Origin of the sequence: Streptomyces sp. CA-111067, assembly GCF_050956065.1 — a bacterium.
Taxonomy (GTDB): Bacteria; Actinomycetota; Actinomycetes; order Streptomycetales; family Streptomycetaceae; genus Actinacidiphila.
In genome coordinates, this window is the sequence record NZ_CP192103.1 from 5,885,944 (window position 1) to 5,942,185 (window position 56,242).

Annotated in this window: 54 protein-coding genes and 1 pseudogene (2 of these 55 running past the window's edge); 32 read left to right on the forward strand and 23 right to left on the reverse strand. The window is 72.2% G+C overall.

Annotated features, from left to right (window positions below; genetic code table 11):
• Window positions 1–831, reverse strand: the 5' portion of a protein-coding gene (locus ACQPW6_RS26020; protein WP_433892094.1) for an amino acid deaminase. The gene continues 468 nt to the left of window position 1, outside the view; only the first 831 of its 1,299 coding nucleotides appear in the window; its start codon is at window positions 829–831; its stop codon lies off the left edge, out of view.
• A gap of 196 nt (window positions 832–1,027) precedes the next feature.
• On the opposite strand from ACQPW6_RS26020, the gene ACQPW6_RS26025 reads away from it, so the two are divergent.
• The 3 genes from ACQPW6_RS26025 to ACQPW6_RS26035 are packed head-to-tail and all read left to right on the forward strand — an operon-like array spanning window position 1,028 to window position 3,335.
• Window positions 1,028–2,032 (forward strand): sugar kinase, encoded by a 1,005-nt coding sequence (locus ACQPW6_RS26025; protein WP_433894662.1) that lies wholly within the window; start codon window positions 1,028–1,030, stop codon window positions 2,030–2,032.
• A complete protein-coding gene (locus ACQPW6_RS26030; protein ID WP_433892095.1) occupies window positions 2,029–2,916 on the forward strand; it encodes an IclR family transcriptional regulator in 888 nt (295 codons plus the stop codon). Before ACQPW6_RS26025 ends, ACQPW6_RS26030 begins: the two co-directional genes overlap by 4 nt.
• Window positions 2,913–3,335 carry a RidA family protein gene (locus tag ACQPW6_RS26035; protein ID WP_433892096.1) on the forward strand — a complete coding sequence of 141 codons (423 nt, stop codon included), beginning with the start codon at window positions 2,913–2,915 and terminating at the stop codon, window positions 3,333–3,335. Before ACQPW6_RS26030 ends, ACQPW6_RS26035 begins: the two co-directional genes overlap by 4 nt.
• Before the next feature lie 71 nt (window positions 3,336–3,406).
• On the opposite strand, the gene ACQPW6_RS26040 is transcribed toward ACQPW6_RS26035, so the two are convergent.
• On the reverse strand, window positions 3,407–4,843 hold the full coding sequence (locus tag ACQPW6_RS26040) for a chitinase (RefSeq protein ID WP_433894663.1): 1,437 nt from the start codon (window positions 4,841–4,843) through the stop codon (window positions 3,407–3,409).
• 360 nt (window positions 4,844–5,203) lie between these two features.
• Between ACQPW6_RS26040 and ACQPW6_RS26045 the strand changes: the two genes are divergently transcribed.
• From ACQPW6_RS26045 to ACQPW6_RS26100, 12 genes are all read left to right on the forward strand, one after another.
• Entirely contained in the window at window positions 5,204–6,052 is an 849-nt protein-coding gene (locus tag ACQPW6_RS26045) for a hypothetical protein (RefSeq protein WP_433892097.1), read from the forward strand.
• 12 nt (window positions 6,053–6,064) lie between these two features.
• Entirely contained in the window at window positions 6,065–6,790 is a 726-nt protein-coding gene (gene cpaB / locus ACQPW6_RS26050; RefSeq protein WP_433892098.1) for a Flp pilus assembly protein CpaB, read from the forward strand.
• Window positions 6,791–6,914: 124 nt separating this feature from the next.
• Window positions 6,915–8,498 (forward strand): AAA family ATPase, encoded by a 1,584-nt coding sequence (locus ACQPW6_RS26055; protein WP_433892099.1) that lies wholly within the window; start codon window positions 6,915–6,917, stop codon window positions 8,496–8,498.
• A 215-nt stretch (window positions 8,499–8,713) separates the two neighbouring features.
• On the forward strand, window positions 8,714–9,118 hold the full coding sequence (locus ACQPW6_RS26060; protein WP_433892100.1) for a TadE/TadG family type IV pilus assembly protein: 405 nt from the start codon (window positions 8,714–8,716) through the stop codon (window positions 9,116–9,118).
• Window positions 9,115–10,449, forward strand: coding sequence for a CpaF family protein (locus ACQPW6_RS26065; protein ID WP_433892101.1), 1,335 nt, complete (start codon window positions 9,115–9,117; stop codon window positions 10,447–10,449). The genes ACQPW6_RS26060 and ACQPW6_RS26065 overlap by 4 nt, the downstream gene beginning before the upstream one ends.
• A gap of 101 nt (window positions 10,450–10,550) precedes the next feature.
• On the forward strand, window positions 10,551–11,468 hold the full coding sequence (locus ACQPW6_RS26070) for a type II secretion system F family protein (protein WP_433894664.1): 918 nt from the start codon (window positions 10,551–10,553) through the stop codon (window positions 11,466–11,468).
• Window positions 11,469–11,544: 76 nt separating this feature from the next.
• Window positions 11,545–12,444 carry a DUF5936 domain-containing protein gene (locus ACQPW6_RS26075; RefSeq protein WP_433892102.1) on the forward strand — a complete coding sequence of 300 codons (900 nt, stop codon included), beginning with the start codon at window positions 11,545–11,547 and terminating at the stop codon, window positions 12,442–12,444.
• Between the two features lie 287 nt (window positions 12,445–12,731).
• Window positions 12,732–12,923: a hypothetical protein gene (locus ACQPW6_RS26080; protein ID WP_433892103.1), complete on the forward strand. Its 192-nt coding sequence runs from the start codon at window positions 12,732–12,734 to the stop codon at window positions 12,921–12,923.
• Complete coding sequence (locus ACQPW6_RS26085) at window positions 12,920–13,519, forward strand: pilus assembly protein TadG-related protein (RefSeq protein WP_433894665.1); 600 nt, start codon at window positions 12,920–12,922, stop codon at window positions 13,517–13,519. The genes ACQPW6_RS26080 and ACQPW6_RS26085 overlap by 4 nt, the downstream gene beginning before the upstream one ends.
• Complete coding sequence (locus ACQPW6_RS26090; protein ID WP_433892104.1) at window positions 13,516–14,148, forward strand: hypothetical protein; 633 nt, start codon at window positions 13,516–13,518, stop codon at window positions 14,146–14,148. The genes ACQPW6_RS26085 and ACQPW6_RS26090 overlap by 4 nt, the downstream gene beginning before the upstream one ends.
• Before the next feature lie 7 nt (window positions 14,149–14,155).
• Entirely contained in the window at window positions 14,156–14,833 is a 678-nt protein-coding gene (locus ACQPW6_RS26095) for an OmpA family protein (protein ID WP_433892105.1), read from the forward strand.
• A 175-nt stretch (window positions 14,834–15,008) separates the two neighbouring features.
• Window positions 15,009–15,536: a hypothetical protein gene (locus ACQPW6_RS26100; protein WP_433892106.1), complete on the forward strand. Its 528-nt coding sequence runs from the start codon at window positions 15,009–15,011 to the stop codon at window positions 15,534–15,536.
• 7 nt (window positions 15,537–15,543) lie between these two features.
• Here the strand turns inward: ACQPW6_RS26100 and ACQPW6_RS26105 are convergent, their stop codons facing one another.
• Window positions 15,544–15,930 carry a DUF192 domain-containing protein gene (locus ACQPW6_RS26105; protein ID WP_433892107.1) on the reverse strand — a complete coding sequence of 129 codons (387 nt, stop codon included), beginning with the start codon at window positions 15,928–15,930 and terminating at the stop codon, window positions 15,544–15,546.
• On the opposite strand from ACQPW6_RS26105, the gene ACQPW6_RS26110 reads away from it, so the two are divergent.
• Window positions 15,929–16,705, forward strand: coding sequence for a prepilin peptidase (locus ACQPW6_RS26110; RefSeq protein WP_433892108.1), 777 nt, complete (start codon window positions 15,929–15,931; stop codon window positions 16,703–16,705). The genes ACQPW6_RS26105 and ACQPW6_RS26110 overlap by 2 nt on opposite strands.
• Before the next feature lie 79 nt (window positions 16,706–16,784).
• Here ACQPW6_RS26110 and mgrA read toward each other — a convergent pair whose 3' ends face one another.
• Window positions 16,785–17,813: an L-glyceraldehyde 3-phosphate reductase gene (gene mgrA, locus ACQPW6_RS26115; RefSeq protein WP_433892109.1), complete on the reverse strand. Its 1,029-nt coding sequence runs from the start codon at window positions 17,811–17,813 to the stop codon at window positions 16,785–16,787.
• Window positions 17,814–18,000: 187 nt separating this feature from the next.
• On the opposite strand from mgrA, the gene ACQPW6_RS26120 reads away from it, so the two are divergent.
• From ACQPW6_RS26120 to ACQPW6_RS26135, 4 genes are all read left to right on the forward strand, one after another.
• A complete protein-coding gene (locus ACQPW6_RS26120; RefSeq protein WP_433892110.1) occupies window positions 18,001–18,762 on the forward strand; it encodes an isoprenyl transferase in 762 nt (253 codons plus the stop codon).
• Window positions 18,763–18,956: 194 nt separating this feature from the next.
• On the forward strand, window positions 18,957–20,276 hold the full coding sequence (locus ACQPW6_RS26125) for a PhoH family protein (RefSeq protein WP_433892111.1): 1,320 nt from the start codon (window positions 18,957–18,959) through the stop codon (window positions 20,274–20,276).
• Between the two features lie 434 nt (window positions 20,277–20,710).
• On the forward strand, window positions 20,711–21,424 hold the full coding sequence (locus tag ACQPW6_RS26130) for a transglycosylase SLT domain-containing protein (RefSeq protein WP_433892112.1): 714 nt from the start codon (window positions 20,711–20,713) through the stop codon (window positions 21,422–21,424).
• A gap of 179 nt (window positions 21,425–21,603) precedes the next feature.
• The gene (locus tag ACQPW6_RS26135; protein WP_433892113.1) at window positions 21,604–23,178 is read left to right on the forward strand and encodes an AI-2E family transporter; all 1,575 of its coding nucleotides are present in this window, start codon (window positions 21,604–21,606) and stop codon (window positions 23,176–23,178) included.
• A 51-nt stretch (window positions 23,179–23,229) separates the two neighbouring features.
• Here the strand turns inward: ACQPW6_RS26135 and ACQPW6_RS26140 are convergent, their stop codons facing one another.
• From ACQPW6_RS26140 to ACQPW6_RS26195, 12 genes are all read right to left on the reverse strand, one after another.
• A complete protein-coding gene (locus ACQPW6_RS26140) occupies window positions 23,230–23,766 on the reverse strand; it encodes a carboxymuconolactone decarboxylase family protein (RefSeq protein WP_433892114.1) in 537 nt (178 codons plus the stop codon).
• A gap of 74 nt (window positions 23,767–23,840) precedes the next feature.
• Window positions 23,841–26,297 (reverse strand): FtsX-like permease family protein, encoded by a 2,457-nt coding sequence (locus ACQPW6_RS26145; RefSeq protein ID WP_433892115.1) that lies wholly within the window; start codon window positions 26,295–26,297, stop codon window positions 23,841–23,843.
• Window positions 26,294–26,983 (reverse strand): ABC transporter ATP-binding protein, encoded by a 690-nt coding sequence (locus tag ACQPW6_RS26150; RefSeq protein ID WP_433892116.1) that lies wholly within the window; start codon window positions 26,981–26,983, stop codon window positions 26,294–26,296. The genes ACQPW6_RS26145 and ACQPW6_RS26150 overlap by 4 nt, the downstream gene beginning before the upstream one ends.
• Window positions 26,980–27,504: a PadR family transcriptional regulator gene (locus tag ACQPW6_RS26155; RefSeq protein WP_433892117.1), complete on the reverse strand. Its 525-nt coding sequence runs from the start codon at window positions 27,502–27,504 to the stop codon at window positions 26,980–26,982. Before ACQPW6_RS26155 ends, ACQPW6_RS26150 begins: the two co-directional genes overlap by 4 nt.
• 78 nt (window positions 27,505–27,582) lie before the next feature.
• On the reverse strand, window positions 27,583–27,813 hold the full coding sequence (locus tag ACQPW6_RS26160) for a hypothetical protein (protein WP_433894666.1): 231 nt from the start codon (window positions 27,811–27,813) through the stop codon (window positions 27,583–27,585).
• A 122-nt stretch (window positions 27,814–27,935) separates the two neighbouring features.
• Window positions 27,936–28,910 carry an SPFH domain-containing protein gene (locus ACQPW6_RS26165; RefSeq protein WP_433892118.1) on the reverse strand — a complete coding sequence of 325 codons (975 nt, stop codon included), beginning with the start codon at window positions 28,908–28,910 and terminating at the stop codon, window positions 27,936–27,938.
• Between the two features lie 136 nt (window positions 28,911–29,046).
• Entirely contained in the window at window positions 29,047–30,504 is a 1,458-nt protein-coding gene (locus ACQPW6_RS26170; RefSeq protein WP_433892119.1) for a catalase, read from the reverse strand.
• A gap of 157 nt (window positions 30,505–30,661) precedes the next feature.
• Window positions 30,662–32,848 (reverse strand): ATP-binding SpoIIE family protein phosphatase, encoded by a 2,187-nt coding sequence (locus ACQPW6_RS26175; protein ID WP_433892120.1) that lies wholly within the window; start codon window positions 32,846–32,848, stop codon window positions 30,662–30,664.
• A gap of 255 nt (window positions 32,849–33,103) precedes the next feature.
• On the reverse strand, window positions 33,104–33,268 hold the full coding sequence (locus ACQPW6_RS26180; RefSeq protein ID WP_433892121.1) for a hypothetical protein: 165 nt from the start codon (window positions 33,266–33,268) through the stop codon (window positions 33,104–33,106).
• Window positions 33,269–33,507: 239 nt separating this feature from the next.
• Window positions 33,508–34,182 carry a cytidylyl-2-hydroxypropylphosphonate hydrolase gene (fomD, locus tag ACQPW6_RS26185; protein ID WP_433892122.1) on the reverse strand — a complete coding sequence of 225 codons (675 nt, stop codon included), beginning with the start codon at window positions 34,180–34,182 and terminating at the stop codon, window positions 33,508–33,510.
• A 23-nt stretch (window positions 34,183–34,205) separates the two neighbouring features.
• Window positions 34,206–35,591 carry a class II fumarate hydratase gene (locus tag ACQPW6_RS26190; protein ID WP_433892123.1) on the reverse strand — a complete coding sequence of 462 codons (1,386 nt, stop codon included), beginning with the start codon at window positions 35,589–35,591 and terminating at the stop codon, window positions 34,206–34,208.
• A gap of 38 nt (window positions 35,592–35,629) precedes the next feature.
• Window positions 35,630–37,291 (reverse strand): fumarate hydratase, encoded by a 1,662-nt coding sequence (locus ACQPW6_RS26195; RefSeq protein ID WP_433892124.1) that lies wholly within the window; start codon window positions 37,289–37,291, stop codon window positions 35,630–35,632.
• A 152-nt stretch (window positions 37,292–37,443) separates the two neighbouring features.
• Here ACQPW6_RS26195 and ACQPW6_RS26200 point away from each other — a divergent pair, with 152 nt between their 5' ends.
• Together ACQPW6_RS26200 and ACQPW6_RS26205 are read left to right on the forward strand one after the other, a co-directional pair.
• Window positions 37,444–38,127 carry a DUF1707 SHOCT-like domain-containing protein gene (locus ACQPW6_RS26200; RefSeq protein WP_433892125.1) on the forward strand — a complete coding sequence of 228 codons (684 nt, stop codon included), beginning with the start codon at window positions 37,444–37,446 and terminating at the stop codon, window positions 38,125–38,127.
• A gap of 262 nt (window positions 38,128–38,389) precedes the next feature.
• The gene (locus ACQPW6_RS26205) at window positions 38,390–38,743 is read left to right on the forward strand and encodes a WhiB family transcriptional regulator (protein ID WP_433892126.1); all 354 of its coding nucleotides are present in this window, start codon (window positions 38,390–38,392) and stop codon (window positions 38,741–38,743) included.
• A gap of 265 nt (window positions 38,744–39,008) precedes the next feature.
• Here ACQPW6_RS26205 and glpX read toward each other — a convergent pair whose 3' ends face one another.
• A complete protein-coding gene (glpX, locus tag ACQPW6_RS26210) occupies window positions 39,009–40,040 on the reverse strand; it encodes a class II fructose-bisphosphatase (protein ID WP_433892127.1) in 1,032 nt (343 codons plus the stop codon).
• Between the two features lie 199 nt (window positions 40,041–40,239).
• Between glpX and ACQPW6_RS26215 the strand changes: the two genes are divergently transcribed.
• Complete coding sequence (locus ACQPW6_RS26215; RefSeq protein WP_433892128.1) at window positions 40,240–40,779, forward strand: DUF4245 domain-containing protein; 540 nt, start codon at window positions 40,240–40,242, stop codon at window positions 40,777–40,779.
• Window positions 40,780–40,804: 25 nt separating this feature from the next.
• On the opposite strand, the gene ACQPW6_RS26220 is transcribed toward ACQPW6_RS26215, so the two are convergent.
• The 3 genes and pseudogenes from ACQPW6_RS26220 to xseA form a co-directional block, all read right to left on the reverse strand.
• Window positions 40,805–41,398: a malonic semialdehyde reductase gene (locus ACQPW6_RS26220; protein WP_433892129.1), complete on the reverse strand. Its 594-nt coding sequence runs from the start codon at window positions 41,396–41,398 to the stop codon at window positions 40,805–40,807.
• Between the two features lie 207 nt (window positions 41,399–41,605).
• A pseudogene (locus ACQPW6_RS26225) lies at window positions 41,606–41,818 on the reverse strand (exodeoxyribonuclease VII small subunit); the annotation flags it as partial.
• A gap of 177 nt (window positions 41,819–41,995) precedes the next feature.
• The gene (gene xseA / locus ACQPW6_RS26230; protein WP_433892130.1) at window positions 41,996–43,222 is read right to left on the reverse strand and encodes an exodeoxyribonuclease VII large subunit; all 1,227 of its coding nucleotides are present in this window, start codon (window positions 43,220–43,222) and stop codon (window positions 41,996–41,998) included.
• A 173-nt stretch (window positions 43,223–43,395) separates the two neighbouring features.
• Between xseA and ACQPW6_RS26235 the strand changes: the two genes are divergently transcribed.
• The 3 genes from ACQPW6_RS26235 to ppgK are packed head-to-tail and all read left to right on the forward strand — an operon-like array spanning window position 43,396 to window position 46,229.
• A complete protein-coding gene (locus ACQPW6_RS26235; RefSeq protein WP_433892131.1) occupies window positions 43,396–44,439 on the forward strand; it encodes a hypothetical protein in 1,044 nt (347 codons plus the stop codon).
• A 35-nt stretch (window positions 44,440–44,474) separates the two neighbouring features.
• Window positions 44,475–45,461 (forward strand): 4-hydroxy-3-methylbut-2-enyl diphosphate reductase, encoded by a 987-nt coding sequence (locus ACQPW6_RS26240; RefSeq protein ID WP_433892132.1) that lies wholly within the window; start codon window positions 44,475–44,477, stop codon window positions 45,459–45,461.
• Window positions 45,462–45,491: 30 nt separating this feature from the next.
• Window positions 45,492–46,229 (forward strand): polyphosphate--glucose phosphotransferase, encoded by a 738-nt coding sequence (gene ppgK / locus ACQPW6_RS26245; protein WP_433892133.1) that lies wholly within the window; start codon window positions 45,492–45,494, stop codon window positions 46,227–46,229.
• On the opposite strand, the gene ACQPW6_RS26250 is transcribed toward ppgK, so the two are convergent.
• Complete coding sequence (locus ACQPW6_RS26250) at window positions 46,150–46,773, reverse strand: DUF6542 domain-containing protein (RefSeq protein WP_433892134.1); 624 nt, start codon at window positions 46,771–46,773, stop codon at window positions 46,150–46,152. The two genes, ppgK and ACQPW6_RS26250, sit on opposite strands and share 80 nt — an antisense overlap.
• 213 nt (window positions 46,774–46,986) lie before the next feature.
• On the opposite strand from ACQPW6_RS26250, the gene ychF reads away from it, so the two are divergent.
• Window positions 46,987–48,075 (forward strand): redox-regulated ATPase YchF, encoded by a 1,089-nt coding sequence (ychF, locus tag ACQPW6_RS26255; protein ID WP_433892135.1) that lies wholly within the window; start codon window positions 46,987–46,989, stop codon window positions 48,073–48,075.
• Between the two features lie 147 nt (window positions 48,076–48,222).
• Here ychF and ACQPW6_RS26260 read toward each other — a convergent pair whose 3' ends face one another.
• Both ACQPW6_RS26260 and ACQPW6_RS26265 read right to left on the reverse strand, forming a co-directional pair.
• Entirely contained in the window at window positions 48,223–48,615 is a 393-nt protein-coding gene (locus ACQPW6_RS26260; RefSeq protein ID WP_433892136.1) for a type II toxin-antitoxin system VapC family toxin, read from the reverse strand.
• On the reverse strand, window positions 48,612–48,878 hold the full coding sequence (locus ACQPW6_RS26265; protein WP_386429784.1) for a hypothetical protein: 267 nt from the start codon (window positions 48,876–48,878) through the stop codon (window positions 48,612–48,614). Before ACQPW6_RS26265 ends, ACQPW6_RS26260 begins: the two co-directional genes overlap by 4 nt.
• 419 nt (window positions 48,879–49,297) lie before the next feature.
• On the opposite strand from ACQPW6_RS26265, the gene ACQPW6_RS26270 reads away from it, so the two are divergent.
• The 5 genes in view from ACQPW6_RS26270 to ACQPW6_RS26290 are tightly spaced (at most 10 nt apart) and all read left to right on the forward strand, a layout consistent with a single transcriptional unit that may run on beyond the window.
• A complete protein-coding gene (locus tag ACQPW6_RS26270; protein ID WP_433892137.1) occupies window positions 49,298–51,025 on the forward strand; it encodes a trypsin-like serine peptidase in 1,728 nt (575 codons plus the stop codon).
• On the forward strand, window positions 51,012–53,189 hold the full coding sequence (locus ACQPW6_RS26275) for a tetratricopeptide repeat protein (protein ID WP_433892138.1): 2,178 nt from the start codon (window positions 51,012–51,014) through the stop codon (window positions 53,187–53,189). The genes ACQPW6_RS26270 and ACQPW6_RS26275 overlap by 14 nt, the downstream gene beginning before the upstream one ends.
• A 10-nt stretch (window positions 53,190–53,199) precedes the next feature.
• Entirely contained in the window at window positions 53,200–54,687 is a 1,488-nt protein-coding gene (locus tag ACQPW6_RS26280) for a vWA domain-containing protein (RefSeq protein WP_433892139.1), read from the forward strand.
• Window positions 54,684–55,694: a hypothetical protein gene (locus tag ACQPW6_RS26285; protein WP_433892140.1), complete on the forward strand. Its 1,011-nt coding sequence runs from the start codon at window positions 54,684–54,686 to the stop codon at window positions 55,692–55,694. Before ACQPW6_RS26280 ends, ACQPW6_RS26285 begins: the two co-directional genes overlap by 4 nt.
• On the forward strand, window positions 55,691–56,242 hold the start of the coding sequence (locus ACQPW6_RS26290) for an ABC transporter substrate-binding protein (RefSeq protein ID WP_433892141.1). It continues 717 nt past the right edge of the window; only the first 552 of its 1,269 coding nucleotides appear in the window; the start codon lies at window positions 55,691–55,693; its stop codon lies beyond the right edge, outside the window. Before ACQPW6_RS26285 ends, ACQPW6_RS26290 begins: the two co-directional genes overlap by 4 nt.

The following is a 56,242-nucleotide window of genomic DNA, read 5'->3' on the forward strand; positions in this document are numbered from 1 at the left end:
CCCGAAGACGTCGGCCACCGCGTCGAACCACGCGGAACCCCCCGCGCTGACCACGACCCGATCCGTCCCCACGAACCGCCCGTCCGCGTCGAAGTCCGCCGCGAGCGCGACCAGCCGCCGCAGCCAGTCCCGTACCCGCTCCGGATCGGCCTGCGGCACCTCGCCCTCGTAACCGGCGACGCCGACCAGCCGCAGCGTCGGCGCCGCGCCCACCGCGTTCGCGACGGACACGCACTGCGCCTCGGTGCGCGCCCCGGTGCGGGCGCCCTCCCCGGCGCCGAGTTCGACGACGACGTCCAGCTGCCGCCGCGTCCCGGCCGCCCGCAGCGCCGCGTCCATGAGTTCGACGCCGCGCACGGAGTCGACGTAGCAGATGAACTCGAAGTCCGGGTCGGCGTCCAGCTCCGCCCCGACCCACGCCAGCGCCGCCGCGTCCACCAGCTCGTTGGCCAGGAAGATCCGCGGCACGCCGAACGCCCTTGCCACCCGCACCTGGTGGGGGACCGCCAGCGTGATCCCCCAGCAGCCGCGGTCGAGTTGGCGGGCGAAGAGCTGCGGCGCCATCGACGTCTTGCCGTGCGGCGCGAACTCCAGGCCGTGTTCGGCCGCGTAGTGCTCCAGCACGTCGAGGTTGTGCTCCAGGGCCTCGTCGGACAGGACGAGCAGCGGCGTGCTGAAGCCGCCGTCGAACAGCCCGCGCCGCTCGGCCGCCAGCTCGCCGACGGTGCGGCCGGCCGCGTCCGGCGGCAGCCCCTTGAACCGGTGGTCCACCCGTTCCTGGTGCAGCGCGGCCACCTGCTCGCCGATGTCGATCCGGTCCACGCGGTCCATGCGGCCTCCCGAGTGCGCGGCGTTGCACCCTGTGCAACGGCCATTGCGTATTCTGTTTCCTGTTGTCTAACATCCCGCCGAACGCCCGGTCAACGCCGATCAGGCAGCAGCCGGGGCGACCCGGGCGGCAAAGAGGCGAGAGCGAGCAGGCGTGACGGCATCACCGAGGTTCGACGTCGTGTGCCTGGGCGAGTCCATGGTCACCTTCGTACCCGGCACTCCGGGTCCGCTCGCCGACGTGCCCGCGTTCCACCGCAGCATCGGCGGCGCGGAGTCCAACGTGGCCTGCACGCTGGCCCGCGCCGGCCACCGCGCGCGCTGGGTCGGCCGGGTCGGCGCGGACGGGTTCGGCGACCACCTGGTGGCCGAGATCGAGGCGGCCGGCGTGGACGTCGGCGCCGTGCAGCGCGACCCGCGCCGCCCCACCGGCATCTACTTCCGCACCGCGGGCGAGCGCGCCACCACCGTCGCCGCCGACCCGGCCCGCGCCGAGGTCGTCTACTACCGCAAGGGCTCCGCGGCCTCCGCGCTGTCGCCCGCGCTGGTCCGGCGGCACGACGTGTGGGCCGGCCGGGTGCTGCACCTGACCGGCATCACCGGCGCGCTGTCGGCGACCTGCCTGGCGCTGATGCGCCGGCTCACCCACCGCGAACCGGGCAGGCCGCTGGTCTCGTTCGACGTCAACCACCGGCCCTCGCTGTGGCACGGCGCCGACCCGTGGCTGCTGGCCGACCTCGCCCGCGGCTGCGACCTGGTGTTCGTCGGCGAGGACGAGGCGCAGGCCGCCTGGGGGCTGCCGGACGCCGACGCGATCCGGGCCGCGCTGCCCGAGCCGGCCACGCTGATCGTCAAGCAGGGCGCGGCCGGCGCCACCGCCTTCAGCGACGGCGAGCGGGTGCACGTTCCGGCGCCGACGGTCGACGTGGTCGCGCACGTCGGCGCGGGCGACGCCTTCGCCGCCGGCTACCTGTCGGCGACGCTGCGGGGCCTGCCGCTGCGCGACCGGCTGCGGCACGGGCACCTGCTGGCCGCCGCCGCGCTGACCGTGCCGTCCGACCTGGGCAGCCCGCCGTCGCGCGAGCGGGCCGACGCGCTGGCGGCGCTGCCGGACGGGGAGTGGGCCAGGCTGCGGCTGCGGCCCGGCTGGACGGAGCAGGCGCCGGCGCCGCGATCGGTGGCCGGGACAGGGGACGGGCCATGAGCCAGACGGTCGACCGGGCGCTGAGCATCCTGCCGCTGCTCGCCGAGGGCCCCGCCGGGCTCGAACAGGTCGCCACCCGGCTCGACGTGCACAAGTCCACCGCGCTGCGGCTGCTGCGCACGCTGCACGAACACGGGCTGGTCTACCGGCAGCAGGACCAGCGCTACCGGCTCGGCGCCCGGCTGTTCGCCCTCGCCCAGCAGGCGATGGAGGCCCTCGACATCCGGGAGATCGCCCACCCGCACCTGGCCGCGCTCAACGAACTGACCGGCCACACCGTGCACTTGGCGGTCTACGAGCAGGGCGAGGTGGTCTACATCGACAAGGTGGACAGCCGCTATCCGGTCCGGATGTACTCGCGGATCGGCCGGCCGGTCGCGATCACCGTGGCCGCCGTCGCCAAGCTGCTGCTCGCCGACCTGCCGGAGGCCGAACGGCGGGCGGTGGCCGAGGGGTTGGACTACCCGCGGTACACCGCCAGGTCGACCGCCGATCCGGCGGGGTTTCTCGCCGAACTCGCACGGGTACGCGAACAGGGCTGGGCCACCGACCTGGGCGGACACGAGGAGTCGATCAACTGCCTCGGGGCTCCGCTGTACGGGCCGGACGGCCGGGTCTGCGCGGCGATGTCGCTGTCCGCACCCAACGTCGTGGTCACCGCCGAGGAGTTGGTGCGGTTGCGCCCGGCGCTGCTGCGGACCGCCGCGGCGATCAGCGACGAGCTGTCGGGTACGGCGCCGCTGCCGGCGGCCGGGCCGGGGCACCGCGTCCCGGAGCCGGCGTCCGGCCCCGGTCCAGGTCCCGGCAGCGACCTGCCCGACGACCATGTGAACTCCACGAACCCGACGAACCCGAACTCCACGAACGAGGAACCTTCTTCATGAGCGACCTGACCCCACGGCTGCCCAAGACCGCGATCGTCCCCGCGACCCACACCGCGCCGCCGGCCCGGTTCTCGCACGGCGTGCGCAAGGGCAACATCCTCCAAGTGGCCGGGCAGGTGGGCTTCCTGCCGGCTGTCGAGGGTCAGCCGCCGACCCCGGCGGGCCCGGGCCTTGCCGAGCAGGTCAGGCAGTCGCTGGTCAACGTCCAGGCCGTCCTGGCGGCCGGCGGCGGCAGTTGGGAGGACGTGGTGATGATCCGCGTCTACCTGACCGACACGGCGCATTTCGCCGAGTTCAACGAGATCTACGACGACTACTTCACCAACCTGACCGGCGCCCCGGCCGCCCGCACGACGGTCTACGTGGGCCTGCCGCCCGGCCTCCTGGTGGAGATCGACGCTTTGGCCGTACTGGGCTGAGCCCCCGCGCCCCTTTGGGGCGCTCGCCGGGGCGTGCCCCGGCCCCAAGGGGGAACCGGGGCACAACGCCGTTACGGCAGCGCGTGGACGTGCGGGCCGACCGTGTTGGACCAGGAATTGCCGTTGGAGGCGTCCCAGTTCGTCGACCAGGTCATCGCTCCGCCGATGCCGGGCCAGGTCGTGGACGGCTTCCACGAACCGCAGCCCGTGCCCTTCGCGAGGCAGTCGAGCGCGTTGTCGACGACGCTCGGGCTCACGTAGCCGGAACCGGCCGCGCTCGTGGACGCCGGGGTGCCGATGCCCACCTGCGAGGGTGACAGGCCCGCCTGGATCGCCGTGCACGCCAGCGTGGTGATGAAGTTGACCGTGCCCTGGCTGTACACCCCGCCGTCGCAGCCGTTCATCGAACCGCTGTTGTAGTACTGGGTGTTGACGATCGTCAGGATGTCCTTGACCTTCAGCGCGGTGGCCAGGTAGTCACTGCCCGCCGACAGCATGTCGATCGTCTGCGGCGCCATCGTGATGATCAGCCCCGAGCCGGCCTTCGCGCTGAGCGCGCGCAGCGCCTGCGGCATGTACGTGGTGTCGATGCCGTTCTCCAGGTCGATGTCCACACCGTTGAAGCCGTACGTCTGCATCAGCGTGTACACGCTGTTGGCGAAGTTGGTCGCCGACGCGGAGTCCCGTACCGAGATCGTGCCGTTCTGGCCGCCGACCGAGATGATCACCTTCTTGCCGGCCTGCTGCTTGGCCTTGATGTCGGCCTTGAACTGCGCGTCGCTGTACCCGAGCGACGGGTCGAGGGTGAACGAGACCGCGCCCGGTGTCGTCGTGGCGTCCGCGAAGGCCACCGCGATGATGTCGTACTGGCTCTGCACCTGCGCCAGGGTCTGTACGGTCGCGCCGTTGTTGAAGTTCTGCCAGTAGCCGGTGACCACGTGCTTGGGCAGCCCGGTGTTCGGCGGGTTCGTCGGCGGCGGGGTGGGCGGTGTGGTCGGGGGAGTGGTCGGCGGCGTCGTGGGCGGGGTGGTCGGCGGCGTGGTGCCGCTGCCGGCCGGGCCCGAGAGGCTGACGTCGTCCACCATGTACGCGGACTGCGCGTACCAGCCGTGTGTGTAGACCGTCACCGAGTGGGTGCTCGCGCCGGTGCTGAAGTTCACGCTGAGCTGCTGGTAGGACGAGGCCGACGGCGTCCAGGTGGACGGGTCGGTGCCGCCGGTGCCGGTGGCGCCCAGGTAGACGTAGGAGCCCTGCACCCACGCGCTCAGCGTGTACTGGGAGTTGGGCTGCACGCTGATGGTCTGCGAGCACTGCCCGGTGTCGCTGCTTGACGGGGTGGCCTTGAGCGCGGAGGTGCCGGAGTGCGCGGAGCCGGTCACCACGGCGCCGCTGCCGGCCGTGCACGACCAGTTCGAAAGGCCGCTCTCGAAGCCGGAGTTGGCGACGAGGTTCGGGGTGGCGGCGCTCGCGCCGCCGACGGTGGCGACCAGCGCGCCCGCGCCGATCACGGCGGACGCGCTCAGTACGGCGAGCGTGCGGTGCAGGACCTTCGACCGGTGCGCTGACTGGCCGTCGGCATGGCTTCGTTGATTCGCGTGCGATGCACGTTCCACGACTGCCTCCTGGGGGCAAGGAGTTGGGGGGGTGGTGGGAGTGCGGGTGGCCGCGGCGGCCTGGAACACGAGAGCGTGCGTGTATGGGAGAAAGTTGGTCCAGACCAATCGGGTTGTCAATACCTCTGACCGGCCCCGGTCGTCCGCCCGTCCCGATCCGCAACTTTCCGCACCCAATCCGCTACACATCGATAAGCTGACGAGCGCGAATGGCCAGGTTGCCGGGCCCGTCGGGCGGAGAGGGGGAGGTGCCCAATGCCCAGCGTCATCACCGTCACGTCGGACGATCTGCAGCTCTCGCTGGAGGAGCAGGTGGCCCGTACCACCGCCGCGCTCGACGCGTACGGCCACATCGTGGCCCTCGCCCCGGCCGAGGCCACCGATCCGGCCAGGCGCCGGATGCACACCGTGCGTTCGGCGCTCGAAGCCGACCGGATAGCCATCGTGCCGCTCACCCTGCCGCCGCTGGCCCGCGCCCTGCTGGCCGAGCAGCTGCGGCAGCTGGCCGGCACCGACCTGGGCCCCGGCGTACTGGCCGGCGCCGCCCGGCTGCTGTCGTACTACCTGCACTCCGGCGCGCTGCTGGCCTCGGTGGCCAAGCTCGACCGGGTGCCGGTCGGCGTCGGCTCCCACGTCAAGTCCCTCGTCCCGGGGCGGCACTTCGCGGTGCTCGCGCACCCCGAGCCGTACCTCGGTGAGGCCGACCCCGGGCACACCCCGCCGGGCCCCGGCTACCAGACCCAGCTCGCAGTCGCGGGCAAGGGCGTCGACCCCGGCTGGATCAGCGGGCCGCTGGCCACCGCGTGGCGCTCCCAGCACCTGCGCGAGGTGCCGCTGCCGCCCGACTCGGCGCGCTGGTGGGGCACTTCGCGGCTGGTGGAGTTCACCGCCTACATCGCCGACGTCGGCATGCTCTACCAGCTCGTCACCTCGGTACGGCGCGACACCTGCACCTGGTGCGGGCTCGAAGTGATCGGCGACCAGTGCCTGTTCTGCGCCACCCGGCTGATCGACCGCACGGCACCGGCCAAGCACGCCGCCGCACCGGCCGCGCGGAGCGTGGAGACCCCGCGCCGCCCCCAACTCGAACCCCACAAGCGATAGGTCCGCCCGCACATGAACTCACGTCAGCGCCGAGGTGTGGTCCTCCTGGTGGTCTCCGTGCTCTGCGCGGTGGCCGCCTTCGCGGGGGTGCTCGCGGTGGTCAGCGACGCGCGGTCGCAGGTCGGACCCAAGGTGACCGCGTACGAGCTGTCCGCCGACGTACCGGCCTACCAGGCGCTGACCGGCGCCCAGGTGCACCGGATACGGATGCCCAAGCGCTGGCTGCCGGACACCGCGGTCCGCGACCTCGGCGAGCTGCAGGGCAAGATCGCGGCCGTCGCGCTGAAGAAGGGGACGCTGCTGCAGTCCGACATGGTGGCGGCCAAGCCCGAACTCCGGCCGGGCCAGATGGAGATCGCCATCATGATCGACGCGGAGACCGGGGTGGCCGGCAAGATCACCCCGGGCGCCCGGGTCAACATCTTCGCCACCTTCCCCGGCAAGAAGGACACCGACCCGGACGTCTCGAAGATCATCGTGACCGGCGCGCAGGTCATCGACGTCGGCAAGATCAAGGCGTTCGACAAGGACACCGACGCCCAGCGGCTGTCCACCGAGGGCGTGCCGATCACCTTCGCGCTGGACGCCGAGGACGCCCAACGGGTCGCCTACGCCGAGTCGTTCGCCCGGCACGTACGGCTCGCGCTGGTCGCGCCCGGCGACTCGGCGCCGCCGCCGGACTCCGACCGCACGTACACGCTGGCCGGCGACACCGGGAAGACGGGGGCCGCGGGATGAACCGGACGTCTGCCGCGGGCCGTTGGGCCGTCCCCCCGCCCGCCGGGGACCGTCGGCCGGTGCTTTGGGCACCTCCGGTGCTTTCGGCGCCTGCGGCGCCTTCCGCGCGGAGAGGGGGCCGGTCGTGACCGTACGGATCCTGCCCGCCACCGCCGACGCGGACGCCGCCCGCGCGCTGCTCGGCCTGCTCGGCCAGCTGCCCGGCGCCGAACCCGCCGCCGCGGTCGGCGACTCCGTCACCCTGCTCGACACCCTGGCCCGCGCCGCCGAGACCGGCATCGACGAGCTGCCCGAGGTCGTCGTCGTGCACGACTCCGTAGGGCCGATGCCCGCACTCGACCTGGTGCGCGAGGTCGCGCTGCGCTTCCCCGCGGTCGGCGTGGTGCTGCTCACCGCCGACCCCGGCTCCGGCGTGCTGGCCGCCGCGATGACCGCCGGCGCCCGCGGCGTCATCGGACTCCCGCTGTCCTACGACGAGTTGGGCACCCGGATCGAGGCCGCCGCGAGCTGGTCGGCCGGGGTGCGACGGCACCTGGGCCCGCAGCGAGCGCTGCCCGCGGTGGCCGGCGGCACCCTGATCGCGGTGGCGGGCGCGAAGGGCGGCGTCGGCACCACCGTCACCTCCGTCCAACTCGCCCTGGCCGCCCACGCGTCCGGCCGCTCCACCGCACTGGTCGACCTCGACCTCCAGGGCGGCGACATCGCCTCCTACCTGGATGTCCAGTTCCGCCGCTCGGTGGCCGACCTGGCCGACATCGCCGACGTCTCCTCGCGGGTGCTGCACGACGCCATGTACGTCCACGAGTCGGGCCCGGCACTGCTGCTCGCCCCCGCCGACGGCGAACGCGGCGAGGAGGTCACCGACCGGTCCGCGCGGCTGGTGCTCAACGCGCTGCGGCAGCGCTACGAGGTGGTGATCGTCGACTGCGGCACCCAGGTCACCAGCGCGAACGCGGTGGCGGTGGAGACCGCCGACCAGGCCGTCCTGGTCACCACCCCCGACGTGGTCGCCGTCCGCGCGGCCAAGCGGATGATCCGGATGTGGGACCGGCTGCAGATCCGCAAACCGCAGGACACGGTGGCGGTCGTCAACCGCTACACCCGCGGCAGCGAGATCCAGCCGACGCTGATCGCCCGGATCACCGGCACCAGGATCGCCGGCTCCGTCATCCCGGCGGCCTTCCGCGAACTCCAGGCGGTGATCGACGCTGGCCGGCTCCAGGACCTCGACGCGCGCTCCACCGTCAAGGCCGGGATCTGGGCGCTGGCCGGGGAGTTGGGGCTGATCAGCGGCGCCACGCTGCCCGCCCCGCGCGGCGGCCGGCGGCAGCGCAAGGCCGAGCGGGCCGAGCGCGGCGACAAGGGCCAGGTGATCCTGGAGACGCTCGGGATGACGCCGATCATCCTGATCACGCTGATCCTGGTCTGGCAGGCGGTGCTGGCCGGCTACACGTTCACGCTGGCCGGCAACGCGGCCGACCAGGCCGCGCGGGCGGCGGCGGTGGGCGACAGCGCGAGCGACGCGGCGGCCCGGAACCTGCCGAGCGCGTGGCGGGACAGCCTCGACGTCAGCGGGCCGAGCAAGGCGAACGGCCAGGTCGAGGTCACCGTCTCCATCAAGGTGCCGGTCCTCTTCCCGGGCGCGATCGACTTCCCGCTGAAGGTGCACGGTCACGCGTCGACACCGGACGAGGAAACCACCCCGTGAACGCCGCTCTCCCGGTGCCCCCGGTGCCCCCGGTGCTCGCCGTGCCCCCGGTACCGCCGGGGCAGGGTGCTTCCGACGTATCCGGACCGACGCCCGGTGGTGGGCCGGCCGCGCAGTTCCCCGCGCCCCTGACGGGGCGCCCCCCGACCGGGAGCGCCCGACCCCGGACGTGCCCCCGACGGGCCCGCAGCCGGCCGTTCGCCGAACCCGTTGCGGTGGGGGTCCGGCCACCGGCCGGGGCGGGGCGGCGGCTGCGCGACGGCGGGGTCGCTTCGCTGGAGTACCTCGGGATGCTGCCGTTCCTGCTGCTCGTCGCCCTCGCGGGGATCCAGCTCGGGCTGGTCGCCTACTGCGGCGAGCAGGCCGGGACCGCGGCCAGAGCCGCCGCGCGGACCGCGGCGCAGTCGGGGCCGAACGGGGGGACCGAGGCGGACGGGGAGCGGGCCGGGCGGGCCGCGGTGAGCGACTGGCTGACCGTGGGGTTCGGCTGGGGCGGCAGCGACGACGACCAGGAGAAGGCCACCGCGAGCGTCCCCGTACCGTCCGTGCTGCCCGGAGTGCACCTCTTCGACCCGGTGCGGCGCTCCGCGACGATGCCCAAGGAGGACACCACGCCATGAGCCTGCGCGCCCGCCTCACCGTCGAGGAGACCGCCCCGCAGACCCAGGAAGGCCACCTGGTCGCCGTCTACCGGGCCAAGCTGCTCCAGGAGATCGACCTCGCGGAGATGTCCGCGCTCGCCGCGGCCGAACGCCGGGCCCGGCTGGAGCGGGTGCTCGGGCACATCATCAGCCGCGAGGGCCCGGTGCTGTCCACCGGCGAACGCGCCGCGCTGATCCGCCGCGTGGTGGACGAGGCACTGGGCCTGGGCATCCTGGAACCGCTGCTCGAAGACCCGTCCGTCACCGAGATCATGGTCAACGGCCCGGACAAGATCTACGTCGAACGCGGCGGCCGGGTCGAGCAGGTCGCCGCCCGCTTCTCCTCCGCCGAGCAGCTGCTCCAGACCATCGAGCGGATCGTCTCCACCGTCAACCGCCGGGTGGACGAGTCCAATCCGATGGTGGACGCCCGGCTGCCGTCCGGCGAGCGGGTCAACGTCATCATCCCGCCGCTGTCGCTGACCGGCCCCACCCTCACCATCCGCCGCTTCCCGCGGGCGTACAACCTCACCGAACTCATCGCGCTGGGCACGCTCGACGAGCACATGCTGCTCCTGCTGTCCGCGTTCGTCCGCGCCAAGTGCAACATCATCGTCAGCGGCGGCACCGGCTCGGGCAAGACCACGCTGCTCAACGCGCTGTCCGGGCTGATCCCCGACGGCGAGCGGATCATCACCGTCGAGGACGCCGCCGAACTCCAGCTCCAGCAGGAGCACGTGATCCGGCTGGAGTCCCGGCCGCCCAACGTCGAGGGCGAGGGCCGGATCACCATCCGCGACCTGGTCCGCAACTCGCTGCGGATGCGCCCCGACCGGATCATCGTCGGCGAGGTCCGCGGCGGCGAGACCCTGGACATGCTCCAGGCGATGTCCACCGGGCACGACGGCTCGCTCGCCACCGTGCACGCCAACTCCGCGGAGGACGCGGTGCTGCGGTTGCAGACGCTGGCGTCGATGAGCGAGGTCAAGATCCCGTTCGAGGCGCTGCGGGACCAGATCAACAGCGCGGTGGACGTCCTGGTCCAGCTGCACCGCCATGTGGACGGCACCCGGCGGATCGCCGAGATCGCCGTCCTGTCCTCGCGCGGCCGCGACGCGTTCCGGCTCACCTCCGCCACCCGCTTCCGCGCCGAACCGCTGGGCGTGGACCGGATCGTCCGCGGCTGGTACGAACACCGGCCGGTGCCACGGGAGATCGGCGAACGCCTCTACCTGTCGGGCGAACACGTGCCGGCCGCCTTCGGCATCGGCGCCAGCGAACTGGAACTCGACAGCCGGGAGGCGAAGTGACCCTCCAGACACCGCAGTCGGCGGCGGCCGCCCTCGCCTCCGGCGCCGACTCCGGCACCAACGTCGCCGCCGGCACCGACTTCGCCTCCGGGCCCTACCCGCTGCTGGTGATCGCGGTCAGCCTGCTGGCGCTGGTACTCGGCGTGTGGGGCCTGCACGCCTGGCGCGGCGGCCGGGCCGACCGCCGGGCGCTGGTCGAACGGCTCGCGGGCGAACCGGGATCCGGCCCCCGGCAGGCCGCCTTCGCCGGACTCGACCGGCGGGTACGCCGCTACGCCTGGGGCCGCCGGCTGGCCGGCCGGCTCGCCGCGACCGGCACCAACCTGACCCCGGGGCAGTTCACCGCCGCCGCGGCCGGCGTGATCGCCGGCGCGTGGCTGGTGGCCGCGGTCGTCCTGGCCCCGTTCTTCGGCCCGATCGCCGCCCTGATCGCCGGCTGGACCGCGTACTCCTTCCTGGAGTGGCGGCGGCGGATCCGCACCGAGCGCTTCATCGCCCAACTCCCCGAACTGGCCCGGGTGCTGGCCAACGCCACCCAGGCCGGACTGGCGCTGCGCACCGCCGTGTCGATGGCCGCCGAGGAGCTGGAGGCCCCGGCAGGCGAGGAGTTGAAGAAGGTGGCCGACGCGATGGCGGTCGGCCACTCCGTCGAGGACGCCCTCGGCGAGCTGCAACAGCGCCTGCCCAGCCGCGAGTTGATCGTGCTGATCTCCACCCTGGTGCTGTCCAGCCGGGCCGGCGGCTCGGTGGTGGAGTCGCTGCGCAACCTCACGGTCACCCTGGAGGAGCGCAAGGAGACCCGACGCGAGATCCGCACCCAGATGTCCCAGGTCACCGTCACCGCCTACGCGGTACCGGTGATCGGCATCGGCTCGCTGCTGCTGCTCGACAAGATCATGCCGGGCTCGCTGAGCGCGATGACCGGCTCCGGCATCGGCCGGATCTGCGTGCTGATCTCCCTCGCCCTGTACGTGGTCGGCTTCACGCTGATCCGCCGGATGTCCCGGATCGACGTATGAGCCCCTCGACGAAGAGCCTTCCGATGACGACAGCAGTAGCGGTAGTGACGATGCCGGTGAGCGGGGTGGGCGCGCGATGATCCTGATCGGACTGGCGCTCGGCCTGGTGCTGGCGCTCGGCGTCGTCGGCGTGGTGTACGCCGTCGGGCTGATGCGCTCCGAGGTCAAACTGCCCGACGACCTCGCGCTCGCCCTGGAGGTCGGCCACACCCGAACCACCCGCACCGGCAACGCCGTTGACCGGCTCGGCATCCGCTGGGCCCCGATGGTGATGCGGATGATGGGCCCGGCCCGGATCAGCAGGATGCGGGCCAGGATCGACCACGCCGGCCACCCGCACGGCCTCACCGTCGAGCGCTACGCAGCCCGCCGCGCGGTCTACGGCGGCCTCGGCGGCCTGGCCGCACTGGTGCTTCTCGCCCGCGGCAACTGGTTCCTGGCGCTGCTGCTGCTCGCCTACGGCTGGTGGTGGGCCGACCTCGGCCTCTGGCTGGCCGTCCGCCGCCGCCGCGACGACATCGAGCGCACCCTGCCCGACTTCCTCGACGTGCTCGCCGTCGTGGTCAGCGCCGGCCTCGGCTTCCGGCAGGCGCTGGAACGCGTCAACGCCGTCTACACCGGCCCCTGGTCGGACGAGGTCCGGGTCGCGCTGCGCCAGATGGACGTCGGCGTCAGCCGCCGCGACGCCTTCGACCAGCTCCGCAAGCGCAACCGCAGCGACCAGGTCAGCCAGTTCGTCACCGCGCTCCAGCAGGGCGAGGAGCTCGGCGCCCCGATCGCCCGCACGCTGCTCCAGATCGCCACCGACATGCGCCGCACCGAGGCGCAGAACGCCCGCCGCCGCGCGGCCCGGATGGTGCCGCGGGCGACCGGCGTGATCACCACGCTGCTGGTGCCGGCCACGATGATCCTGCTGATCACCGGCACGGTCATGGGTTCGCAGATCCACTTCGGCGACGTCTTCGGGAACGGGTGACCGGCGGTGGGAAGCGCGGCGGAAGCGATCTCGGTGATACCCCTGCCACGGAGCGTGATCACGCGGCATGCTTGCTCAGTCAGTTCAACCGGCTCAACTGGGTGCGAATGCGGGAGGCTCGGGTGTATCTTTGCATTCGCAACCATATTTGCACCTGCAATCCACAACAACCCGCTGCGGCCAACACCCGACCAGCGAGAGGCGGTGCACCGTGGACACCTCCCCCAACAGGCCGCCCACGGCCGCCGCACGCACTAGCCAGGTGACAAAGGATGGGGCGAACAGTCATGACCAGGTGGGTACTTCAGCGCTACACAAAGATCACCGGCCGGCTGACCGACCGGGGGCAGACGTCGTTCGAGTACCTGGGGATAGCCGTGGTGATCGCGGTGATCATCGGGGTCTTGGCCACGACGGACATCGGCCAAGCGGTGAAGGACGCCATACTCAACAAGATCACGGACATCGCGGGCGGCTGACCGGGCGCTTCGGGGACGACGGTCAGACGCTCGGCCTCTACATCGTCGCCTTCGCCGCGCTGCTCTTTCTCGGCTTCGCGTACTTCGCTGTCGGGCAGGCCGCGGTGAACCGCAACGGGAGCCAGACCGCCGCGGACGCGGCGGCGCTCGCGGCTGCCCGTGAGGCGCGCGACGAGGTGCGGGTCCCCTTCCTGGCAGCGTTGAAAGCGGGGGACATCGCCGCGCTCCAGAACCTCCTGCGGGGGGACGGCATGAACGGCGTCGGCGCCTGCGCCGCCGCGGCCGACTACGCGAGCGCCAACCACGCGTCCGTTCAGGGAGGGTCCTGCCAGCGGGTGGACGACCCTCCGGGCTACTCCGTGGCCGTCACGAACGACCGGTCCGTCGGCAAGTCCGTGGTGGACGGTACGGAGAACGTGCACAGCACGGCCCATGCGACGGCGGTGGTCCAGTCACGGTGCCAGGTGGTCGGCCCCGCGGGTGACGCGGTCGTGTTCTCCTGCACCGGCGGCAGCGGCGAGGTGCGCATCGACCCCACCGGAGGCGGCTTCGTTTTGGACCTGTCGGTGTTCTACTCCGTCCATCTGACGAGTTGACCGATGATCACGTACCGGAGGGACGGGAACTGATGAAAACGCGGCGTGTGGCGGTGTTCGGGGCAGCCCTGGCGGTTGCCGCGACGGTGACGTTGGCCGGCTGCGGCGGCGGGGGCGGTGGCGGTGGAGACGACAAGGCCGGCGACAAGCCCTCCGCTTCCGCGCCGCACACAACTCCTGCCGCCAGCAAGGATTCCGGCGGGGGCGACGATCCGTCCGCCTCTGCCGCGCCGGTACTGGCGCAGCTCAAGGGTGAGAAGAGCATGGTGGTCACCATCAACTCGGCCACCCGCGACGACGGCGGGTTCGTGACCGTACAGGGGGTGCTGACCAACAACGGCGACTCGAGCTTCAACGCGACGGCGTGGGCCGGCGCGGAAGTCGCCGTCCAGAAGTCCGGAGCGTCGGTCGCCGGCGCGGTACTCATTGATGAGAGCGGCAAGAAGCGCTACTACGTGCTGCGCGACACCGAGGGCAAGTGCCTCTGCACGATGGGTCTGATCATGATCAAGCCCAACGAGACCCGGCCCTTCTTCGCCCAGTTCCCCGCCCCACCCGCCGCCACCACCCAAGTCGACTTCGAGCTCCCCACCATGCCCCCCGCCAAGATCACCATCTCGGAGGGGTGACCCGCCCATGAAGCGCCCCGCCGCGCCCGCGGCGTCCCTCGGTCTGACGCGCACGCTCGGCGTCACCATCACCTTCACGTTCGTCCTCGCCGCCGGCCCGGTCACCACTGCCGTGGCGGACACGAATCCGCCTCCGACGGCGGCGGATTCGACGCCGGCCGCGCCGGTGACGATCGATCCGACCTCGCCGAACCTCCGGCTGCCCGAGGGCTCCACGCTCGCGCCGCCGAAGGTGCTCGACATCGTGTCGGTCACCGATGAGGGCTCCTCGACGCCGAGCAAGCCGGCCGCGCAGCGGCATGAGGAGTCCAACTCCACGATCACCTACGCGCTGCAGTCGGAGGTGCTGTTCAAGAAGGACAGCGCGGTGCTGTCGCCGGCGGCGTCCGGCCGGATCCAGGCGATCGCGTCGGATATCAACGCGCGACACGTCTCGTCACCCATCCGTGTCTTCGGGTTCACCGACAATCTGGGCAGCAGTGCGCACGGCGATCTGCTGTCCAAGCAGCGGGCGAACGCCGTGTACCAAGTTCTGGTGACGGAACTGGGCGCGGACGGCGACTCAAGTCACACATTTCAGGTGCGCGGCTACGGCGAGGATTATCCGATAGCGGACAATTCCACCGAAAGCGGTCGCAGTCAGAACCGCCGCGTCGAGATCACTTTCACGCCACCTGCCTCGTAACGTGACGAGCGATCGGTCAGACGCGGTACGGTGTAACTCCCCCCCTCGGGCCGGTTCGCTCTCCCCCCCTGCGAGCCGGCCCGTTTTTTTGTGCCCGCGGGCCGGGCGGTGGAACGGCGGCCGGTCTCGTCCGTGGGTCGGCCGGCCGGGCGGCGCCGCATCGTAGGTTGCTCGCATGCGGAGCACATGCGTTTATAGCGGACTCATCGCCCTGGCGCTGGGGGCGGCCGGCTGCTCGGTCGGCCAGGGCGCGCCCGACGGCTGGCGCTATCTGCGGACCGGGCCGGTGGCCGTCGCGCATCCCAAGACGTGGCAGCGGACGCCGACCGGAGCGGAACTGCGGCGCCCCGGCGGCGCCACGGCCGCCCAGCTCACCGTCGTCACCGCATCCGCCGCGCCCGCCGCCCCCGCCGAATCCGCCGCGCCCCGCGCCGGCCACGGCGCCCCGCCCCCGCCGCCACCCGCCGCGCGCACCGAGACCCTGCGGATCGCCGGCCGCCCGGCCCGCGTCCGCAGCTACCTCGCCCCCGCCCCGGACGGCCGCCCGGCGACCTGGGTGAACGTCACCCTCAGCACGCCTGCCGGCCGCCCGGTCGAGGTGACCGCGTGGACCCTCGCCACCCGGCCGTCGCACGCATCCGCCGGAGAAGCGGACGGCCCGCTGCTGCTGCGCGAGATCGTGGACAGCATCGAGCTCCCGTGACGGGCCGTCACCCGTCGCGAGGCGCCGGCGCCGGCGCCGGCGGGGCCGGGGTCAGGTCCAGGCGGACGCCCCGTCGGACGCCCCAGGACGCGAGAGCGCCCGCCTCCGCCTCCAGGACGTGGCGGGACCGCAGCCGGGGGCGGCCGAGGCGGCCGGGCGGCATCGTCACCACGGCCAGTACGCGCAGCCGGCGGTCCAGGTAGGCCACGTCGATCGCGAACCGCATCCGCACCGTGTGCACGCTGGACGCCGGGGTCAGCAGCAGCGCCCCCGTGATGCCCTCGCGGCCGAGCAGGCCGCGGGTCCGCGCGCGGTAGGAGGCCGCGATCCGCACCGGCACCTCCGCCGCGGGCGCGTACAGCGTCGCCTCTCCGTCGCGCCACCGTCGGCCCATGAGCCCTCCCAGAAGCTGCGGTACGGTCTGCCCGGTGCATGTTTATCTGATCGTGGCGGCCACCGTCTGGGGAATAGCCGGCGGGCTCCTGCTGCCGCGCGCCGCCTACCGGCTGGCCGTCGAGGCGGGGCGGCCGTGGACGGCGGACTGCCCGTCAGGCCACCCGCTGCCGGCCGGGCCGCGCGGCTGGCTCGGGCCCGCCCGCTGCGCCCGGTGCGCCGCCGCCGGCCCCGGTGCGGAGCCCTACGGTATGGGCTACGGCGCCGCACTCGCCTGCGCGCTCGGCTGCGCCGCGCTCGGCGTCGCGGTCGGGGCGCACCCCGAACTCGTGGTGTGGCTGCTGCTGATGCCGGTCGGGGTGTTGCTGACCCGGATCGATCTGCTGGTCTTCCGGCTGCCGGACGTCCTGACACTGCCCGCGCTCGCGGCGACCGGGGTGCTGCTCGGGGTGGCCGCGCTGCTGCCGGGGCACGACGGGTCGTGGCTGCGGGCGTTGATCGCGGCGGCGGTGCTCGGGCTCGTCTACCTGCTGCTGTTCTTCGTGAACCCGGCGGGGATGGGGTTCGGGGATGTGAAGCTGGCGCCGACGCTCGGGTTCGTTCTCGGGTGGTACGGGTGGCCGGTGGTGTTCACCGGCACGTTCGCGGGGTTCGCGCTCGGTGCGGTGGCCGGAATCGTCCTCATCGCCTCGCGGCGGGCGAACCGGAAGACGGCGCTGCCGTTCGGCCCGTTCATGCTCTTGGGAACGCTGGGCGCACTGCTCTTCCTCGCGTGAAGCGTCCTCAGCCTCCCCCAGCTACCGCTGGGAGGTGCCCCCAGCGGTAGCTGGGGGAGGCTGAGGACGAACCCCGGGGCTACGACCAGAGCTTCACGCCCTCCGGCTCCGCCGTCAGGCGGTCGATCTCGGCCAGGTGCTCGGCGGACAGCGGCTCCGCCCCGACGGCGGCCACGTTCGCCTCGAGCTGGCTCACCGACGACGCCCCGATGAGCGCCGACGTCATCCGCGGGTCGCGCAGCAGCCAGCTCAGGGCGAGCTGGGCCAGGGACTGGCCGCGGGCGGCGGCGATGTCGTTCAGGGCGCGCAGCCGGGAGACCGTCTCGTCGTTGATCACGGACGGGGCGAGGGACTTGCCCTGCGCCGCGCGCGAGTCCGCCGGGATGCCGCCGAGGTAGCGGTCGGTCAGCAGGCCCTGGGCGAGCGGCACGAAGCCGATGCAGCCCATGCCCTCTTCTGCCAGGACGTCGAGCAGCGCCTCGTCCTCCACCCACCGGTTGACCATCGAGTACGGCGGCTGGTGGATGAGCGCGGGCACGCCGAGCCCGCGCAGGATGCGGGCCGCCTCGCGGGTCTGGGCGGCGCTGTAGGAGGAGATGCCGGCGTAGAGCGCCTTGCCCTGCTGGACGGCGGACGCGAGCGCGCCCATCGTCTCCTCGAGCGGCGTCTCCGGGTCGTAGCGGTGCGAGTAGAAGATGTCGACGTGGTCCAGGCCCATCCGGCCGAGCGACTGGTCCAGCGAGGACAGCAGGTACTTGCGCGAGCCCCATTCGCCGTACGGGCCGGGCCACATGTCGTACCCGGCCTTGGTGGAGATCACCAGCTCGTCCCGGTAGGGGCGGAAGTCCTGCGCGAACAGGGTGCCGAAGTTGGCTTCCGCGGCGCCGTACGGCGGGCCGTAGTTGTTGGCCAGGTCGAAGTGCGTGACGCCGAGGTCGAAGGCCCGGCGCAGGATGGCGCGCTGCGAGTCGAGCGTGCGGTCGTCGCCGAAGTTGTGCCACAGGCCGAGTGAGATCTCCGGGAGCTTGAGCCCGGACCGGCCGCTGCGCCGGTAGACCATCGAGGAGTAGCGCTCGTCGGAGGCGCGGAAAAGGGTACGAGTATTCACAGGCCACTACCTATCACGCCCGGTTGACGGCACCGTGCTCCGTTCCCGGAGCCCGGATCCGGGCGGCCCCGGCCGGCGTCCCCGCGCGCCTCCCGACCGGCCCGGCCCCCGTCTGAGTTAGTCCGCTCGGGGCTTCGCGCAGTAGTGTGGCGGCCGGGCGACCGAGCGCAGGAGGGGCTGGTACGCGATGAATCTGCGCGACCTTGTGTACGGGCTGTACTCCCGCAGGGTGGAACGCCGGCTGGACGTCGCCCAGGGTCCCAAGCACATCGGCGTGATCCTGGACGGCAACCGGCGCTGGGCGAAGGCGGCCGGCGGCACCCCCGCGGAGGGCCACCGGGCCGGCGCGGACAAGATCGCCGAGATGCTCGGCTGGTGCGAGGAGACCGGCGTCGAGGTGGTCACGCTGTGGCTGCTGTCCACCGACAACCTGGACCGGGAGCCGAGCCAGCTGGTGCCGCTGCTGGGCATCATCGAGGACGCCGTCCGCGAGCTGGCGGCCAACGGCAACTGGCGGGTGCACCACGTGGGCACCATGGACCTGCTGCCCGCGCAGACCCAGTCGGTGCTCAAGGAGGCCGAGCAGGCCACCCACCACGCCCAGGGCATCCTGGTGAACGTGGCGGTCGGCTACGGCGGCCGGCAGGAGATCGCCGACGCGGTGCGCTCGCTGCTGCACGAGCACGCCGGCCGCGGCACCTCGATCGAGGACCTGGCCGAGATCCTGGACGTCGAGCACATCGCCGAGCACCTCTACACCCGCGGCCAGCCGGACCCCGACCTGGTGATCCGCACCTCGGGCGAGCAGCGGCTCTCGGGCTTCATGCTCTGGCAGAGCGCGCACTCGGAGTACTACTTCTGCGAGGTCTTCTGGCCCGCGTTCCGCAAGGTGGACTTCCTGCGGGCGCTGCGCGACTACGCCGCCAGGCACCGCCGCTACGGAGCGTGACTTCCCGGTCGCAGGGCGGCCGAACAGCGCGGAAACACCGGTGATCAGCCGGTGACGGGTCGATGACCGTCGGATGACTGTCATATGCACTCGCATGTCTTGCGGCGTTCCAGGGCATATCACTGGCAGACCGGCATCTGGCCCATGGGTGCCGGCACCGAAGCCTTACCTCTCCCGAGGGGGTTCGTCTCCACGTGGTGACCAGCAAGAATCGCCGTGTACACGACCGGCGCACATATGTCATCGACACCAGCGTGCTGCTCGCAGACCCCAATGCCATCACCCGTTTCGACGAGCACGAGATCGTGCTGCCGGTCGTCGTGGTGACGGAGTTGGAGGCCAAGCGCCACCACCCTGAACTCGGCTACTTCGCCCGCCAGGCGTTGCGGATGCTCGACGAGTTCCGGATCCGCTACGGACGGCTGGACGCGCCGATCCCGATCGGTGACGTCGGTGGAACGCTCCGTGTCGAGCTCAACCACTCGGACCCGGGGGTGCTTCCGGCCGGTTTCCGGCTGGGTGACAACGACTCGCGCATCCTGGCCGTCGCCCGCAACCTGCAGGCCGAGGGGTACGACGTCACCGTCGTGTCCAAGGACCTGCCGCTGCGGGTGAAGGCGTCCTCGGTCGGCCTGCTGGCCGAGGAGTACCGGGCCGAGCTGGCGATCACCTCGGGCTGGACCGGCATGGAGGAGCTGGTGGTCGGCCCCGAGGAGGTCGACGCGCTGTTCGCCGAGGAGACGGCGCTGCTGCCGGCCGCCGAGGGCCTGCCGGTGCACACCGGCCTGGTGCTGCAGTCCGAGCGCGGCAAGGCGCTCGGCCGGGTCACCGAGGACGGCCGGGTCCGGCTGGTGCGCGGCGACCGTGAGGCGTTCGGCATCCACGGCCGCAGCGCCGAGCAGCGGATCGCGCTCGACCTGCTGCTCGACCCGGACGTCGGCATCGTGTCGATGGGCGGCCGCGCGGGCACCGGCAAGTCGGCGCTGGCGCTGTGCGCGGGCCTTGAGGCGGTGCTGGAGCGCCGCCAGCACCGCAAGGTGATGGTCTTCCGGCCGCTGTACGCGGTCGGCGGCCAGGAGCTCGGCTACCTGCCGGGCAGCGAGGCGGAGAAGATGAGCCCGTGGGCTCAGGCGGTCTTCGACACGCTGTCCGCGGTGACCTCCAAGGAGGTCATCGAGGAGGTGGTGGCCCGCGGCATGCTGGAGGTGCTGCCGCTCACCCACATCAGGGGCCGCTCGCTGCACGACGCGTTCGTGATCGTGGACGAGGCGCAGTCGCTGGAGCGGAACGTGCTGCTGACGGTGCTGTCCCGGATCGGGGCCGGGTCGCGGGTGGTGCTCACCCACGACGTGGCGCAGCGCGACAACCTCCGGGTGGGCCGTTACGACGGCGTGGTGGCGGTGGTGGAGAAGCTGAAGGGGCATCCGCTGTTCGCGCACATCACCCTCACCCGGTCCGAGCGGTCGCCGATCGCCGCTCTGGTGACGGAGATGCTGGAGGACGGCGGGGCCTGATCGTCATTTTGTGCGACAGGCCGATGTGACTACTTTCCACCACAATCATCGGACATAGCGCGAGTTGAGGCTGCTGCGCCCTCGGTCGAGGGCGCAGCAGCCTAGCGTTCGGCCACCGGATCCGCCGGGATTTACCGCCATTCGCAGCGTGTGAGCTTTGCCACTCAACCGGAAATTGCCGCGCGGCGTCCCCGTACGGCAGGGTGTGAGGCTGTCAGGCCCCGCTTATGGCACTCCTACACCTCTCGGGGTGCGGGATCAGCGACACCACACAAATACACAACGACCGCCATAAGCCGCCCGAGCAGCACGCGGAACCCGCAAGGGACTTCGCACCGGGTCAGTACCCAGTGACCGACCGGCCGTTACGGCGGACCGGACCAAGGGGGCAGCGCCAGGGGCACGATTTCGTCCGTGCGGTCACCAAGCGGACGATGCCGGAAGGAAACCGTGTGAGCCGGATCTCGGTCCGGGGGCTCGCAGTGGCGTCAGCCACCGCGGTCACCACTGTGGGCGCCGTCGTCGGCGTCGCGTCGGGCGCAGACCAGCAGAGCGGCTCGTCAGAGCCGGTCGAGGCCGCCGGGACGACGACGCTGCTCGCTGACATCCCCGCGGGACAGCAGGTTCAGCAGGCGTCGTTGACGGAGCAGGTACAGGCTCAGTCCGACGCCGCCGACGCCACGGCGCGGCAGTCGGCCGAGCAGTCGGCCCGCAAGCAGGCGGCGCAGGACGCCGCCGCCAAGAAGAAGGCGGCGGACGAGGCTGCGGCCAAGGCCAAGGAGCGCAAGGAGGAGGAGGCGAAGGCCGCCGCGAGCCGCGGCGACGAGCGCGCCACCTTCCCGGTGCAGGCCACCTACACCACCGCGCAGGTCAAGGCGATGGCGCAGCAGATCGTGGGCAGCGGCCAGTACGCCTGCTTCTCCAACATCGTGAGCCGGGAGAGCGGCTGGGACTACACGGCCCAGAACCCTTCCTCCGCCGCGTACGGCCTGGTGCAGTCCAACCCGGGCTCGAAGATGGCATCGGTCGCCTCCGACTGGCGGACCAACCCGGCCACCCAGATCAAGTGGGGCCTGAACTACATGAACAGCCGCTACGGCAGCCCGTGCGGGGCCTGGTCATACTGGCAGGTGCACAGCAACTACTAGCCTGCGGGCCGTAGTCACGACGCTTCCGCGCAAGCCCCTGAGCCCTCCGGGCCGGGGGCTTGCGCGTGTCCGGTTGCGGCCCGGGCGCCGGTAAAGCCACGGAGGCAACCCTCGCCCCGGGTAACGTCGTCATTCACAGCAGCGCCACAGGGGTGGATCGAAGGGGTCAGGGGACAGCAATGCCGGAGAAGCGCCACTGGAGCGCCGCACTCGCCGCCGGGCTGGCGAACCTGGCCGGCCGGATCGACGAGCGGCACGCAGCGGTGTCCGCGCGGGACGCGGCGGACCACCCGGCGGCCCGCAGCACGACCCCGGCCTCCGCGGACGCCCCCGGGCCCGATGCCACCCAGCCGGCCGCCGACACGGTGCCGGCGCAGACCGGGGCGGGCCCGGCAGCCGTCAACGGCACCGCCGTACTGGCCGTCAGGGACCCGTCCGCGGCGGGCGCTTCGGCCCCGGCCGAGCCCGCGGCCGTCCCCGCCACCGCCCAGCAGCCGGCCGCCGCCGTGCCCGCGCAGCGCACCGCGCCGGCGATGGACCCGCTGAGCGCCGTGCCGTGGAGCATGCGGGTGGCCGCCGAGGTCGGCTGGCGGCTGCTGGTACTGGCCGGCACCGTGTGGGTGCTGATGCGGGTGATCGGCGCGGTCCAGCTGGTCGTACTGGCCTTCACCGCGGGCCTGTTGATCACCGCGCTGCTCCAGCCGTTCGTCGCCCGGCTCAAGCGGCACGGTGTGCCGCGCGGGCTGGCCACCGCGATGGTCTTCATCGGCGGCTTCGTCGTGATGGGCCTGATCGGCTGGTTCGTCGTCTGGCAGGTGATGGACAACATCGACAACCTGTCGAGCAGCCTCCAGGACGGCGTCAACGAGGGCAAGAAGTGGCTGCTCAACAGCCCGTTCCACGTCACGGACGACCAGATCAACCAGGTCGCCAAGAGCCTGCAGAACGCGATCGGCTCCAACACCAAGGCGCTGACCGACGCCGGGCTGCAAGGCGTCACGGTGATCGTCGAGCTGCTGACCGGCATGCTGCTGGCGATGTTCAGCACGCTGTTCCTGCTCTACGACGGCCCGAACATCTGGAACTGGGTGCTGCGGCTGTTCCCCGAGGCGGCCCGCGAGGGGCTGGCCGGCGCCGGCCCGCGCGCCTGGCGCACCCTGACCCTCTACGTGCGCGGCACCGTGATCGTCGCGCTGATCGACGCGATCTTCATCGGCGTCGGCATCTTCTTCCTCGGCGTGCCGATGGCGGTGCCGCTGGCCGTGGTGATCTTCCTGTCCTCCTTCGTGCCGCTGGTCGGCGCGGTCGCCTCCGGCTTCGTGGCGGTGGTGGTGGCACTGGTCACCGAGGGGCCGTTCACCGCGCTGATGGTGCTGGTGGTGGTGCTCGCGGTGCAGCAGATCGAGGGCCACATACTGCAGCCGTTCATCCTCGGCCGGGCGGTGCGGGTGCACCCGCTGGCGGTCGTGCTGTCGGTGGCGGCCGGTTCGCTGGTCGCCGGGATCGGCGGCGCGGTGGTCGCGGTACCGCTGGTCGCCGTCACCAACACCGTCGTCGGCTATCTGCGGTCGCACGCCAAGGAGACGGCCGCAGCCCGGCTGGCGGAGGGGCAGCCGGTGCCGCCCGGCGCGGCGGTGGCGTACGAGCCCGCGCCGGTCGCCGTGCCCGCCGCCGTCGCGGTGGAGGAGCCGCCGGAGGCCGCCACCGGGAGCGGCGCCCAGAGCGGCGAGAGCGTGCAGAGCCCCACCTCCTGAACCCAGCTCCTGAACCCGCCCCCTGAGCGCCGCACCCCTTGAGCGCGCGCCTCACAGCCCGTCAAGTACCGCCTCCGCGTCCAGCGTCGTCCCCGCCGCCTGCACCACCGCCGCGATCTTCACCGCCTCGTGGACGGTCTCCGGCCGCATGCCCGACGTCCGCAGCGCGGCCTCGTGCGAATCCAGGCACTCGCGGCAGCCGTTGACCGCGGACACCGCGAACGACCACAGCTCGAAGTCCGCCCGCGGCACCCCGGGGTCGCCGAGGACGTTCGTCCGCAGCCCGGCCGGCAGCCGGCCGTACCCGGGGTCGGACAGCAGGTCCCTGGTGCGGTGGAAGACGTTGGTCATCGCCATCTCGGCCGCGGCCGCCCTGGCCGCCGTCCAGGCCGCGGGGGACAGGTGCTCCCGGGCCTGCGGGCCCAGTTCGGCCAGCACCCGCGGCGAGCGCGAGGCGACGGCGGTGGCCAGCACCGTGCCCCACAGCTGCTGCCCGGGCAGCGGCGAACGGCCGATCACCGTGCCGAGGTTGAGCCGCAGCTCCTTCGCGTAGTCAGGCAGCGCGGCCCGCAGCGTGTCCAGCGACATCGCGACCCACCATCCTTCCGTGGGGCACCGGCCCCGATCCGCGTGCGGCGGCAGCCGCCCGCAACCCCGCTCAGCTACTCCGTCCGCAGCCCGTCCGGCCGCATCAGCCGCCACAGCACCGGCAGGCTGAGCAGCGTCACCGCGAGCACCACCCCGCCGCCGATCGCGGACATCGTCGCCATGCTGCCCCAGTCCGCGTGGAACGGCTCGTTGACCATCGCCAGCAGCGCCGCGCCGAGCCCCAGGCCCCCGGCGCAGGCCAGCAGCAGGCCGAGCAGCACCGGGACCGCGGTCTGCCACAGCACCGACCAGGCCAGCGCGCTGCGCCGGGTGCCGAACGCCACCAGCACCGCCAGCAGCTTCCTGCGGTCCCGCAGCTGCTCCAGCATCGTCACCAGCAGGCCCGCGCCGATCAGCCCCAGGGTGAGCGCCGCGCCGACGAACAGCCCGCGCCGCAGCTGGGTGTACTGCGTGGTCTGGGCGGTCGCGCGCAGCGTCATGACGGCCGTCCCGACGCCGAACCCCACCCCGGTGTTGCGCAGATACTCCATCGCGTCGGGCTGCTCCGGGTCGAGGCCGACCGCGACCTGGGCCTTCGGCGCCGTCAGCCGGGCGTCGCCGAGCGCCTCGGGAGTGAGCAGCAGCCCCCACTCCTTGATGCCGAGCACGTCGGTGACGGTGCCGGCGGTCCTCGCGTCGGCCGGGATCCGCCACAGCCGGGGAGTGCCGGTGTACGTGTCGCTGTCGGGGTCGTTGAGGTCGATCGGCGCGCCGGGCCTGGCGTACCGGTCCAGGTCGGTGTTGTTGCCCTCCTGGGCGGACCTGACGATGTACGAGCTGCCCGGCCGGCAGCCGGTGACCGAGGCCAGTTGGGCCAGGCTTCGGCAGTCGCCGACCATCAGCGGCAGATACGCGTAGGCAGACGAGTCGCCGCCGCGCCTGGCCACGGTGCTCGCGTCCGGCTGGGTGGCGTCCGCGGAGACGTAGCCGGTCGCCTCCTTCACCCCGCGGGTGCCGCGGACCGCGGCCAGCACGTCCGCCAGCGGCGGCCCGGACGGGCGGGCGCTCACGAACGCCTGGGCGCGGCCGGTGTCGGCGCCGGTGGTGTACTGGAACTGGCCGTTCACGCCGCCGAAGAGCATCTGCAGCGCGATCGCCCCGGCCACCGCGACGGTGACGCCGCTGACCATCCGGGCGGACGCGCCGCTGCTGAGCTGCAGCCTGCGGGTGGCCAGCTGCCAGGCGACCGGGCCGCCGCGCAGCCGGCCGACCACCAGCTCCACCAGCCACGGCAGGATCGCGGTGACGCCGAACAGCAGCAGCACCGTACCGGCCACCACCTGGGACTCGTTCAGCCCCGAGCTGTCGGACCGCACCGAGTGGAACATCGGCAGCAGCAGCAGGAATCCGACGACCGGGATCAGCAGCCGCCACCACAGCCGGCGCCGCCGCCCGGCGCCCTGCCTGACCACGCCGAGCGGTTCGATGCTGGTGCCGCGCAGGCTCAGCATGGTGACCGCGACCGCCGCCACCGGGACGGCCAGCATGATCATGCCCGTCAGACCCGGGCCTGGCCGCAGGTCGGAGGGGAACGCGGTGATGCCGCGGATGGTGACCCGGCCGACCAGCTGCCTGCCGAGCAGGAAGAACCCCCAGCCGCACAGCAGCCCGAGCAGCGCGCCGAGCAGCGCCTCGCCGGCCGCGATCCTGCGGGTCATCCGGATGTCGGCGCCGACCAGCCGCAGCGCGGCCAGCCGCCGGTCCCGGCGTTCGCCGCCCATCCGGACCGCGACGCCGACGAACACCGCGACCGGCAGCAGCAGCACCACCACCATCACGATCAGCAGCAGCAGCATCGTGGGGCTCATCGAGGCGCCGGCCATCCGGTACCCGAAGCCGGTCACCCGGTCGGCGTTGCCGCCGCCGGCGCCGGGGTCGGGCGCCTCCAACTGGTCGCTGCCCGCGTAGTAGTAGAGCTCGCCGGGTCCGGTCAGCCCGGACTGCCCGATGGTGCCCACGATCTTGTACGGGAAGCGCGGCCGCAGCAGCGGTGTCGAGCGCAGCAGCTTCCTCAGCGCGGGGGAGACCACCATCTGCCCGGTGGCCGGGACGGCCCGCACGCCGGGCGGCGCCGGCGCGTTCGCCCCCTCCTTGTGCAGCAGCAGGCCGCCGATGTCCTTGTCGCGGAAGGTGGTGCTGCCCTCGGCGGCCAGCAGCGACCGGTCGGAGGGCTTGACGAGTTCGCCGTTGGTCGGCGCCAGGGCGCGGGCCGCCGACTTGCCGTCGCGGGTGTGCATCATGCCGGGGATCGCGGCGGCGATCAGCAGCAGCGCCACCCCGAGGCCGACGCCGACGCCGGTCAGGATCGTCCTGGTCCAGCCCTCGCGTCCGCCGCCGGCCGCGAACCGGGCGCCCATCGCCAGGTCCCGGGTCCAAGTCCGCAGGTCGGCCGGCGGTTCGGGGGTGCGGCCGGGGCCGTGCCCGGGCGAGTCGAACCCGGCGAAGGGCTCGTGGCGGGTGGCGCCGCTCATGACACCCGCTCCGTGTCGCGCGACTTCCCGTCCCGCACGACGATCTCCCGGTCCGAATAGGCTGCCACCCTTGGTTCATGGGTGACCAGGACGACGGCGGCGCCGGTGTCGTGCGCGGCCTCGGTCAGCAGCCGCATCACCCGCTCCCCGTTCAGCGAGTCGAGCGCGCCGGTCGGCTCGTCGGCGAACAGCACCCGGGGCTCGGTCACCAGCGACCTGGCCACCGCCACCCGCTGGCCCTGGCCGCCGGAGATCTCGCCGGGGCGCTTGCCCGCGATGTCGGCCACCTCCAGGCGCTCCAGCCAGCGGGACGCCCGGGTCTCCGCGGTCCTGCGCCGCTCGCCGCCCAGCCGCAGCGCGAGCGCCACGTTCTCCAGGCAGGTCAGCTCGGGCACCAGCTGGCCGAACTGGAAGACGAAGCCGAAGTCGCTGCGCCGCAGCGCGCTGCGCTCGCCGTCCGACAGCTCCGACAGCGGGCGGTCCCGGTAGCGCACCTCCCCGGAGTCGTACGGCACGATGCCGGCCAGGCAGTGCAGCAGCGTGGACTTGCCGGAGCCGGACGGGCCCATCACCGCGACCACCTCGCCGGCCCTGATGGTCAGGTCGACGCCGGCCAGCGCCGGGGTGGGCCCGTATGCCTTGTGCAGGTCGGTGGCGACAAGCAGCGGCTCGGTCGGGTTCGTCATGTGGACACCACCGCGGCGAGCTGGTCGAGCCGGGCCGCGGTCAGTTCCAGCCAGCGCAGGTCGGCTTCCAGGTGGAACAGCGCGTGGTCGCAGATCAGCTGGTCGGCGAGGTCGCCGGCGGACTTGCGGCGGGTCAGCTCGCGCATCAGCCGCAGGTGCTCGGCCCGCTGGGTGTCCAGCAGGTCGGCGGCCGGGCGGCCGGTCAGCAGGGCGAGCACGACCTTGGTGTACAGCGTGGTCTGGAGGTAGGGCTCCGGCCGCTCCGGCTGCGCGAGCCAGGTCTCCACGTCGGTGACGCCGGCCTCGGTGATGGCGTACCGCTTGCGTTCGGGGCCGCCGCCCGGCTCTATCCCGTCCACCTCGACCAGGCCGTTCTTCAGCAGCCTGGCCATCGTGGAGTAGACCTGCCCGTAGGCGAGCGGGCGGTCGTGCCCGAAGCGTTCGTCGAACGCGCGCTTGAGGTCGTAACCGTGGCGCGGGCCGGACTCCAGGAGTCCGAGCAGAGTGTGTCCGATTGACATGCGGAGCACAGTACACCATGGGTATACATGGTGTGTATACCCATGGTGAATATTGCTGAGCTGCTGCGTTTCCGCAGGTCAGGAGGTTTCTGGTGGTCCTTGGGACGGTCCTTGGGGCGGTTCTTCCGGGGCCGCGGACTTGGGCGGACGGCCGCGGCGCGGGATCGGCCGGGCCGCCGCCGGCAGCCGGCCCGCGTCGGCCAGCGCCCGCCGCAGCAGGAACTCGATCTGCGCGTTGGTGCTGCGCAGCTCGCCCGCCGCCCACCCGGCCAGCGCGTCGTGGACGGCCGGGTCGAGCCGCAGCAGCACCTGCTTGCGGCCGGCCCGGCCCGGCCGGGGGGCCGCCGCCGCGGGCTCGGCCGGTTCCGCCGGTTCCGCGGGTTCCGCCGGTTCCGCGGTGGCGGCCGCGTCGGGCTCGTCGGGCTGTTTGGTCACTGGTAGAGCGTGCCCGTGTTGAGCACCGGCTGCGCCGCCCGGTCGCCGCACAGCACGACCAGCAGATTGCTGACCATCGACGCCTTGCGCTCCTCGTCCAGCTCCACGATGCCCTGCTCGGCGATCCGGGTGAGCGCCGCCTCGACCATGCCCACCGCGCCGTCCACGATGATCTGCCGGGCCGAGACGATCGCACCGGCCTGCTGCCGCTGGAGCATCGCCGAGGCGATCTCGGGCGCGTAGGCGAGGTGCGTGAACCGGGACTCGATGATCGTCACGCCGGCCGACTCGACCCGGGCGGTGATCTCGGTGGACAGCTGCTCGGTGATGTCCTCGGCGTTGCCGCGCAGCGAGACCGCCACCCCGTCGTGGGCGTCGTACGGGTACTTGGTCGCGATGTGCCGCACGGCGGTGTCGGTCTGGATCGAGACGAACTCCACGAAGTCGTCCACCTCGAAGACCGCCTGCGCGGTGTCCCTGACCTGCCAGACCACCACCGCGGCGAGCTCGATCGGGTTGCCGTAGGCGTCGTTGACCTTCAGCACCGCGGTCTCGTGGTTGCGCAGCCGGGTGGAGATCTTCCTCCGGCTGGTGAACGGGTTCACCCAGCGCAGCCCGTCCTGCCGGATGGTGCCCTGGTAGCGGCCGAAGAGCTGGCACACCCTGGCCTGGCCGGGCGCGACCTGGGTCAGGCCGAACAGCGTGATGAAGGCGATCGCCACGATCAGCACGCCTACGATGATCAGCGTGGTGGGCAGCGCCCCCGGGTGGTCCTTGGCGCGCACGGCGCCGATCACGATCAGCGCCACCCCGCCGAGCACCACCAGCAGGGCGATCAGCAGGAACGGCAGCCCCGGCATGCCGACCGCGCGCCGCTCGCGCACCCGGGGTGCGGGCATCTCCGGTACTTCGGCGGCGGCTTCCGCGGCCGGGTCGATCGACCGGCCCGGCTCGCTCTGGCTGTCTGGCATGGCGTCCCCGATTCCCTCATTGTGCTCACTGTTAGCTAACAAAAAGCTATCACATTAAATAACGCGATGCAGCCCCGGACCACGGGAGGCCGTCACGTGTTCCGGGGCTGCGCTCTGCGGGCCGGCCCGCCGGTCGTCAGCCGGCCGTGACCGCCGCGGCGATCCGGTCGCCGAGCTGCCGGTCCACGCTGCGCCAGTAGCCGAAGGCGCGCTCCAGGACCGGGGCGCTGACGCCGTCCATCAGGTGGCCGGAGACGTTCCCCACCAGCCGGTCGCGGGCCGCGTCGTCGAGCACCTCGCGCACCAGCGTGCCCGGCTGCCCGAAGTCGTCGTCCTCGCGGTGCAGGGTGTACGCCTCGCGGACCATCTCGCCGGCCGCCCGCCAGCCGGCCAGGTCCCCGTACGCCTCGGGGGACGCGGCCGGGCCGCCGTAGGAGTTCGGCGCGTACGGCGCGCCCACCCGGGCCGGCTCGAACCGCATCGGGCCGTCCTTGGCGTACGAGTGCACCGGCACGTGCGGCCGGTTCGGCGGCAGCTGCTGGTAGTTGGGGCCGATCCGGTAGCGGTGCGTGTCGGGGTACGAGAACAGCCGGCCGAGCAGCATCTTGTCCGGCGACGGGCCGATGCCCGGCACCATGCTGGACGGCTCGAACGCCGCCTGCTCGATGTGGACGAAGAAGTCCTCCGGGTTCTGGTCCAGCGTCATCCGGCCGACCTCGATCAGCGGGTAGTCGCCGTGCGGCCACACCTTCGTCAGGTCGAACGGGTTGAAGCGGTAGTCCGCCGCGTCCTCGAACGGCATCACCTGCACCGACAGCGTCCACGACGGGTGCTCGCCGCGGTCGATGTGCTCCCACAGGTCCTGCCGGTGCGCGTCGGCGTTCTGGCCGGCCAGCTCGTCGGCGTCGGCCTGGGTGAGGAAGTCCACGCCCTGGTCGGTCCTGAAGTGGTACTTCACCCAGAACTTCGTCCCGGCGCCGTTGATCCACATGTACGTGTGCGAGCCGAAGCCGTCCATGTGCCGGTAGGACTTCGGGATGCCCCGGTCGCCCATCAGCCAGGTGACCTGGTGCGCGGACTCGGGCGACAGCGTCCAGAAGTCCCACTGCATGTCGTTGTCGCGCAGGCCGTTGTCGGGGCGGCGCTTCTGGCTGCGGATGAAGTCCTGGAACTTGATGGTGTCCCGGACGAAGAAGACCGGGGTGTTGTTGCCGACCAGGTCGTAGTTGCCCTGCTCGGTGTAGAACTTCAGCGCGAAGCCGCGCGGGTCACGCCAGGTGTCCGGGCTGCCCTGCTCGCCGGCCACGGTGGAGAACCGAGCCAGCATCTGGGTGCGGCGCCCCGGCTGGAAGAGGTGCGCCTTGGTGAACTGGCTGACGTCGTTGGTCACCTCGAAGTGCCCGTACGCGCCGCTGCCCTTGGCGTGCACCACCCGCTCCGGGATCCGCTCCCGGTTGAACTGCGCCATCTTCTCGATCGCGTAGTGGTCGTGCAGCAGAATCGGCCCGTCGGGGCCGATGGTGAGCGAGTGCTCGTCGCTCTCCACCGGGATTCCGGCGTTGTTCGTGGTGGCAGGTACGTTCGGCGTACTCATCGGGTCCGTGCTCCCGTCCGGGCGTGGGTGCTGGGTCGCTTGGCGCCTACCCACCGTCGCACCCCCGAGTCCCCCCGGCATTTCGACCGCGCCCCGGCCGGGCCCCGCCCCGCCCGGCCGCGCCGCTGAAAAGCGCGGGGCGGCCGGGAGCCCCCGGCTAGAGGGGGAGTTCGAACCAGACGACCTTGCCCGCGCCCAAGCGGGTGGCGCCCCACCGCTGGGCCAACCGGTTGACGAGGTAGAGGCCGCGCCCGCCCTCCTCCTCCGGCGCCGCGTGCCGCATCCGCGGCAGCAGCGGGGCGTCGTCGCCCACCTCGCAGCGCAGCACGTCGGTGCGCAGCAGCCGCAGCGTCACCGGCCGCTCGGCGTACCGCACCGCGTTGGTGACGATCTCGCTGACCAGCAGCTCCGCCGCCTCCAGCTGGTCGTCCAGGTCCCAGCGCCGCAGCGCCTGCCGCACCAGCCGGCGGGCCCGGCCGGCGGTCTGCGCCTCGGGGTCCAGGAACCAGTACGCCACGTCGCTGGGCGCGATCCCGTCGAACCGGGCCGCGAGCAGCGCGATGTCGTCGTCCCGGTCGCCGGGGCCGAGGATCTCCAGCACCTCGTCGCACAGCGGTTCCAGCGGCGGCGGCGAGACCACCGTGGCCGCGTCGTGCAGCCGCTCCCGCAGCAGCTCGATGCCGCCCCACACGTCCCGGCTGCGGGACTCCACCAGGCCGTCGGTGTACAGCAGCAGCGTCGCCCCGGCCGGCGCGGGCAGCTCGACCGCCTCGAACGGCACCCCGCCGACGCCGATCGGCGCGCCCGGCGGCACCCGCAGCACCTCGGCGAGCCCGTCGGCGTGCAGCAGCACCGGCGGCGGGTGGCCCGCGTTGGCCACCACCAGCCGGTGCGCGATCGGGTCGTAGACGGCGTAGACGCAGGTCGCCATCCGGTCCTGGCCGAGCCGCTGGGCCTGCTCGTCCAGGTGGTAGAGCACCTCCTGCGGCGCCAGGTCCAGCCCGGCCAGCGTCTGCACGGTGGTACGCAGTTGGCCCATGATCGCCGCGGACGTCATGGAGTGCCCCATCACGTCGCCGACCACCAGCGCCACCCGGCTGCCGGGCAGCGGGATCGCGTCGTACCAGTCGCCGCCGACCCGGGCGGACTCCGCTGCCGGAAGGTATCTGCTGGCGAGCTGCACGCCGGTGGGCTGCGGCAGCGAGTCGGGCAGCATCTCGCGCTGGAGGGCGTCGGCGATGTACGCCTCGCGCCCGTAGAGCACCGCCTTGTCCACGCCGAGCGCGGTGTGGGTGGCCAGCTGGGCGGCCACCAGCAGGTCGTCGGCCTCCCACGGCGGCCGGTCGTCGCGCCGCAGCAGCACCGCCGCGCCGATCACCCGGCGGCGGCCGCGCAGCGGCGCGAGCAGCGCCCGGCGGCCGGTCGGCAGGCCCGCCGGCTCGTCGGGACGGCCCAGCAGCTCGGCCAGCGCGTCCGCGGCCCGCGGCGACTCCGCGAACACCGGCCGCACCCCGCGCAGCACCTCCGCGAGCGGCCCGTCCAGCAGCACCCCGATCGAGTCGGTGCCGCTGCCGTACGACGTCTCCAGCGCGGGCAGCAGCGGCGCCGCGCCCACCGGGGCGTCGTCCGGCGGGTCGGCCGGGCCGTCCAGGCCGCCGTCGGCGCGGCGCAGCCGCAGCCGCAGCGGGCCCGACGGGCGCTCGTCGCCGACCGGCAGCGGGTCGCGCAGGTAGACCAGGATCGCGTCGGCGAAGGCCGGCACCGCCGACCGGCACAGGCCGAGCAGGATCTCGTCCAGGTCCAGGCCGCGGGCGATCCGCCGGGTGGCGGCACCCACGTAGCGCAGCCGGTCCGCCTCGGGGCCGGTCTGCGCGGGCATCGGGATCCGCATGCCCACCGAGTCGTCGTCCCCCGGGTGCCCGGCCGCGTCGAACGCCGGACCGCGCGGCGGGGTGGCCGGCGGCAGCGGGGTGCTCGGCGCGCTGACGAAGGTGGCGCTCGGCACCCAGCCGCTGCCGTGCGCCGGGAGCGGCGGCAGCGGCGGCTCGCCGGAGCGCCGCACCGGGCCGGCCGGCTCGCCGCGCTCGGGCGGGCGCGGCCGGGCGGACGGCGGTGGGGCGGACGGCGGGGCGGCGGGCGGCGCCGGGGGCGGCCGGTGGCCGGGCTCGGCGCCGCCGTCCTGGTCGTCCTGGTGCCCGCGCGGGGCGCTCCGCGGTGCCTTCGGCGTCTCGGTCTGGTGTTCAGTCACGTCTTCCGTCGGCTTCTCCGGCAGGCCAGGGCCGCCGCGCGGGTCGGGAGGGGGCGCGGCGGGTCGCCTGGGTGGGCGGGGCGGGTCCGTGGTCACGCGAGTCGTTCCATCCGTCTGTGCGCCACGCGCTGGCCGCGGCGGGGCTCGGGCCTGGTCCGTACGGTGGTGCGGTCGTACGGTGGTGCGGTCGTACGGTCAGGCAAGTCATACGGGTCACGCAAGTCATACGGCACTGGCGGGTCACACGTCATACGGTCGGGCGAGCGTCAGGCATCGAAGCGGTCAGGTCTCGGAGCCGTCAGGTCTCGGAGCGGTCAGGTCTCGGAGCGGTCAGGGAGCTGCGGTCGGCGGTCAGCGGGAGCCGGCCGGGCCGACGGCGCCGGCGGTCGTGCCGGGCAGGCAGATCGTACGGGCCCGGTCCGGCCGGGCCCGGCCGGCGGTGCCGCCGGGCGGATCGGACTCCGCCGTGCGGCCGGGTCTGCCCCGCTGTACCTGTTCGTAGCCGCCGGTTCCCACTGCTCGGGGCCTCCTGAACTGCATCGGATCGTGACGCCGTCGTCCTGGCGTCGGGCATGGCTTGGCATGTGCCGGGGAGCGTGTGCGGCGCGCACCCCGTGATGTGGCGTCAAACTCTAGGCCGCGCCGGGCAATTGTGCAGTGTCCGTCGCACGATCCTACGGTTGCCGCTCGCGCGCGCAACAAGGGGACGGTGGATCATTCCGCGCATCGCGCCCATCTGGTGCCCGGCCCCGTGCTCAGCGCGCCGGACGGTCCCAGTCCGCGGGCAGCTCGGGCACCGGCCAGGCCGGGTCCGGCCGCCAGTCCTCCCAGCCGTCGCGAAACGGCGGCCCCCAGGCCCTGACCACGCCGAGCGCTCGCCGGCCGGCCGCCGTGACCCGGTCGGCGGCCTGCACGGACATCAACCCGTCGGCCTGCGCCTGCGCGAACTCGTCCTCGTCCCGCCAGTGCCAGCTGTGGTCCGGGTAGACGGAGATGTCCAGGAAGTGGTCCTCCGAGTCCACCCCGCCCGACCAGCGGCGCAGCGGCTCCTCCAGGTTCACGTACCAGCTGCGGAACCGCCAGTCGTGGTCCCAGAACAGCCACACCGACCAGGGCTCGCCCGGCCGGGCCAGCTTCAGCACGCCGGTGCCCCACCAGCGGTCCACCACGGTCGTCCGCGGCTTCACATAGCGGCTGGGCAGCGGCTCGCGGTGCACGTCGGTGCCGTCGGCGAGCACCGGCTTCACGCACGCGGTGCCCGGTGCCATCCACACCGCGAGCAGGTCCGCGTCGTCCCGCACCACGGTCACCGGGCGGGCGATGTGCACCTCGTCCGTACCGTTGCCGCGGTAGCGCCAGAGCACCTGGTCACCGGGCGTCCAGTACCGGCGCTGCCGGTGGCTGACGGAGATTTCGGCTTCGGCTGTCATGAAGAGAGCTTACGGATCCCGCGTTACGGGTGAGTCATCCGCAGGACGTCGAGGGCCTGGTCCAGCTCCGTCTCCGACAGCAGGCCGCGCTCGACGTAGCCGGACTCGATGACCACCTCGCGGATCGTCTTGCGCTCCGCCAGCGCCCGCTTGGCGACCTTGGCGGCCTCCTCGTAGCCGATGTACCTGTTCAGCGGGGTGACCACGGAGGGTGACGACTCCGCGTACTCGCGGGCCCGCTCGGCGTGCGCGGTGATCCCGTCGACCGTGCGGTCGGCGAGCAGCCGGGTGACGTTCGCCAGCAGCCGCACCGACTCCAGGATGTTGCGGGCGATCACCGGCAGCATCACGTTCAGCTCGAAGTTGCCGGCAGCGCCGGCCACCGTGATCGCCGTGTCGTTCCCGGTGACCTGGGCGGCCACCATCAGCACGGCCTCCGGGATCACCGGGTTGACCTTGCCCGGCATGATCGACGAGCCGGGCTGGAGGTCGGGCAGGCTGATCTCGGCGAGCCCGGTGCGCGGGCCGGACGACATCCAGCGCAGATCGTTGGCGATCTTCGTCAGGCCGACCGCGATGGTGCGCAGCTGCCCCGAGGTCTCCACGATGCCGTCCCGGGCGCCCTGCGCCTCGAAGTGGTCGCGGGCCTCGGTCAGCGGCAGCCCGGTGGTCCGCGCGACCTCGGCGATCACCGCGGCGGGGAAGCCGGGCGGGGTGTTGATGCCGGTGCCCACGGCGGTGCCGCCGAGCGGCAGCTCGGCCAGCCGCGGCAGCGAGGCGCGCAGCCGCTCCACGCCGTAGCGCACCTGGGCCGCGTAGCCGCCGAACTCCTGGCCGAGGGTGACGGGCGTGGCGTCCATCAGATGGGTGCGGCCGGCCTTGACGACGGTCGCGAACTCGGCCGACTTGGCCTCCAGGGCGGTGGCCAGGTGGTCGAGCGCCGGGATCAGGTCGCCGGTCACCGCGGCGGTCGCGGCGATGTGGATGGAGGAGGGGAAGACGTCGTTGGACGACTGCGAGGCGTTCACATGGTCGTTGGGGTGCACGTCGCGGCCGAGCCGCTCGGTGGCCAGGGTGGCGATCACCTCGTTGGCGTTCATGTTGGACGAGGTGCCCGAGCCGGTCTGGAACACGTCGATCGGGAAGTGCGCGTCCCACTTCCCGGCCGCGACCTCCTCGGCCGCCTCCCGCACGGCCTCGGCGATCTCCTTGTCGAGCACCCCGAGCTCCGCGTTCACCTTCGCGGCAGCCGCCTTGATCCGCCCGAGCGCCTCGATGTGCGCACGGGCGATCGGCTGCCCGGAGATCGGAAAGTTCTCCACCGCCCGCTGCGTCTGCGCCCGCCACTTCGCCTCGGCCGGCACCCGCACCTCGCCCATCGAGTCATGCTCGATCCGGTACTCACTCATACCTCTTACAGTGCCCCGCCAGGCGAACTTTGTTCCCCTTACGCGCCCTGGCGGAGCGGGATGGAGGTGAAGGTGGGGGCGGGGGAGGGGTCCTTGAAGAAGTCGTTGCCCTTGTCGTCCACGACGATGAACGCCGGGAAGTCCTCCACCTCGATCTTCCAGACCGCCTCCATGCCGAGTTCGGCGTACTCCAGGACGTCCACCTGCTTGATGCAGTCCTGGGCCAGCCGGGCGGCCGGGCCGCCGATCGAGCCGAGGTAGAAGCCGCCGTGCTCGGCGCAGGCGTCGGTGACCTGCTGGGAGCGGTTGCCCTTGGCGAGCATCACGTAGGAGCCGCCGGCCGCCTGGAACTGCTGCACGTAGGCGTCCATCCGGCCCGCCGTGGTGGGGCCGAAGGAGCCGGAGGCGTAGCCCTCGGGGGTCTTGGCCGGGCCGGCGTAGTAGACGGCGTGGTCGCGCAGGTACTGCGGCATCTCCTCGCCGGCGTCGAGCCGCTCCTTGATCTTGGCGTGCGCGATGTCGCGGGCGACGACCAGCGGGCCGGACAGCGACAGCCGGGTCTTGACCGGGTAGCGGGTCAGCTCCGCGCGGATCTCGGCCATCGGCCGGTTGAGGTCGATCCGCACCACGTCGTCGTCGGCGGTGAGCTGCTCCTCGGTGGTCTCCGGCAGGAAGCGGGCCGGGTCGGTCTCCAACTGCTCCAGGAAGACGCCCTCGGCGGTGATCTTGGCCAGCGCCTGCCGGTCGGCTGAGCAGGACACGGCGATGGCCACCGGGCAGGAGGCGCCGTGCCGGGGCAGCCGCACCACCCGCACGTCGTGGCAGAAGTACTTGCCGCCGAACTGGGCGCCGATCCCGATCCGCTGGGTCAGCTCGAAGACCTGCTGCTCCAGCTCCTTGTCCCGGAAGCCGTGCCCGGCGGCCGAGCCCTCGGCGGGCAGCTCGTCCAGGTAGTGCGCGGAGGCGTACTTGGCGGTCTTCAGCGCGAACTCCGCGCTGGTGCCGCCGACCACGATCGCCAGGTGGTACGGCGGGCAGGCCGCGGTGCCCAGCGAGCGGATCTTCTCCTCCAGGAACCGCATCATCGCGGTCTCGTTGAGCACCGCCTTGGTCTCCTGGTAAAGGAACGACTTGTTGGCGCTGCCGCCGCCCTTGGCCATGAACAGGAACTTGTACGCGCCGCCGTCGGTCGCGTACAGCTCGATCTGCGCGGGCAGGTTGGAGCCGGTGTTCTTCTCGTCCCACATGGTCAGCGGGGCCATCTGCGAGTAGCGCAGGTTGAGCTTGGTGTACGCGTCGTAGATGCCGTGCGACAGCGCCTCCTCGTCACCGCCCGCGGTCAGTACGTGCTGGCCGCGCTTGCCCATGACGATCGCGGTGCCGGTGTCCTGGCACATCGGCAGCACCCCGGCTGCGGCGATGTTGGCGTTCTTGAGCAGGTCGAGCGCGACGAACTTGTCGTTGGCGCTGGCCTGCGGGTCGTCCAGGATGCGGCGCAGCTGCGCGAGGTGGGCGGGGCGCAGGTAGTGCGAGATGTCGTGCATGGCCTCGGCGGCGAGCAGCCGCAGCGCCTCGGGGTCGACCTGGAGGAACGTGCGGCCGTCGGCCTCGAAGGTGCGGACGCCTTCGGTGGTGAGGCGGCGGTAGGTGGTGGTGTCCTCGCCGAGGGGAAGCAGATCCGTATAACTGAACTCGGGCATAAGGGGTATTCCTCACTCGGCTGCGTCGTCATTGAGCCTTATCAGGGTAGGGCGCACGGGGGAGTGCCCGGCCGCGGGGCCGCTTCCCCTAGGGGAACGTTCCGGGGGCTTCAGGGTGGTCGCGATCTATCGCGTCTGTGTACGGTGGGCGGGTGGACGAATCCCAGCTCCAGAAGCGCACGCAGCAGCCGGCGAGCACGGCCGGTCAGAACACGGCGCCGGCACCGGATCTGCGGGCCTCGGACGCCGACCGGGACCGGATCGCCGACATCCTGCGGGACGCGCTCGCCGAGGGCCGGCTCGACGCGGCCGAGCACTCCGAGCGGATCGACCAGGTCTACGCCGCCAAGACGCTCGGCGAACTGGAGCCGCTGGTAAGGGACTTGCCGGTCGGCCGGGCCGCCGCCCCGGCCCCGGCCGGCGCCCGCCGCAGCTACGACCCGAGCCAGGGCGGCGAGAACCCGAACCTGGTCGCCATCCTCAGCGGCGCGGACCGCAAGGGCCGCTGGCGGGTCGGCAACCGGATCAACGCGGTGGCCATCATGGGCGGCGTCGAGATCGACCTGACCGAGGCCACCTTCACCTCGCCGGAGCTCGTCATCAACTGCACCGCGATCATGGGCGGCATCAGCATCAAGGTGCCGGAGAACGTGACGCTGCGCGGCGGCGGCGTGATCGGGATCATGGGCGGCTCCGACATCAAGGCGTTCGAGTCGCCGGACCCGGGCGCTCCGGTGGTCCGGCTGAACGGGCTGGCCTTCTGGGGCGGCGTCGAGGCGAAGGCCAAGCGCGGCAAGAAGATCAAGGACTGGACGAAGAAGACGCTCGAAGGCTGAACGGCCGGGCGCCGCACCGGGGTCGTCGCGACCGTGTGACGGGTGGTGCGCGTGTGCGCCACGCATAGTGCGTGTTCACGCCACGTCCAGGTCAGCGGCTTGCGGGCGCCCGCCCGGCGGCGAACACGGTGCGCATGAAGTCGCGTACAGCGGGTAGGGGTTCGGGACACGCCGCCGCGCTGCCCGCCGCCGCACGCTGCGCACGGGGAGCAGTCGGTGACGGGCAAGCGTGGCATCCGCCGAGCCTCGTCAGGAGTTACTCGTGCTTCAACCGATCGAGCCCGTGTCGGACACCGTCCCCCCACCGGGCCATCCACGGGATCTGGGCGGCCCGTGGCACTCCGAGGCTGCCTGCCGCAGTGACGAGGCGGGGCTGTTCTTCGCTCCCTCCAAGGAACCCACCGCTGCCCGTCTGTCCCGCGAGGAGGCCGCCAAACGCGTCTGCGCCCGCTGCCCGGTGATGCTCGAATGCCGGGAGCACGCGCTGCTGCAGCCCGAGCCGTACGGCGTGTGGGGCGGCATGACGGCCGCCGAGCGCCGGGTCGTGATGGCCCGCAGGCGCCGCCGCGACATCGAACTCCAGCGCTCCGCGGCCCAGATAGCCGCCGCGGGCTAGGGCCTGTCCGGCGGATCACGAACGGCCCCTTCGGCACCTGGCACGCCCGCCCGCTGCGTTGCCGAAATGCCCGAATAGCTCCGCTATGAGGACATCCCGGCGCCTTGCGCTCGCACGCACCAGGCACCGCCTGGACCGTCCATGATCCGCCGGACAGGCCCGCGTCGCACCTCCCGCCCACCGGCCGCGCACCCGGGAGTCCGGGCCCGGCAGCCGCGGCCGGGGCAGGAGGGCGACGCCGGACCGGGGGGCCGCGCCCCGCCGGTCAGTGCGCCCGGTCGAAGTTGATCGCGCTGTACGCCCGCAGCTTCGACAGCCGGTGCTCAGAGTCGATCTGCCGGATGGTCCCGGACTTGGACCGCATCACCAGTGACGAGGTGGTGGCGGTCTCCCGCCGGTAGCGCACCCCGCGCAGCAGTTCGCCGTCGGTGATGCCGGTCGCCACGAAGAACACGTTGTCCCCGCTGACCAGGTCCTTGGTGTGCAGCACCCGGTCCAGGTCGTGCCCGGCGTCCAGCGCCCGGCGCCGCTCCGCGTCGTCCTTCGGCCACAGCCGGCCCTGGATCGTGCCGCCCAGGCAGGCGATGGCGCAGGCCGTGATGATGCCCTCCGGCGTACCGCCGATGCCGAGCAGCAGGTCGACGCCGGTGCCCTCCCGTACCGCCATGATCGCGCCGGCCACGTCGCCGTCCTGGATGAACTTGATCCGGGCGCCGGTCTCCCGGATCTCCTTCACGATGCCGTCGTGCCGCGGCCGGTCGAGCACCACGACGGTGACGTCCTGCGGCGCGGTGCCCTTGGCCTTGGCCACCCGGCGGATGTTGACCGACGGCGGCGCGGTGATGTCCACGTACTCGGCGGCCTCCGGGCCGGCCACCAGCTTGTCCATGTAGAAGACGGCCGACGGGTCGTACATGGTGCCGCGGTCGGCGACGGCGAGTACGGCGACGGCGTTCGGCATGCCCTTGGCGGTCAGCGTGGTGCCGTCCACCGGGTCCACGGCCACGTCGCACTCCGGGCCGGTGCCGTCGCCGATCCGCTCCCCGTTGAAGAGCATCGGCGCCTCGTCCTTCTCGCCTTCGCCGATCACCACGACGCCGTTCATCGAGACGGTGTGCACCAGCGTGCGCATCGCCTTGACGGCGGCGCCGTCCGCGCCGTTCTTGTCGCCGCGGCCGACCCACCGCCCGGCGGCCATCGCGGCGGCCTCGGTGACCCGGACCAACTCCAGGGCGAGGTTGCGGTCGGGGGCCTCCGGGCTCACTTCGAGCTGGGGCGGCAAGTGCTGTTCGGTCATCACGCGCACCTTTCTGTACGGGGACGGCCGGAATTGAGGGTGCTGCGACCCTATCGGCTCAGCGCGAATATGAGCAGGGGGCGTGACACATGAGCGGGGGCGGGGTGTGGGGCGCGGCTGTGGGCGGCCCCTGGTCCCTTCGCCGGTCGCCGCGGGACCCGGCGGCGGGAGCGCTCGCGGCCTGGGGGACCATAGAGGGGTGGCAGCAGACAAGCGTGGCAACAAGACGTTGATCGACCTGGTGTTGTCGATGGTGGTTCTGGGCGTCGTCGTCGCGGTGATCTTCATCTTCATCCCGCACGGTTCCAAGGCGGACGGCGTCAAGCCGGTCAGCTTCTCGGTCGAGCTCGGGCAGGCGCGCCGGGACGCGCCCTACAAGGTGGCGGGGCCGCAGGGGCTGAGCGCGAAGTGGCGCGCCACCTCGGTCACCTACAACGACACCGACCCGAAGAACGTGACCTGGCACCTCGGCTTCGTCGACCCCGACGACGAGTACGTGGCGGTCGAGCAGAGCAACGCCCCGGCGGCCCCGTTCATCTCCACCGTCACGCTGAAGGCGCACCGCGACGGCACCCGCACGGTCACCGCGGGCGGCCAGGTCTGGGAGCGCTACGCGGGCGACAAGTACAACGCCCTGGTCCGGCAGCAGCCCGGCGTCACGACGGTCGTCCTGTCCACCGGCCCTGACACGTCCATCACGCAGATGGCCGCCGCGCTCCAGGAGCGCGGCGGCAAGTAGGTCACGTCGGGGTCGGCGCTTCGGCTCAGACGGTGGTGACGACCTCGTCGTACGTCAGGCGGGGGTTGCGCGGGGCCCAGGAGTCGGCGCCGGGGCGGCCGATGTTCACCACGGCCAGCACCGAGTGCTCGCCGTCGGCGAAGAACTCCTTCTCGATGCCGTCCGCGTCGAAGCCGGTCATCGGGCCGGCCGCCAGGCCCGCCGCGCGGACGCCGATGATGAAGTAGCCGGCCTGAAGAGCCGCGTTCAGCGCGGCGGACTTCTCCCGGACCGGGCGCTCCGCGAAGATCACGTCCTTGGCCTGCGGGAACACCGGGAACTGGGCCGGCAGCTCCTCGTGGAACTCGTTGTCCGCGGCGAGGATCGCCACCAGCGGGGCGGTGGACGTCTTCGCCTTGTTGCCCTCGGCCATGTGCCGCACCAGCCGCTCGCGGCCCTCCGGGGTCCTGACCAGGACGACCCGCAGCGGCTGCTGGTTGAACGCGGTCGGACCGTACTTCACCAGGTCGTGGATCGCCTGGACCTGCTCGTCGGTCACCGGCTCGCCGGTGAACGTGTTCGCGGTGCGGGCCTCACGGAACAGCAGGTCCTGGGCTGCGGAGTCGAGGGCGAGAGTCATGTGGGGTACCTCTTCGGTCTTCAGGTGCGGCGCGCCGGCTGCCCGGCGCTGGGGACACCCCCGGCGGTGGCCGGGGGGACGAACACCTCACCCAACATGGGTGAATGTTCAACCATTCCCGGACCGCACTGTGACCCCGCTCACCGCTCCACACCGCGCTGACCTGCCGGGACCGTCACCCCGGCGGCGGACCGCCGCCCGCGAGCGTCAGACCTCCTCCGGCGACCCCGGCTCCGCCTCCGCCGCCAGCGCCGCGTCCAGCCGCTGCCGCGCGCCCTCCAGCCAGTGCCGGCAGACCTTCGCCAGGTGCTCGCCGCGCTCCCAGAGCGCGAGCGACTCCTCCAGGGTGGCGCCGCCGGTCTCCAGCCGGCGCACGACGTCGATCAGCTCGTCACGGGCCTGCTCGTAGCCCAGCGGGTCGGTCGGCTCATCGGGCTCACCCGGGTCTCCGGGCTCACCCGGGTCTCCGGGCTCACCCGGGTCCCCGGGCGCATCGGGCGTGCCGGACTCAGCCGCGTCCGCCCGTTCCCGCTCCCCGTCTCGTTCCCGCTTCGCGGCCCGCCGCCCGGTGGATTCCTGATCTGCCATGCGCCCACCCTAGGTGCGCGGTGCGACAGGCCCGGTCACCCGCACCGCGAACTCGCCCTCCGCCACCCGGGCCCGCAGCGGGTCGTCCGGCGCGACGTCCCCGGGTGAGCGGACGACCGCGCCGTCGTCCCGCTGCAGCACCGCGTACCCGCGGCGCAGCGTCGCCGCCGGCGACAGCGACACCACCCGGGCCAGCGTGTGGTCCAGGTCCGCGTCCGCCCGCTCCAGCAGGTGCCGCAGGGTGCGGCGGGCCCGGTCGGTGCGGTCGGCGATCTCTGCCGCCCGCTCTTCGATCATCCGGTACGGGGCCGCCATCGACGGCCGGCTGAGTGCCGCGGCCAGTCCCCGTTCCTCCCGGTCGAGCAGCCCGCGCAGCACCCGGAGCGCCCGGTCGCGCACCTGCTGAACCCGGGCCAGCTCCTCCCGCACGTCCGGCACGATCCGCTTGGCCGCGTCGGTCGGGGTGGACGCCCGCAGGTCGGCGACCAGGTCGAGCAGCGGCGAGTCCGGCTCGTGGCCGATCGCCGAGACGACCGGGGTGCGGCAGGCGGCCACCGCGCGTACCAGCTGCTCGTCGGAGAACGGCAGCAGGTCCTCCACGCTGCCGCCGCCGCGGGCCACCACGATCACGTCGACCCCGGGATGCGCGTCCAGCTCCCGTACCGCCTCGATCACCCGCGGCACCGCGCTCGCGCCCTGCACGGGCACGTTGCGCACCTCGAACCGGACGGCCGGCCAGCGCAGCCGCGCGTTCTCCCGTACGTCCCGCTCGGCGGCCGACGCGCGGCCGGTGACCAGGCCGATGAGCTGCGGCAGGAACGGTATCGGCCGCTTCCGGTCCAGCGCGAAGAGCCCCTCGGCGGCCAGCGATTTCTTCAACTGCTCCAGCCGGACGAGCAGTTCGCCGACGCCCACCGGCCGGATCTCCACCGCGCGCAGCGACAGCTGCCCGCGCGGCCCGTACCACTCGGGCTTGGCGTGCAGCACCACCCGCGCGCCCTCGCCGACCACGTCGGCGACCTGCTCGAACACGGCGCGGAAGCACGTCACGGTCAGCGACACGTCATGCGAGGGGTCGCGCAGCGTCAGGAACACCACCCCGGCGCCGGGCCGCCGGGACAACTGGGTGATCTGCCCCTCCACCCACACCGCGCCCAGCCGGTCGATCCAGCCGCCGATCAGCCGGGACACCTCGCCGACCGGGATCGGCGCTTCCGCCGAGGTGTTCAGAGCCATACCGCCGACCCTAGCGCGGACCGCCGACAGCCCCGGGCAGCCCGCCGGCACGCAACGGGCGGCCCACCGGCACCTGACGGACGGACCCCAGGCAACCAACCGGCGGCGCCGACAAGCGCCGCACTACAGTCGTATAAGCTACGGGGCCCATATCAAATCCCGGGGGAAACACCATGAACAAGCGCATAGTGACCGCCGCCGTCGGCCTGACCACCGCCGGCCTGCTGGCCGGCTGCGGAGGCGGTGGCGGTGGCGGCGACGACAAGCCCGCCGCGTCCTCGTCCGCCACCAGCGCGAAGCCGACGCAGAAGGCCGCCGCCCCGATCATCTCGCTCGCCGCGGCGACCGCCCTCCTGAACACCTACGAGACCGTCAACAACGCCGCCAACAAGACCCAGGACGCCGCCAAGCTCGGCACCGTCGAGGCGGGCGCGCTGTTCCAGGAGAGCTCCGCGCAGTACAAGCAGTTCCCCCGGACCACCGCCGAGGAGCGGGCCGAATACGTGAAGCCGTTCACGTACACCGACCGGCACTTCTACATCCCCACCAGCGGCTCGTGGTTCATGGTCAGCGCCGCGCTGACCGGCGACGCCTTCGACAAGGGCTTCCGCCAGCTGATCGTGTTCGCCAAGCAGGCCGACGGCCACTGGAAGATGGTCCTGGTCAACAACCACCTGGGCCCGCTGCCGGCCCTCGCCAAGGGACCGGACGGCGCCCCCGTCGTCGTCGCCCCGGACGCGACCGTGGGCGGCACCAAGCTGTCCGGGCTCGACACCGCCGCCAACGACCTGCTGGTCTCCGGCGGCAAGAAGGCCGGCGCGGCGCTGGCGGACAACGCGGTCCGGCGCGCGGCCGTCAAGCAGAACGCCACCAGGAACGACGACTGGGGCAAGTACAAGGGCTGCCTGCGCACCGACTACGAGGACGCCGGCGCCAAGTGGGACAAGAGCTACATGACGTACCCCGACAGGTACGCGCTCAAGACCGCAGACGGCGGCGCGCTGGTGGCCACCACCTCTTACTACGTGATGCTCGACTTCTCCACCCGCCCCGACCAGTGCAGCGTGGTGCCCGAGGGCGCGACGACGGCCTATCTGCACGGCGACCAGCCGGGCATCCGCAGCCGCTACGCCGGCCTCGACCTGTTCTCGGTGACCGGCGCCGGCAAGGCCGCGCTGCTCGGAGGGGACGCACAACTGATCGGGGCCAGCTCATAACCGGCCGCCGCGGACGCCGCCGTACGATGGACGGCATGACCAACGAAGCCAGCCGCCGTGTCCTGCTCGCCGCCCCCCGCGGGTACTGCGCGGGCGTGGACCGGGCCGTCATCACCGTGGAGAAGGCGCTGGAGCAGTACGGCGCCCCCATCTATGTGCGCAAGCAGATCGTGCACAACAAGTACGTCGTGCAGACGCTGGAGAAGAAGGGCGCGATCTTCGTCGACGAGACCGACGAGGTGCCGGAGAACGCCATCGTGATCTTCTCCGCGCACGGCGTCGCGCCGGTCGTCCACGAGGAGGCCGCGCAGCGCAGCCTGGCCTCGATCGACGCGACCTGCCCGCTGGTCACCAAGGTCCACAAGGAAGCCGTCCGCTACTCGAACGAGGACTACGACATCCTGCTGATCGGCCACGACGGCCACGAGGAGGTCGTCGGCACGATGGGCGAGGCCCCCGAGCGGATGCACCTCGTGGACGGCCCGGCCGACGCCGCCAACGTCCAGGTGCGCGACGAGTCCAAGGTCGTCTGGCTGTCCCAGACCACGCTGTCGGTGGACGAGACGATGGAGACCGTCGACGCCCTCAAGGAGCGGTTCCCGCAGCTGCTGTCGCCGCCGAGCGACGACATCTGCTACGCCACCCAGAACCGGCAGGTCGCCGTCAAGCAGCTGGCCGGCGAGTCCGACCTGGTCATCGTGGTCGGCTCCCGCAACTCCTCCAACTCCATCCGGCTGGTCGAGGTCGCCCTCCAGGCCGGCGCCGGCGCCTCGCACCTGGTGGACTTCGCCGACGAGTGCGAGGACGGCTGGCTGGACGGGGTGCGCACGGTCGGCGTCACCTCCGGCGCGTCCGTCCCGGAGATCCTGGTCGAGGGCGTGCTCGACTGGCTCGCCGCGCGCGGCTTCGGCGATGTGGAGGTGGTGCGCTCCGCCCAGGAGTCCATCCAGTTCTCGCTGCCCAAGGAACTGCGCCGGGATCTGCGTGCCGAGGCCGCAGCCGGGGAATCGGCCAAGAGGTGAGCTTTTCTCGGCAGCTCTAATCTGGGGGCCATGAATATGTTCGGTGTGGACATCGGCGGGACCGGTATCAAGGGCGCTCCGGTCGATCTGGACCAGGGCGCCCTGGCAGAAGAGCGGCACAAGATCCTCACCCCGCACCCGGCGACGCCGGAGGCCGTGATCGACGGGGTGCACGAGGTGGTCGGCCACTTCGGCTGGACGGGCCCGATCGGCGTGACCTTCCCCGGCGTGGTGGTGGACGGCATCACCCGCACGGCGGCCAACGTGGACGCGGGGTGGGTCGGCTTCGACGCGCGCACCCAGCTCAGCGAGCGGCTCGGCGCGCCGGTGGTCGTGCTCAACGACGCGGACGCCGCCGGGGTCGCCGAGATCACCTTCGGGGCCGGCCGCGGCCGTGGCGGAACGATCATCCTGCTGACGCTGGGCACCGGCATCGGCAGCGCGCTGTTCGTGGACGGCCGGCTGGTGCCGAACACCGAGCTCGGCCATCTGGAGCTGCACGGCCACGACGCGGAGAAGCGCGCCTCGGTCAAGGCGCGCGAGGACGAGGACCTGAGCTGGGAGCACTGGGCGCACCGGCTGCGCAAGTACCTCGCGCATGTGGAGATGCTGTTCTCGCCCGACCTGTTCGTGCTGGGCGGCGGGATCAGCCGCAAGGCGGACAAGTTCGTGCCGCTGCTGGACGGGATCAGCGCGGAGATCGTTCCCGCTGAGCTGCAGAACAACGCGGGGATCGTCGGCGCCGCGATGGCAGCCGCAAAGCTCTGACGGCCACGATCAGCGCGGCCAGTACGGTGCCGGCGTAGAGCCAGCCGGTCATCGTGGCCAGCCCGGTGAACATGCCGAGCAGCTCGCCGGCCAGCCCGCCGCCGCCGTCGTCCGAGGTCAGGGCGATGGCGACGGCGAAGGCGATCGGGGCCGCCACCGGGGCGGCCACCAGGTCGTACGGCCGTACGTAGAGGGCGGCGGCGGCGCTGACGGCGACGAAGACCAGCCCGAAGAAGAGGCCGGGCCCGTCGAAGAGGAACGCGTCCACGGCGCCGGCCAGGACGGTCACCACGGTGGTGAGCAGGCCGGTGCCGAGGCCGGTCAGGCGGGGGCGGGGCCATTGGGTGCGGCGCAGTCTGCGGATCAGGGCGGCGGGGCGGGTGCCGGCCGGGGATCCCGGACGGGGGTCGGCCGCGGGTTTGGGGCCGACCTTGGGGCCGGCCGCGGGCCGCGCGGCAGGCCGGTAGACCCCCGCCGCGGCCTCGCCGCCGGGGGCCGGGGCGGGGGACGCACCCGGGCCTGATCGCGCACTGTGTTGCTCCACACACCCAAAGTAGCCACACTAACCGGGTGATCGGCCGACAGGACACGCACTTTCCGTCGGTTGGCGGTGTGCGCGGGGGTGAGGGCGGCGGCGCGAGGTTGACGAGCCGGGGTGGGGCGGGCCGTGCGGGGCAGCCGGGCCGGGGTGGGGGAGGGCGGCCGACGTCCCCGTAGACTGGGTCACCCCTACCTCTCGCTCACGGGAAGTCGCCACGTGTCGCTCTCCATCGGAATCGTCGGCCTGCCCAATGTCGGCAAGTCGACGCTCTTCAACGCCCTGACCAAGAACGACGTCCTGGCGGCCAACTACCCGTTCGCCACCATCGAGCCCAACGTCGGCGTCGTGGGCGTCCCCGACCCGCGGCTGGACACCCTGGCGGGGATCTTCTCCTCGGCCCGCGTGCTGCCGGCCACCGTGGACTTCGTGGACATCGCCGGCATCGTGCGCGGCGCGAGCGAGGGCGAGGGCCTGGGCAACAAGTTCCTCGCCAACATCCGCGAGTCCGACGCGATCTGCCAGGTCATCCGGGCCTTCAAGGACGAGAACGTGGTCCACGTGGACGGCAAGGTCTCGCCCAAGGACGACATCGAGACCATCAACACCGAACTGATCCTGGCCGACCTCCAGTCGGTGGAGAAGGCGATCCCCCGGCTCACCAAGGAGGCCCGCCTCCAGAAGGAGAAGGCCGCGGTGCTGGCCGCCACCGAGGCGGCCCAGACGATCCTGGCCGCCGGCGACACCCTCTTCTCGCACGGCATCACCAAGGACACCGAGCAGGGCACCCTCCTGCACGAGCTGCACCTGCTCACCGTCAAGCCCTTCCTCTACGTCTTCAACGTCGACGAGGACGAGCTGACCGACGAGTCCTTCAAGGACGAGCAGCGCGCCCTGGTCGCCCCCGCCGAGGCCATCTTCCTGAACGCCAAACTCGAGTCCGACCTGGCCGAGCTGGACGACGCCGAGGCCCTCGAACTCCTCCAGTCCGTAGGCCAGCAGGAACCCGGCCTGGCCACCCTGGCCCGCGTGGGCTTCGAAACCCTCGGCCTCCAGACCTACCTGACCGCCGGCCCCAAGGAATCCCGCGCCTGGACCATCAAACGCGGCGCCACGGCCCCCGAGGCAGCCGGCGTGATCCACACGGACTTCCAAAAAGGCTTCATCAAGGCCGAGGTGATCTCCTTCGCCGACCTGGTCACCACCGGCTCCGTCCCCGAAGCCCGCGCCAAGGGCAAAGCCCGCATGGAGGGCAAGGACTACGTGATGCAGGACGGCGACGTGGTGGAGTTCCGCTTCAACGTGTAGCGGGTGCTCCTGGCCTAGGTGGCGCCACTTCGCAAATTTGGCGGCGACCGCCCCGTGGTTGATCAGTGGTTGAGCAATTGTCCCGTGCTTGCTCCCGCGCTGGTGACAGCCGGGCCTGCACGGGCCGATCGCCAAGCTCGTCGATGGTCAGACAGTGCGGATGACGGGGGCAGGTTTGACGTCCTGGGCGTCGATGAGGGTGCGGATGTCATTGGGGTCTGACGTCCAGATGATGGCGCCGAGGCTGGCTGCCATGGTCACGACGGTGGCGTCGACGATGTCGGAGGTGCCGGCCTTGCCGCAGAGAATCCCCGCGGTTTTGGCGGTTTCGAGGCCGACGGGCACGACGTGGCACCCGGCGAGGAACCTGCCGAGCCGCACCTGGCGGCGGGAGTCCCGCCATGCCTGGCTGACGACGACGGACGGGACGTGGATGTCCCTGCCGTCGTCCAGTGCCAGGCTGTGGCGTGCCCACATGCGCCGGTCGTCGTTGTCGATCGCGATCAGTACGCCGGCGTCGTACAGATAAGGAATGTTCACGCGGCTGAGGCTCCCGGGCTGCTGAGGTACTCGGCGTCGGCGCCGGCCAGGTCCGCGCGCGCGGCGGCGAGTTCTTCCGGGGTGAAGGAGCCGTGTTCTGCCTGCCACTCCTGGATGACCGCCCGGCCGGCCCGCAGGCGCAGCTCGCGTTCGGCTGCTCCGGCGACGAGGCGGGAGAGCGGAATGCCTTCTTCCTCGGCGGCTCCGGCCAGGGCTTCCACCAGAGATTCGTCGAGGGTGATAGTCACCTTCTTGGTAGCCATACATCAACCATACTCCAGTATGGTTCCATGTCGGTGTGTTGGATCCCGGCCGACGAGACCGCAGGACCCGGCCTGCGACCGCCTGACCCACGGCGGAGCGGTCAGGCGCGACCGGAGGTCGGCACCGAATCCGCAACCGTAGTGATGGCAACGGCCCCCGGTGTGCCCGGTGCCCGCCGAGGGTCTTCGTTCTCACCGCCTCATAGGGCGACAGCACACCGGCCGTCTCCGACCGAGGCCCGCCCGCGGGCTTGCCACCAGCAACTACACGGCCAGGTCCGGCCCGGTACGTTCCGCTTCAACGTGTAGCCGGAAGTGGTGCGTGGGGCGCAGGGGGGATACCGGCCCCTTCGAACGGTTCAGGCCATGGGTTTACCGAAGGCGGGGTTGTTCGGGCGGGGTCGTAATACGGTGGGGGGATGGGGCAGCATCACCACAGTGAAAACCCCTGGCGGGTCAGGGTGGACGACGCGAGCGGGGCTGTCTGCGGGGCCGGGGTGCTGCTGGACGACCGGCACGTGCTGACGTGCGCGCATGTTGTCAGAGATGCCGGGGCTGCGGATGGGAGCAGTGGCTCCTACGTGCGCGTCGCGAGTGTGGCGTGCCGTCCGGGGTGGACCCGCACCGCCCGGGTGGTCCCGGGGTCGTGGGTGCACAAGGAAGGCACGGAGCGCGGAGACGTGGCGCTTCTCCAGCTCGACGAACCCGCCGACTGCGGTACCCGGACGGCTTTGTGGCGAGCGCCCCTGTCCGGCGGCACCGTGAGTATCTACGGCTTCCCGCGCACGTCCGAGACCAGCGGTATGAACTCGAAGGCGGAACTGGCCGGTTCCGGCGGCAAGGAAGCCGAGAGAGGCATCCTCTTCCAGGTGAGCTCCGACCATCCGTGGATCCAGCGGGGCTACTCCGGTGCGGGCGTGGTCGTCGAGGACGGCGAGTTCGGAGGCCGCGTCATCGGAATCGTGGTGGCTGACTACGTTGACGGGGGTGCCCGCGCCGCCTGGATGCTGCCGACCGAGACCATCGAGACGTACCTGCCGCAGATCGCGCCGTTCATCCTTGGCAGCCGCAACAACGACCTGGAGCCTTCCGGCGCGGTGCGGCCCGACGACGTGCTGGCCGACTCGCTGCGGCTCGCCCTGACACAGGAACTGACCCGGTTGTTCGGCGGGGAGTGGTCGGGCACGGTCGTCGTCGGCACCGGTGCCGCGACAGGGGCGGGCAGCTCGTGGCTGCTGCGGCTGGTGGGTACCGCCGACCCTGTCGCACGCTCCCGCATGTCCGACTCCGAACTCACCGGCGCCCCCGAGGGCACCGTCCTCGGGCTTGGCACGATAGACGCGGCATACGATGCCCGCGGCAAGTCGGTCTCTGACCTGCGGGGCTACCTCGTGGACCGGTTCGGGCTGCCCGGCGGTGACGACGACGAGGTCGTCTACCAGCTGCTGCACCGCCGTCCTCCCGCCTCCCTCGTCGTGGGCAGCGTCGACCGGGCAGCCGACCCCGATGCCCTCATCCGTGCGCTGCTGGGTCCGCTGGCCGCCCATGCCGACGCGCGCGGCATCCGTCTCGCCCTGGCCTTCGAGGGCCACCCGCCGGCCGGCTTGTCCTACGAGGTGTCGCTCGACCCCACACCGCTCGCCGCAGGAGTGCCGGTGTCCAACGGCGTCACCGCCGAGGCGGCCGACGCCGCCGTCCGGCAACTGGCGGCGGAGGAGGAGGCGGCCACCCGGTTACAGGCAAAATGGGGGCTGGCCTTCCGCGCCGCCCCCTCGTGGCCGACCGCCTGGGCCCCGCGTCTGCGCGTGCGGCTGGCCGTCGCGCGCAGTGCCGACCTGACGGCTGAACTGGCCGCGATCCAGGCCCGTGCGGCCGAGGCCCGAGGTGAGGTCACCCGGGTCGTGACGATCATGCGCCGGATGGTCGCGACCCGCGACGACCTGCGCAAGTTCCTCGAGTTGCACCGCGTGCGGGCCGCGCGCCACTTCGGCGACGAGGACCAGCGACTCGGCGTCCTCTACGCTTCCGCGGCCCGTGAGCTGCGCACCCCGCCGACCGATCTGCCGACCGCGCAGAAACGGGTCAACCGCTACGTCGAAGAGGTCAACCGCCGTATCCAGGAGGGGAGAGGCCATGGACCCGGATGAGGGCACCAGCAGGTGCAACCGCCCCGACTGCGGCCGCGGGGTCATCGAGGACGGCTTCTGCTCGGCATGCGGGCTGCGACCGCTGGCGCAGATCCTTGAGGTGCCGCCCGAGCGCAGGGCCGCACCGCGGGGCCTGAGCATCGGCGTCGCGAACGTACGCCCCGACCCGTGGTACGGACTCGATCTCACCGAGACCGGCCACCTGCCCGAGGCCGTCGATGTCGCCGCCCCGGCTCCGGGACCGCTCGCGGAGAAGTACCGCTTCTGCGGAAACCCCGCATGCGGACAGGCGGTCGGGCGCGGCCAGGACGGCCGACCGGGCCGGACGGTGGGCTACTGCCCCAACTGCGCGACCGCGTTCGACTTCTCCCAGCCTGACAGCCTCGTCATCGCCGGGCGCTACGCGGTCCGCGGGTACCTCGCCGCCGGGTCCTACGGCACGACGCTCCTGGCCCATGACCGCAACCTCGCCACTGACGTGGTGCTGAAGAAGCTGAACAACAGCGCGGTGGCCAGCACGGCGCAGGGCGAGCGCAACGCCCTTGTCGGGCTGCGGCACGACAGCATCGTCCGCATCCTCGGTTACGAGACCGAGGGCCCGCACCTGGTACTGGAGCACATACCCGGTGAACCGCTGGCCGCGCGGCCCGGCGACCGGCTGGAGTTCCTGCTCGCACACGGCCTCCGCATCCTCCAGGCCCTCGACTACCTGCACGCCAGGGGACTGCTGCACTGCGACGTCAAACCGCAGAACATCGTACGGTTCAAGGAGGAGACGTCCGCGGGCTCGCGCGACCGGGTGCGGCTCATCGACTTCGGCTCCGTGCGCACCTCGAAGGACACCGGGCCGGTCACGGCGTACACCAGCGGCTACGCGCCGGCGACCGGCGACCGTGAGCACACGCACCCCACCCCCGGGTTCGACCTCTACGGCCTCGGCGAGACGCTCAGGGAGGTGTGCCGGCAGCATCTGCGCGAACGGACCTCACCCGGCGTCGACTCCCTGCACCTGCTGCTCGCGCGCGCCACCGACGATGCCGGGCCCAAGCACAGGTTCGTCTCCGCACGGCAGTTCGGCGAGCAGCTCAGCGGTGTGGTCCGGCAGGTGGTCGCGGCGGCGCCGGTACAGCACCAGGTGAGCCGGCCCTCGGCGTTGTTCGGTTCCATGTCGGCCCCCCTGCACGGCGGGCTGGGTGCGGCGCGGCCACTCGCGCACTGGGTCACGGCGGCAGTGACGGAGGACGCGGCGCTCACCCTGCCGCCGCCCTTCTCCCCGCCGGCGCCGAGCGCCATCGCGGTGGCTCTCCCCACCCCGCTGAGCGACCCGTACGAGCCGGGCGTCGTGGACTCTGCCGAGGCTGCGCTGGCCGAGAGCCGGCTCGCGCTGCGCAGGGGCGACGCCGATCACGCCCACCACGCGCTGCACCACTCGGGGCTGCCCTCCTGGCACTGGCTGCACTCCTGGTACTCCGGGCTGATCGACCTGGCCCGGCAGAACGTCGCCGAATCCAGCAGGCACTTCACCGCCGTGCGCGCCGCCCTGCCCGGCGAACTCATCCCCCAACTCGCCCTGGGACTGTGCGCCGAGCTGGAGGGTGACCCTGAGGTCGCCGAGTCCCAGTACGGCATGGTCTTCGACACCTCGCCCGCACTGGGCGCGGCGGGCTTCGGCCTCGCACGCGTGCACTCGCAGGCCGGCCGGCGCACGGACGCGGTGGCCACCGCGGAGCGTCTGGCCCAGGAGTTCCGCTACGAGCGGGAGGCGCGGGTGGCGGCGGTCCGGCTCCTGGTGACGGTTCCCGGGGCGGAGAGGCCGAGTTCGCAGCGAACGCCCGCTGCGGGGGAACCGGCGGAGAGCGGTGCGATGGACGCCGACACGGCGCGCGCCCGCGAGTTGCTCGACCAGCTCGCGGCGGACCCCGCGACGGCTGCCGCGCTGGACGCCGAGATCCAGGACACGGAGTACCTGAGCACCCACAACCGGCTGGCGCTGTCGGAGTCGGTCCGCCGACTCGGTCCGCACGCCGCCACCGCACGCGACTACGTCGCGCTCGTGGACCTGGCCAACCAACTGCGTCCCCCGCTGCAGTGGCGCGGGCCCCGGCGCCGTAGCGGAACGCGGCAATCACGTTTCGGAGGAACCACCGGAACGCTAGTCTCATAACCCGACATGGATGCGACGAAGCGGTCAGGTGGTGCTGGTGGGGGATAGTCCGCCGTTAGGGCTGGTCTTTTCCGTCGATGTGGACGCGCCCTCGGATCTGGCGTTCAACGACGACCGGGCGGACGCCCTCCTCACGATCCGGGCGCGGTCGGCCGGGAGCGCGCCGTACGGAGCGACGGCAGCGGAGGTCCTGATCATGGACCGGTCGCTGTCCATGGTCAGCCAGGGCAAGCTGAACGAGGCGAAACGCGCGATGTGCGCGGCGGTCGACTCCCTACGGGACGGAACGTACCTGGGGATCGTCGCGGGACACCACGAGGCCGAGGTGATCTACCCCGCCACCGGTGGTCTCGCCCGGGTGGACGCCGAGGCCAGAGCGGCGGCCAAGAACCGGATCATGAACCAGCTGCCTGAAGGCGGCACAGCGATCGGCACCTGGCTGACCTGCGCGGACCGCCTTTTCGCCTCGGTGGCGGCGCGTGACTGCGTGCGCCATGCGGTGCTCTACACGGACGGCAAGGACGAGCACGAGACACCCGAGGAACTAGGCGAAGCGCTCGCGGCGTGCGCCGACCACTTCGTGTGCGACGCGCGCGGACTCGGTGACGACTGGCACTTCCCGGAACTGCTGCGGATCACCGAGGCCCTGCACGGCGACGCCCGAGCCGTCGTCACCACCTCCGAGCTGACCCAGGACTTCACCCGGCTGATGGAGAACGCCCGTCGCATGGTGGTGCCCCGGGTCTACCTGGGCCTCGACCTGAGCGACAAGTTCCGGCTCGACTTCGTCCGTCAGGCCCTCCCCCTGGAGGCCGACCTGACGGCTCAGCAGCAGCGTCACGACGGCGATATCCACATCCCGCTCGGCGCCTGGTCGCCCGAGGAGCGCCAGTACCACCTGTCTCTTCGCTTCGATCCCGAGAAGCTGCCCGTCGAGGACGAGGTGCGCGCCGCTCGCATCACCTTGCGCGCCGAACGTCCCGACGCCACCCGCGAGCCGTGCGCCGACACCGAGGCCCTGCTGATACGGCGGCGGGCCACACCGGACTTCGCCACCTCGCAGCCCGCGAGTCTCACCCGGGCTGAGAACATTCACGATCTGGCGATCGCCATGCGGGCCTGTGCCACCGCGGCCCAGGAGGGACGATGGGGCGAGGCCGACCAGGAACTGCTGATCGCGCTCAATCTCGCCGTAGTCCTCCGGGATGACGAGCGGCTGGCGCTGCTGCGCGATTGCTCCACCACAGGACCCGACGGCAGGCCGCAGGTGCAACGCGGCCTTTCGAGCGGGAAGATCCAGTCGCTCGGACTGGAATCCGCCAGGACGGGGTCCGTCAACGCTGCCTCGGTGCACGCTCCTGCGCCGGACGGCGCCCCGCAGCGGCGTGAGTGCCCGGTCTGCCATGCCGTGACCCACGCGCCGCAGGTGCGGGTCTGCGAGGAGTGCGGTCACCGGTTCGACGGCCCGACAGATGATGTCCCGGCGGATGTCCGGTGACCGCGACCGCGGAGCAACGGCGGTCCGTGCAGGCCACGCTGACCGGCTGGCGGTCAGCCACGCTGACCCGCTGGCGGACCAGGCTGAGGGCGACCCACTCGACGACGATGCTGCGCTGGCTCCGGGCCGGCGTCCTCGCCATGGTGGTGGTCACCGCGCTGCTCTACCTTGTGGTGTCGCGGGAGGCCGGCCAGCAGATCGCCGCCGCCCGGCGCACCGACCAGGCGATCGGCGACATCGGCCAGGCCCAGCAGGCAGCCAGGAACGCGGACGCCGCACTGAGCGGTGTCTTCCAGACCGGGCAGGTCGCACTGATCGGCACGGGAACCGACTTCGCCAACCAGACGGCCCGCATCTACACGTACGTCACCTCAGCCGCTGACGGCAACGCGGCCGGCCGGCAGGGTCTCACCGAGATCCAGTTCGTCCAGGGCCAGCTGACCACGTGCGTGCAGTTGGCCGACTCGGCGGTTCGCGACTACTCCCGTCTCGCCCAGGACGCCGGCACCAGTGCCGGCCAACGGAAACGGATCGTGCAGGCGGCCCAGGACGCGCTGGACCATCCGGAGGAGAAATCGGACGGTGGCCGGGCCGTCCCCGGCACCGGCGGGCTGATACCGACGCTCAACGACCTCAAGCTCCTCGAACAGGACGCCCAGGCGGACCAGCGCCACTCACCATGGCTGGACCCCGTCTACGTCTGGCCGCTGCTCGTCGGCCCGTCCGCCGTCATGGCGCTGCTCGTCCTCGCCACCGGCCACGTCATGGCCCGTCACTTCCGCCGGTACGTCGGCGTAAAGCTGCCGACGGCGTTGCTGGCCACCACGGCTGCGGGCGTCGTCACCGCCGTTCTCAGCGGCATCGACGAACACCACCTGGCCGCCCATCCACGCGCAGGGCACCCGGTGACGCTCGCTCTCGCACTGACGGCGCTCGCCGCCGCAGCGGTCCTCACCTACCTCGCCTACCGGCCCCGGCTCGCCGAGTACAGGTTCTCACCGTCATGAACGTCATGAATGCCATGAAGACACTGGTGGCACGCCTTCCGCACTGCATCGCGGCGTTATGCCTGCTGATGGCGGCGGTCGCCTGCGGCAGCGGGCAGCAGCACGGCGAGGTGACGGTCATGGTCCCCTGGTCCGGCGACGAGTTCAAGGCGTTCTACGCCGTCATCAAGAACTTCCAGCACGACACCGGCATCCGGGTCGACGTCGAGGTCACCCGTGCGCAGACCCAGCAGCTCGACGCCGCCCTCGCCGCCGGGGCCCCGCCCGATCTGGCCATGCTGCCGAGCGTGGGAGCCATCAACCGGTACGTGACCGGGCCGGTGAACAGTCGGCTGCGGCCGCTCGACACCACCATCACGGAGGACTACGCGCAGCCGTTCCGGGGTCTGGGGTCGATCGACGGCACGGTATACGCGGTGCCCGTCAAGGCCGACGTCAAGAGCCTCGTCTGGTACCACCCGCCCCGCAAGCCCTCGGTCACTCCGGCCACCGACCAGACCCTGGCCGGTGGCCCCGAGCCTTGGTGCCTCGGGCTCGCGTCCGGCGCC

Coding starts and splice junctions, on each gene's coding strand:
- ACQPW6_RS26025 (WP_433894662.1), top strand. CDS start 1,028: ATGGTCACCTTCGTACCCGGCACTCCGGGTCCGCTCGCCGACGTGCCC.
- ACQPW6_RS26030 (WP_433892095.1), top strand. CDS start 2,029: ATGAGCCAGACGGTCGACCGGGCGCTGAGCATCCTGCCGCTGCTCGCC.
- ACQPW6_RS26035 (WP_433892096.1), top strand. CDS start 2,913: ATGAGCGACCTGACCCCACGGCTGCCCAAGACCGCGATCGTCCCCGCG.
- ACQPW6_RS26045 (WP_433892097.1), top strand. CDS start 5,204: ATGCCCAGCGTCATCACCGTCACGTCGGACGATCTGCAGCTCTCGCTG.
- cpaB (WP_433892098.1), top strand. CDS start 6,065: ATGAACTCACGTCAGCGCCGAGGTGTGGTCCTCCTGGTGGTCTCCGTG.
- ACQPW6_RS26065 (WP_433892101.1), top strand. CDS start 9,115: ATGAGCCTGCGCGCCCGCCTCACCGTCGAGGAGACCGCCCCGCAGACC.
- ACQPW6_RS26075 (WP_433892102.1), top strand. CDS start 11,545: ATGATCCTGATCGGACTGGCGCTCGGCCTGGTGCTGGCGCTCGGCGTC.
- ACQPW6_RS26080 (WP_433892103.1), top strand. CDS start 12,732: ATGACCAGGTGGGTACTTCAGCGCTACACAAAGATCACCGGCCGGCTG.
- ACQPW6_RS26095 (WP_433892105.1), top strand. CDS start 14,156: ATGAAGCGCCCCGCCGCGCCCGCGGCGTCCCTCGGTCTGACGCGCACG.
- ACQPW6_RS26100 (WP_433892106.1), top strand. CDS start 15,009: ATGCGGAGCACATGCGTTTATAGCGGACTCATCGCCCTGGCGCTGGGG.
- ACQPW6_RS26110 (WP_433892108.1), top strand. CDS start 15,929: ATGAGCCCTCCCAGAAGCTGCGGTACGGTCTGCCCGGTGCATGTTTAT.
- ACQPW6_RS26105 (WP_433892107.1), bottom strand. CDS start 15,930: ATGGGCCGACGGTGGCGCGACGGAGAGGCGACGCTGTACGCGCCCGCG.
- ACQPW6_RS26120 (WP_433892110.1), top strand. CDS start 18,001: ATGAATCTGCGCGACCTTGTGTACGGGCTGTACTCCCGCAGGGTGGAA.
- ACQPW6_RS26130 (WP_433892112.1), top strand. CDS start 20,711: ATGCCGGAAGGAAACCGTGTGAGCCGGATCTCGGTCCGGGGGCTCGCA.
- ACQPW6_RS26135 (WP_433892113.1), top strand. CDS start 21,604: ATGCCGGAGAAGCGCCACTGGAGCGCCGCACTCGCCGCCGGGCTGGCG.
- ACQPW6_RS26140 (WP_433892114.1), bottom strand. CDS start 23,766: ATGTCGCTGGACACGCTGCGGGCCGCGCTGCCTGACTACGCGAAGGAG.
- ACQPW6_RS26145 (WP_433892115.1), bottom strand. CDS start 26,297: ATGAGCGGCGCCACCCGCCACGAGCCCTTCGCCGGGTTCGACTCGCCC.
- ACQPW6_RS26150 (WP_433892116.1), bottom strand. CDS start 26,983: ATGACGAACCCGACCGAGCCGCTGCTTGTCGCCACCGACCTGCACAAG.
- ACQPW6_RS26155 (WP_433892117.1), bottom strand. CDS start 27,504: ATGTCAATCGGACACACTCTGCTCGGACTCCTGGAGTCCGGCCCGCGC.
- ACQPW6_RS26165 (WP_433892118.1), bottom strand. CDS start 28,910: ATGCCAGACAGCCAGAGCGAGCCGGGCCGGTCGATCGACCCGGCCGCG.
- ACQPW6_RS26170 (WP_433892119.1), bottom strand. CDS start 30,504: ATGAGTACGCCGAACGTACCTGCCACCACGAACAACGCCGGAATCCCG.
- fomD (WP_433892122.1), bottom strand. CDS start 34,182: ATGACAGCCGAAGCCGAAATCTCCGTCAGCCACCGGCAGCGCCGGTAC.
- ACQPW6_RS26190 (WP_433892123.1), bottom strand. CDS start 35,591: ATGAGTGAGTACCGGATCGAGCATGACTCGATGGGCGAGGTGCGGGTG.
- ACQPW6_RS26195 (WP_433892124.1), bottom strand. CDS start 37,291: ATGCCCGAGTTCAGTTATACGGATCTGCTTCCCCTCGGCGAGGACACC.
- glpX (WP_433892127.1), bottom strand. CDS start 40,040: ATGACCGAACAGCACTTGCCGCCCCAGCTCGAAGTGAGCCCGGAGGCC.
- ACQPW6_RS26220 (WP_433892129.1), bottom strand. CDS start 41,398: ATGACTCTCGCCCTCGACTCCGCAGCCCAGGACCTGCTGTTCCGTGAG.
- xseA (WP_433892130.1), bottom strand. CDS start 43,222: ATGGCTCTGAACACCTCGGCGGAAGCGCCGATCCCGGTCGGCGAGGTG.
- ACQPW6_RS26235 (WP_433892131.1), top strand. CDS start 43,396: ATGAACAAGCGCATAGTGACCGCCGCCGTCGGCCTGACCACCGCCGGC.
- ACQPW6_RS26240 (WP_433892132.1), top strand. CDS start 44,475: ATGACCAACGAAGCCAGCCGCCGTGTCCTGCTCGCCGCCCCCCGCGGG.
- ppgK (WP_433892133.1), top strand. CDS start 45,492: ATGAATATGTTCGGTGTGGACATCGGCGGGACCGGTATCAAGGGCGCT.
- ACQPW6_RS26265 (WP_386429784.1), bottom strand. CDS start 48,878: ATGGCTACCAAGAAGGTGACTATCACCCTCGACGAATCTCTGGTGGAA.
- ACQPW6_RS26270 (WP_433892137.1), top strand. CDS start 49,298: ATGGGGCAGCATCACCACAGTGAAAACCCCTGGCGGGTCAGGGTGGAC.
- ACQPW6_RS26275 (WP_433892138.1), top strand. CDS start 51,012: ATGGACCCGGATGAGGGCACCAGCAGGTGCAACCGCCCCGACTGCGGC.
- ACQPW6_RS26280 (WP_433892139.1), top strand. CDS start 53,200: ATGCGACGAAGCGGTCAGGTGGTGCTGGTGGGGGATAGTCCGCCGTTA.